This is a genomic window from Aeromonas aquatilis (genome assembly GCF_054052405.1).
This window is the reverse complement of the sequence record NZ_JBSTYP010000014.1, coordinates 1-54,398: the sequence shown is the minus strand read 5'-3', so window position 1 is coordinate 54,398 and position 54,398 is coordinate 1. Positions and strand designations below refer to the sequence as shown.

Annotated in this window: 60 protein-coding genes, 1 tRNA gene and 1 pseudogene; 39 read left to right on the top strand and 23 right to left on the bottom strand. The window is 57.0% G+C overall.

Translation table 11 applies throughout. The annotated features are described in order from the left end of the window. Nucleotides 1–152 precede the first annotated feature (152 nt). The 4 genes from ACW5W8_RS07445 to ACW5W8_RS07430 form a co-directional block, all read right to left on the bottom strand. Nucleotides 153–668, bottom strand: coding sequence for a P-loop NTPase family protein (locus ACW5W8_RS07445; protein ID WP_498627150.1), 516 nt, complete (start codon nucleotides 666–668; stop codon nucleotides 153–155). Between the two features lie 179 nt (nucleotides 669–847). After that, nucleotides 848–1,645 (bottom strand): hypothetical protein, encoded by a 798-nt coding sequence (locus tag ACW5W8_RS07440; protein ID WP_139460411.1) that lies wholly within the window; start codon nucleotides 1,643–1,645, stop codon nucleotides 848–850. A gap of 679 nt (nucleotides 1,646–2,324) precedes the next feature. Further along, on the bottom strand, nucleotides 2,325–2,588 hold the full coding sequence (locus ACW5W8_RS07435; RefSeq protein ID WP_005334591.1) for a hypothetical protein: 264 nt from the start codon (nucleotides 2,586–2,588) through the stop codon (nucleotides 2,325–2,327). Nucleotides 2,589–2,955: 367 nt separating this feature from the next. Further along, a complete protein-coding gene (locus ACW5W8_RS07430; RefSeq protein ID WP_005344074.1) occupies nucleotides 2,956–3,993 on the bottom strand; it encodes a Mal regulon transcriptional regulator MalI in 1,038 nt (345 codons plus the stop codon). A 291-nt stretch (nucleotides 3,994–4,284) separates the two neighbouring features. Here ACW5W8_RS07430 and malX point away from each other — a divergent pair, with 291 nt between their 5' ends. Then, complete coding sequence (malX, locus tag ACW5W8_RS07425) at nucleotides 4,285–5,856, top strand: maltose/glucose-specific PTS transporter subunit IIBC (protein ID WP_498627149.1); 1,572 nt, start codon at nucleotides 4,285–4,287, stop codon at nucleotides 5,854–5,856. Between the two features lie 87 nt (nucleotides 5,857–5,943). Beyond that, nucleotides 5,944–7,134: a MalY/PatB family protein gene (locus ACW5W8_RS07420; protein WP_498627147.1), complete on the top strand. Its 1,191-nt coding sequence runs from the start codon at nucleotides 5,944–5,946 to the stop codon at nucleotides 7,132–7,134. A 92-nt stretch (nucleotides 7,135–7,226) separates the two neighbouring features. Here ACW5W8_RS07420 and ACW5W8_RS07415 read toward each other — a convergent pair whose 3' ends face one another. The 10 genes from ACW5W8_RS07415 to ascN all read right to left on the bottom strand — a co-directional run bounded on the left by ACW5W8_RS07415 (nucleotide 7,227) and on the right by ascN (nucleotide 15,764). Beyond that, a complete protein-coding gene (locus tag ACW5W8_RS07415) occupies nucleotides 7,227–7,649 on the bottom strand; it encodes a type III secretion system chaperone family protein (protein WP_159157318.1) in 423 nt (140 codons plus the stop codon). Continuing rightward, a complete protein-coding gene (locus ACW5W8_RS07410; RefSeq protein WP_498627145.1) occupies nucleotides 7,649–8,599 on the bottom strand; it encodes a hypothetical protein in 951 nt (316 codons plus the stop codon). The genes ACW5W8_RS07415 and ACW5W8_RS07410 overlap by 1 nt, the downstream gene beginning before the upstream one ends. Nucleotides 8,600–8,736: 137 nt before the next feature. Further along, the gene (gene ascU, locus ACW5W8_RS07405; RefSeq protein ID WP_498627144.1) at nucleotides 8,737–9,795 is read right to left on the bottom strand and encodes a SctU family type III secretion system export apparatus subunit AscU; all 1,059 of its coding nucleotides are present in this window, start codon (nucleotides 9,793–9,795) and stop codon (nucleotides 8,737–8,739) included. Next, a complete protein-coding gene (gene ascT / locus ACW5W8_RS07400) occupies nucleotides 9,792–10,580 on the bottom strand; it encodes a SctT family type III secretion system export apparatus subunit AscT (protein WP_150997512.1) in 789 nt (262 codons plus the stop codon). Before ascT ends, ascU begins: the two co-directional genes overlap by 4 nt. Beyond that, a complete protein-coding gene (ascS, locus tag ACW5W8_RS07395) occupies nucleotides 10,577–10,843 on the bottom strand; it encodes a SctS family type III secretion system export apparatus subunit AscS (RefSeq protein ID WP_005334586.1) in 267 nt (88 codons plus the stop codon). The genes ascT and ascS overlap by 4 nt, the downstream gene beginning before the upstream one ends. 1 nt (nucleotide 10,844) lies before the next feature. Then, a complete protein-coding gene (gene ascR, locus ACW5W8_RS07390; protein ID WP_498627142.1) occupies nucleotides 10,845–11,498 on the bottom strand; it encodes a SctR family type III secretion system export apparatus subunit AscR in 654 nt (217 codons plus the stop codon). Continuing rightward, nucleotides 11,495–12,421 (bottom strand): type III secretion system cytoplasmic ring protein SctQ, encoded by a 927-nt coding sequence (gene sctQ, locus ACW5W8_RS07385; protein ID WP_498627140.1) that lies wholly within the window; start codon nucleotides 12,419–12,421, stop codon nucleotides 11,495–11,497. The genes ascR and sctQ overlap by 4 nt, the downstream gene beginning before the upstream one ends. Continuing rightward, nucleotides 12,418–13,632 (bottom strand): type III secretion system needle length determinant, encoded by a 1,215-nt coding sequence (locus ACW5W8_RS07380; RefSeq protein ID WP_498627172.1) that lies wholly within the window; start codon nucleotides 13,630–13,632, stop codon nucleotides 12,418–12,420. The genes sctQ and ACW5W8_RS07380 overlap by 4 nt, the downstream gene beginning before the upstream one ends. 351 nt (nucleotides 13,633–13,983) lie before the next feature. Beyond that, the gene (ascO, locus tag ACW5W8_RS07375; RefSeq protein WP_498627139.1) at nucleotides 13,984–14,445 is read right to left on the bottom strand and encodes a type III secretion system central stalk protein AscO; all 462 of its coding nucleotides are present in this window, start codon (nucleotides 14,443–14,445) and stop codon (nucleotides 13,984–13,986) included. Next, nucleotides 14,442–15,764: a SctN family type III secretion system ATPase AscN gene (gene ascN / locus ACW5W8_RS07370; protein WP_498627171.1), complete on the bottom strand. Its 1,323-nt coding sequence runs from the start codon at nucleotides 15,762–15,764 to the stop codon at nucleotides 14,442–14,444. The genes ascO and ascN overlap by 4 nt, the downstream gene beginning before the upstream one ends. A gap of 189 nt (nucleotides 15,765–15,953) precedes the next feature. On the opposite strand from ascN, the gene aopN reads away from it, so the two are divergent. The 14 genes from aopN (at nucleotide 15,954) to ACW5W8_RS07300 (ending at nucleotide 25,541) form a co-directional block, all read left to right on the top strand. Continuing rightward, nucleotides 15,954–16,832 carry a SctW family type III secretion system gatekeeper subunit AopN gene (aopN, locus tag ACW5W8_RS07365; RefSeq protein ID WP_498627138.1) on the top strand — a complete coding sequence of 293 codons (879 nt, stop codon included), beginning with the start codon at nucleotides 15,954–15,956 and terminating at the stop codon, nucleotides 16,830–16,832. Beyond that, the gene (acr1, locus tag ACW5W8_RS07360) at nucleotides 16,813–17,094 is read left to right on the top strand and encodes a type III secretion system gatekeeper subunit Acr1 (RefSeq protein WP_216955824.1); all 282 of its coding nucleotides are present in this window, start codon (nucleotides 16,813–16,815) and stop codon (nucleotides 17,092–17,094) included. The genes aopN and acr1 overlap by 20 nt, the downstream gene beginning before the upstream one ends. Beyond that, entirely contained in the window at nucleotides 17,091–17,462 is a 372-nt protein-coding gene (acr2, locus tag ACW5W8_RS07355) for a SycN family type III secretion system chaperone Acr2 (RefSeq protein WP_498627136.1), read from the top strand. Before acr1 ends, acr2 begins: the two co-directional genes overlap by 4 nt. After that, complete coding sequence (gene ascX, locus ACW5W8_RS07350; protein ID WP_498627135.1) at nucleotides 17,459–17,824, top strand: type III secretion system protein AscX; 366 nt, start codon at nucleotides 17,459–17,461, stop codon at nucleotides 17,822–17,824. Before acr2 ends, ascX begins: the two co-directional genes overlap by 4 nt. Continuing rightward, nucleotides 17,821–18,177, top strand: coding sequence for a type III secretion system chaperone AscY (gene ascY / locus ACW5W8_RS07345; protein ID WP_498627134.1), 357 nt, complete (start codon nucleotides 17,821–17,823; stop codon nucleotides 18,175–18,177). Before ascX ends, ascY begins: the two co-directional genes overlap by 4 nt. Then, nucleotides 18,110–20,275 (top strand): SctV family type III secretion system export apparatus subunit AscV, encoded by a 2,166-nt coding sequence (ascV, locus tag ACW5W8_RS07340; protein WP_498627132.1) that lies wholly within the window; start codon nucleotides 18,110–18,112, stop codon nucleotides 20,273–20,275. Before ascY ends, ascV begins: the two co-directional genes overlap by 68 nt. Continuing rightward, on the top strand, nucleotides 20,272–20,727 hold the full coding sequence (locus tag ACW5W8_RS07335; protein WP_498627131.1) for an LcrR family type III secretion system chaperone: 456 nt from the start codon (nucleotides 20,272–20,274) through the stop codon (nucleotides 20,725–20,727). Before ascV ends, ACW5W8_RS07335 begins: the two co-directional genes overlap by 4 nt. Before the next feature lie 40 nt (nucleotides 20,728–20,767). Beyond that, complete coding sequence (locus ACW5W8_RS07330; RefSeq protein ID WP_498627130.1) at nucleotides 20,768–21,049, top strand: LcrG family type III secretion system chaperone; 282 nt, start codon at nucleotides 20,768–20,770, stop codon at nucleotides 21,047–21,049. A 9-nt stretch (nucleotides 21,050–21,058) separates the two neighbouring features. Then, entirely contained in the window at nucleotides 21,059–21,982 is a 924-nt protein-coding gene (locus tag ACW5W8_RS07325; RefSeq protein WP_498627128.1) for a virulence-associated V antigen, read from the top strand. Between the two features lie 15 nt (nucleotides 21,983–21,997). Continuing rightward, on the top strand, nucleotides 21,998–22,498 hold the full coding sequence (locus ACW5W8_RS07320) for a SycD/LcrH family type III secretion system chaperone (protein ID WP_498627127.1): 501 nt from the start codon (nucleotides 21,998–22,000) through the stop codon (nucleotides 22,496–22,498). Next, nucleotides 22,479–23,636 carry a type III secretion system translocon subunit SseC family protein gene (gene sctE, locus ACW5W8_RS07315; RefSeq protein ID WP_498627126.1) on the top strand — a complete coding sequence of 386 codons (1,158 nt, stop codon included), beginning with the start codon at nucleotides 22,479–22,481 and terminating at the stop codon, nucleotides 23,634–23,636. Before ACW5W8_RS07320 ends, sctE begins: the two co-directional genes overlap by 20 nt. 11 nt (nucleotides 23,637–23,647) lie before the next feature. Then, on the top strand, nucleotides 23,648–24,544 hold the full coding sequence (locus ACW5W8_RS07310) for a YopD family type III secretion system translocon subunit (protein WP_498627124.1): 897 nt from the start codon (nucleotides 23,648–23,650) through the stop codon (nucleotides 24,542–24,544). 63 nt (nucleotides 24,545–24,607) lie between these two features. Then, nucleotides 24,608–24,904 (top strand): nucleoside 2-deoxyribosyltransferase, encoded by a 297-nt coding sequence (locus ACW5W8_RS07305; protein WP_498627123.1) that lies wholly within the window; start codon nucleotides 24,608–24,610, stop codon nucleotides 24,902–24,904. Nucleotides 24,905–25,220: 316 nt separating this feature from the next. Next, complete coding sequence (locus tag ACW5W8_RS07300) at nucleotides 25,221–25,541, top strand: hypothetical protein (protein ID WP_498627121.1); 321 nt, start codon at nucleotides 25,221–25,223, stop codon at nucleotides 25,539–25,541. Nucleotides 25,542–25,665: 124 nt separating this feature from the next. Here the strand turns inward: ACW5W8_RS07300 and ACW5W8_RS07295 are convergent. Next, nucleotides 25,666–26,934, bottom strand: a pseudogene (locus tag ACW5W8_RS07295) (IS4 family transposase). 135 nt (nucleotides 26,935–27,069) lie between these two features. Here ACW5W8_RS07295 and ACW5W8_RS07290 point away from each other — a divergent pair. The 17 genes from ACW5W8_RS07290 (at nucleotide 27,070) to ascL (ending at nucleotide 38,763) form a co-directional block, all read left to right on the top strand. Then, entirely contained in the window at nucleotides 27,070–28,227 is a 1,158-nt protein-coding gene (locus ACW5W8_RS07290; protein ID WP_498627120.1) for an iron-containing alcohol dehydrogenase, read from the top strand. A gap of 138 nt (nucleotides 28,228–28,365) precedes the next feature. Next, complete coding sequence (locus ACW5W8_RS07285) at nucleotides 28,366–28,809, top strand: type III secretion system chaperone (protein ID WP_498627118.1); 444 nt, start codon at nucleotides 28,366–28,368, stop codon at nucleotides 28,807–28,809. Between the two features lie 2 nt (nucleotides 28,810–28,811). Continuing rightward, complete coding sequence (locus ACW5W8_RS07280; RefSeq protein ID WP_498627116.1) at nucleotides 28,812–29,045, top strand: T3SS regulon translocated regulator ExsE family protein; 234 nt, start codon at nucleotides 28,812–28,814, stop codon at nucleotides 29,043–29,045. Further along, a complete protein-coding gene (locus ACW5W8_RS07275; RefSeq protein ID WP_498627115.1) occupies nucleotides 29,042–29,443 on the top strand; it encodes a YscW family type III secretion system pilotin in 402 nt (133 codons plus the stop codon). Before ACW5W8_RS07280 ends, ACW5W8_RS07275 begins: the two co-directional genes overlap by 4 nt. Before the next feature lie 347 nt (nucleotides 29,444–29,790). Next, the gene (locus ACW5W8_RS07270) at nucleotides 29,791–30,606 is read left to right on the top strand and encodes a helix-turn-helix transcriptional regulator (protein ID WP_498627114.1); all 816 of its coding nucleotides are present in this window, start codon (nucleotides 29,791–29,793) and stop codon (nucleotides 30,604–30,606) included. Nucleotides 30,607–30,725: 119 nt separating this feature from the next. Beyond that, entirely contained in the window at nucleotides 30,726–31,541 is an 816-nt protein-coding gene (locus ACW5W8_RS07265; RefSeq protein WP_498627112.1) for a T3SS regulon anti-activator ExsD domain-containing protein, read from the top strand. Between the two features lie 15 nt (nucleotides 31,542–31,556). Continuing rightward, entirely contained in the window at nucleotides 31,557–31,982 is a 426-nt protein-coding gene (locus ACW5W8_RS07260; protein ID WP_498627111.1) for a YscB family type III secretion system chaperone, read from the top strand. Continuing rightward, on the top strand, nucleotides 31,955–33,811 hold the full coding sequence (gene ascC / locus ACW5W8_RS07255) for a SctC family type III secretion system outer membrane ring subunit AscC (protein ID WP_498627110.1): 1,857 nt from the start codon (nucleotides 31,955–31,957) through the stop codon (nucleotides 33,809–33,811). The genes ACW5W8_RS07260 and ascC overlap by 28 nt, the downstream gene beginning before the upstream one ends. Next, nucleotides 33,808–35,112: a type III secretion system inner membrane ring subunit SctD gene (gene sctD / locus ACW5W8_RS07250; RefSeq protein WP_498627109.1), complete on the top strand. Its 1,305-nt coding sequence runs from the start codon at nucleotides 33,808–33,810 to the stop codon at nucleotides 35,110–35,112. The genes ascC and sctD overlap by 4 nt, the downstream gene beginning before the upstream one ends. Next, on the top strand, nucleotides 35,075–35,287 hold the full coding sequence (locus ACW5W8_RS07245; protein ID WP_498627107.1) for an EscE/YscE/SsaE family type III secretion system needle protein co-chaperone: 213 nt from the start codon (nucleotides 35,075–35,077) through the stop codon (nucleotides 35,285–35,287). The genes sctD and ACW5W8_RS07245 overlap by 38 nt, the downstream gene beginning before the upstream one ends. Next, nucleotides 35,280–35,543, top strand: a complete 264-nt coding sequence (gene sctF, locus ACW5W8_RS07240; RefSeq protein ID WP_498627106.1) for a type III secretion system needle filament subunit SctF — start codon at nucleotides 35,280–35,282, stop codon at nucleotides 35,541–35,543. The genes ACW5W8_RS07245 and sctF overlap by 8 nt, the downstream gene beginning before the upstream one ends. Beyond that, a complete protein-coding gene (locus ACW5W8_RS07235) occupies nucleotides 35,543–35,896 on the top strand; it encodes a YscG family type III secretion system chaperone (protein WP_498627105.1) in 354 nt (117 codons plus the stop codon). Before sctF ends, ACW5W8_RS07235 begins: the two co-directional genes overlap by 1 nt. After that, a complete protein-coding gene (locus ACW5W8_RS07230; protein WP_498627103.1) occupies nucleotides 35,893–36,396 on the top strand; it encodes a YopR family T3SS polymerization control protein in 504 nt (167 codons plus the stop codon). Before ACW5W8_RS07235 ends, ACW5W8_RS07230 begins: the two co-directional genes overlap by 4 nt. After that, nucleotides 36,396–36,734, top strand: coding sequence for a SctI family type III secretion system inner rod subunit AscI (ascI, locus tag ACW5W8_RS07225; protein WP_498627102.1), 339 nt, complete (start codon nucleotides 36,396–36,398; stop codon nucleotides 36,732–36,734). Before ACW5W8_RS07230 ends, ascI begins: the two co-directional genes overlap by 1 nt. Before the next feature lie 6 nt (nucleotides 36,735–36,740). Next, nucleotides 36,741–37,481 carry a SctJ family type III secretion inner membrane ring lipoprotein AscJ gene (gene ascJ / locus ACW5W8_RS07220; protein ID WP_498627101.1) on the top strand — a complete coding sequence of 247 codons (741 nt, stop codon included), beginning with the start codon at nucleotides 36,741–36,743 and terminating at the stop codon, nucleotides 37,479–37,481. After that, nucleotides 37,478–38,104: a SctK family type III secretion system sorting platform protein gene (locus ACW5W8_RS07215; protein WP_498627099.1), complete on the top strand. Its 627-nt coding sequence runs from the start codon at nucleotides 37,478–37,480 to the stop codon at nucleotides 38,102–38,104. The genes ascJ and ACW5W8_RS07215 overlap by 4 nt, the downstream gene beginning before the upstream one ends. Beyond that, nucleotides 38,083–38,763 carry a SctL family type III secretion system stator protein AscL gene (gene ascL, locus ACW5W8_RS07210; protein WP_498627098.1) on the top strand — a complete coding sequence of 227 codons (681 nt, stop codon included), beginning with the start codon at nucleotides 38,083–38,085 and terminating at the stop codon, nucleotides 38,761–38,763. Before ACW5W8_RS07215 ends, ascL begins: the two co-directional genes overlap by 22 nt. Before the next feature lie 8 nt (nucleotides 38,764–38,771). Here the strand turns inward: ascL and ACW5W8_RS07205 are convergent, their stop codons facing one another. Then, complete coding sequence (locus ACW5W8_RS07205; protein ID WP_498627096.1) at nucleotides 38,772–39,704, bottom strand: LysR family transcriptional regulator; 933 nt, start codon at nucleotides 39,702–39,704, stop codon at nucleotides 38,772–38,774. A 520-nt stretch (nucleotides 39,705–40,224) separates the two neighbouring features. Between ACW5W8_RS07205 and ACW5W8_RS07200 the strand changes: the two genes are divergently transcribed. After that, entirely contained in the window at nucleotides 40,225–43,326 is a 3,102-nt protein-coding gene (locus ACW5W8_RS07200; RefSeq protein WP_498627169.1) for a glucosidase family protein, read from the top strand. A 96-nt stretch (nucleotides 43,327–43,422) separates the two neighbouring features. Here ACW5W8_RS07200 and ruvC read toward each other — a convergent pair whose 3' ends face one another. The 3 genes from ruvC to psrA all read right to left on the bottom strand — a co-directional run bounded on the left by ruvC (nucleotide 43,423) and on the right by psrA (nucleotide 47,127). Further along, nucleotides 43,423–43,944 carry a crossover junction endodeoxyribonuclease RuvC gene (ruvC, locus tag ACW5W8_RS07195; protein WP_005334512.1) on the bottom strand — a complete coding sequence of 174 codons (522 nt, stop codon included), beginning with the start codon at nucleotides 43,942–43,944 and terminating at the stop codon, nucleotides 43,423–43,425. A gap of 156 nt (nucleotides 43,945–44,100) precedes the next feature. After that, nucleotides 44,101–46,425, bottom strand: coding sequence for an acyl-CoA dehydrogenase (locus tag ACW5W8_RS07190; RefSeq protein ID WP_498627094.1), 2,325 nt, complete (start codon nucleotides 46,423–46,425; stop codon nucleotides 44,101–44,103). 48 nt (nucleotides 46,426–46,473) lie between these two features. Continuing rightward, a complete protein-coding gene (gene psrA / locus ACW5W8_RS07185; RefSeq protein ID WP_498627092.1) occupies nucleotides 46,474–47,127 on the bottom strand; it encodes a TetR family transcriptional repressor PsrA in 654 nt (217 codons plus the stop codon). A 471-nt stretch (nucleotides 47,128–47,598) separates the two neighbouring features. On the opposite strand from psrA, the gene ACW5W8_RS07180 reads away from it, so the two are divergent. From ACW5W8_RS07180 to ACW5W8_RS07160, 5 genes are all read left to right on the top strand, one after another. After that, nucleotides 47,599–48,339, top strand: a complete 741-nt coding sequence (locus ACW5W8_RS07180) for a phosphatase (protein ID WP_498627091.1) — start codon at nucleotides 47,599–47,601, stop codon at nucleotides 48,337–48,339. Between the two features lie 89 nt (nucleotides 48,340–48,428). Then, nucleotides 48,429–48,505 (top strand) — tRNA-Thr (locus tag ACW5W8_RS07175). A 640-nt stretch (nucleotides 48,506–49,145) separates the two neighbouring features. Beyond that, nucleotides 49,146–50,012 (top strand): helicase RepA family protein, encoded by an 867-nt coding sequence (locus ACW5W8_RS07170; protein WP_461853967.1) that lies wholly within the window; start codon nucleotides 49,146–49,148, stop codon nucleotides 50,010–50,012. Beyond that, nucleotides 50,002–50,838 carry a replication protein C, IncQ-type gene (repC, locus tag ACW5W8_RS07165; RefSeq protein ID WP_323916711.1) on the top strand — a complete coding sequence of 279 codons (837 nt, stop codon included), beginning with the start codon at nucleotides 50,002–50,004 and terminating at the stop codon, nucleotides 50,836–50,838. Before ACW5W8_RS07170 ends, repC begins: the two co-directional genes overlap by 11 nt. A 440-nt stretch (nucleotides 50,839–51,278) precedes the next feature. After that, nucleotides 51,279–51,770 (top strand): tyrosine-type recombinase/integrase, encoded by a 492-nt coding sequence (locus tag ACW5W8_RS07160; RefSeq protein WP_498627090.1) that lies wholly within the window; start codon nucleotides 51,279–51,281, stop codon nucleotides 51,768–51,770. 99 nt (nucleotides 51,771–51,869) lie between these two features. Here the strand turns inward: ACW5W8_RS07160 and ACW5W8_RS07155 are convergent, their stop codons facing one another. The 4 genes from ACW5W8_RS07155 to ACW5W8_RS07140 all read right to left on the bottom strand — a co-directional run. Beyond that, nucleotides 51,870–52,787, bottom strand: coding sequence for a hypothetical protein (locus tag ACW5W8_RS07155; RefSeq protein ID WP_498627089.1), 918 nt, complete (start codon nucleotides 52,785–52,787; stop codon nucleotides 51,870–51,872). A gap of 170 nt (nucleotides 52,788–52,957) precedes the next feature. Then, nucleotides 52,958–53,635, bottom strand: a complete 678-nt coding sequence (locus ACW5W8_RS07150; RefSeq protein WP_498627087.1) for a hypothetical protein — start codon at nucleotides 53,633–53,635, stop codon at nucleotides 52,958–52,960. A gap of 134 nt (nucleotides 53,636–53,769) precedes the next feature. Beyond that, nucleotides 53,770–54,141, bottom strand: a complete 372-nt coding sequence (locus ACW5W8_RS07145) for a hypothetical protein (RefSeq protein ID WP_139737368.1) — start codon at nucleotides 54,139–54,141, stop codon at nucleotides 53,770–53,772. A gap of 70 nt (nucleotides 54,142–54,211) precedes the next feature. Continuing rightward, nucleotides 54,212–54,398 (bottom strand): hypothetical protein (locus ACW5W8_RS07140; RefSeq protein ID WP_498627085.1); only part of this gene is annotated, 187 nt, incomplete at its 5' end.

The following is a 54,398-nucleotide window of genomic DNA, read 5'->3' as shown; positions in this document are numbered from 1 at the left end:
GAGGATGGTGGTGATCAGATCACCAAGTCCTCAGTTAGTTCCATTCAAGCTGCATCGATTTGGGAAACAACGCCCCAGATAGGATATAAATTTTTTGAAAAACATATGGTCAGGTTTTGGAGTCTGTTTGTATTGGTCCATCCAGTTTCCTGTTAGCTGTTAACGGTCAGTTGAGTGAGATAGCTATTTACCGCTTCACGAGTCGTGAAATGGTGCTTGTTGTTTGGGAATCGATCAAACAGCTCGCGATGGAAGTGGCGGGAGCTTTTGCCGGCTCGCTGCCCATATTCCGATGCCCACACCAGCAGTTGTTGAAAGTTCTTTTCCGCTGCCACTGCATCCCGCTGCCTAGCACTTTGTGATCCGCGCGATAGCAGTGAATCACGGCATACCGACCAGTCGAGATCCAGAAAGAGCAGGGTATCAGCGGCATCAAGCAGTTGCTCGGCCAGGGCGCCAAATACCCCTTCGACCACCCATAAAGGCTCTTGAGCAAGTGTTTGAATGGCATGGTCAATCTCATGCTGGGGCCGTTTTTGGTTAAAGCCGCCCGGCTGCCAGACAATGGTGTCCAGATTGACCTCGTGGATAGTTAACCCCTCAGCCAATCGAGCCGCCAACCAGCTCTTGCCCGATCCCGAGTTGCCAATAATCAGAATACGTTTCATCTATGAGCGCTCTTTTCTGTGACAGATATCTGGAGGCTGGAAAGTAGAGGTGCAATCAACGTAGTGAATTGCACAGCTTATTCGGTTGGAACGAATATAGAGCGGAAGGTAGAGTTTATTACGAGAATATCAGAATATGCTCCGATATTGGAAAAAACATTCCATGAGCAACAAGGTCGTTATACAGTCCAATCTACCAAGTGTTCAGCATTCAATATAACATTTTTCACTGTAGGCATAAGGATCATCTCTCCAGCAACAATCGTGAAGCTAAATCGGTACTCCTTTTCTGTGGAGAAAGATGGCGGCTTAACAAAAGCCATATCTGAAATTTTTTTCATAAAGTGTTCTATCGTAAAGTCGCTGGCGTCAGATATATGAACCTCACGACTTAAGTAAGATACAGGTTCATGTCGGCAGTAAATTGACAGATTTTCTAATGATATATTTTGATCGACGATGTGATTACCTGAGTGACGTCCGGATAGAATACGTGCACGGAGTAGTTTTGAAAGTTCAATTCCAAGGCTATGAGCTTTTGATGCTGTCATATACCAACAGTCATCGTAATTTGGAAATAGTCCAATAGCATCTCGCTTTTTTCTAACGCGTGATACGCAAAAAATAAATCCGTTAAGAGCTTCTCGATGTATTCTTGCTCGAGTGTCCCGTATCTTGAGTGATTTTTCTGTACGTTCAATAATATGAAGATTCTCTATGGCTGCGCTCATCCGCCCCATGATTCTTGGTTGGTTCTCATCTCCTCCTACACTAATTACTCCCTGTAGGATGAAATTGAACCATTTAGGCTCAATCTCAACTGTTCCGTCAAAATTGAGTACAAAAGAGTATTTACCTTCACCATCATCGACGATTTGATCGCTTTCTATATCTCTATACTCATATAATGTACCCAGCTTTATTGTTTTTCCAGTTTTCAAATTGTCCTTTTTGTAGCAGTTTTTTGCTAGAAGCATTCTCATTACTCCATTTTAAATTCAGATGAGTATCCCTAGAATTTTTTATAAACGATCTTGTAAGGCCATGGGTTTAACTTTTACTAAGAACTTACTATGGCGAAATGTTGTGGGATAAATTAGTAAATTGATATGTGTATCTCATAAGGCGACTTTCAAAAATTAAATTTCCCACCCCTGCCATTAATCACTATGATAATTAATTGCCCAACAGTTCACATCGACTTTTACTGCCATTGGAAATAGCTGTACACATCGTCGTTATTAAATCCATCCACATTCTGGCTGTAGAATATAAGCGGTGTGACCTCTTGTGCCAGACCTGTAGATTAGTGCTACGTAACCAGACGTTCGCGAATGTTTTATCAATATCTCGCTTATTGGGCTTCGCTACGCTCTGCGCCAATCTACAAACACCACGCTACCGCCCGTGGATTACAGCCTCCAGCCTGCTGCTGTTATCCGGCGATGTGGTGGATGGCGAAACGACTGCAGAGGGTTATCTCAGCAAGAGTGGTTGCCAAGTGGAGCATATTAGTCGAGAGAGAGGCAGGGTAAAACCGCAGTCGGGCAAAAACCTGCCAGAGATCAACAAATTGCTCATTAATTGGGTGTTACCTGTCCGCTTGGCGCGGCGACCGCAGACAGAGCTTCACCTCATGCCGGATACAACCGCCACTCAATACTCCAGAAACTTCTCCCCGCAGCGTTCGCAGATCAGATGTTTTACATGGGTGGTCTGGTAGGCCAGTGTTTCACCAAACGCCCAGTTGGTGATGCTGCTGGAAGTAAAGGCTTGCCAGAAGGCTTTGCGCGGGTCCTTGGGCATGATGTCCTGGCTGTGATCGCGGGCGACCAGCACCACGATATGGCGGGTACGTTCCCTGCATTTGTCACAGCGATGGATTTCACTCGGCGGGTTCTGGTCGTGCGGGTTGCTCATAGTGGGCTCGTGAAGTGAGGCAGGCTCCCATCATATTCCTCTTCACTTGGCTCTCAATCTCTCCTTACCAGCGCAGTGAGCAGCCTCACGTTTTGCGCTGCTGCAGGCCTGCTCAGCCAGTTCAGGCCGATGCCCGCTTCTGCGGTTTGCTGGTGAGCGGTGATGATATGGCGGGTGGGACGAGCTCGGGCGCCCAGCCAGCTTAGGCCGACTCCCGCTTCTGCGGTTTGCTGGTGAACGGTGATGATATGGCGGGTGGGGCGATCTCGGGCTGTCCAGCCAGTTCAGGCCGATTCCCGCTTCTGCGGTTTGCAGGTGAGCGGTGATGATATGGCGGGTTGGGACGAGCTCGGGCTGTCCAGCCAGTTCAGGCCGACTCCCGTTTTTGCAGATTGGGGGTGATGATATGGCGGTTGGGAGCGAGCTCGGGTTGCTGCATCCGGGTCAGCAGCCGCCTTGCCGCCTGACGGCCGATTTCGCGGGCCGGTGAGCTGACAAAGGTAAGGGCGGGGGAGGTGAGTTCTGCCTCCGCCACGTCATCAAAACCGAGCAGGGCCACCTGCTGGCCGATGTAGTTGTCCTTGCCCACGGTGCGGCCGCTCGCCTCGACGCCATAGATGGCGCCGAGCGCCACCTCGGGGTAGTGGCAGAGCACGGCGGTCACCTTGGGGTGCTGGTGCAGCAGCTGGGCGATGGTGTCGGCGGCGCTGCGCTGGGTGCGCTCGCACTCCAGTACCCACTCCGGTTTGAAGGGCAGGCCATATTGCAGCAGGCTGGCGCAGTAGCCGCCGATGCGCTCGGCGCGGGTGAGGGAGTCGGCCCGCCCGCCGACATAGGCGATATGGCGGTGGCCCTGTTCGATCAGATAAGTGGTGGCCTGCTTGGCGGCGTGGGTGTTGTCGGGGCCGATAAAGTCCACGTCATCCCGATAGTAGGAGCGGGCGGCGCACACCACCGGCAGTTCGGAATCGAGCAGGGTCTCCAGCGTCTTGGCCGCCGCGCCGCGCACCGGATTGAAGATGATGCCCGCCACCCCCTGCCGTGACAGGGAGTGGATGCTCTGCTGCAGTCGCTCCGGGCTGTGGCCGCACTGGGTCAGAAACAGCAGATAACCTTGCTGCTCCAGCACCTCGCTCACCCCGGCGGTCACCTCGGTATAGAAGGGGTCGGTGATGTCGCGCAGGATCAGCCCCACCAGATTGGACTGCTGGCTGCGCAGGTTGGCGGCGGCGCTGTTGGGCACGTAGTCGAGCTCTTTTATCGCCTGCTGCACCCGCTCGGCGGTGGCCGGGGAGATGCGCCCCTTGCCGTTGAGCACCATGGAGACGGTGGTGACCGACACTCCCGCCCGCTGGGCGACATCAGTGATCTTGGTGGCTTTGGCAGAGAGGGATTTGGGCGACATAGGGCGAACGGACGACGGACAGTTGAAAGCGAGGCCCCAGCATACCTGCTTGGGTTGCCAAGTGAAACGTTACATCACCATTGGGCCGATCCGGCTCACAAATTTGGATCCTGCTGCCAGCCAGCCCCCTTATTCTGTGATCCTGTCGGCACTTGTAAATTGATAAAACGTTTTATCATCCGGCAAAACCTGATGCTGACCCGCGCCTTTTGCTTCGAGATTGCTTCGAGATTGCCTCGAGCGGGGGAGGGCAGCCGCAGATATTGCTGTCTATTCACAAGGAGCCGTTTCATGGCCAAGCCTCAAGCCAAATCCACCATCTGGGAGTTCCTGCAGAGCCTCGGCAAGACCTTTATGTTGCCGGTTGCCCTGCTGGCCTTCTCGGGCATCCTGCTCGGTGTCGGCAGCTCGCTCACCAGCGATGCGGTCAAGCAGAGCATGCCCTTCCTCGACAATACCGTGCTGCAACTGCTGTTCCTCTGGATGACCAAGGTGGGGCTGGTGGCCTTTATCTACCTGCCGGTGATGTTTGCGGTGGCCATTCCGCTCGGGCTGGCGCGAGAAGAGAAGGGGGTTGCGGCCTTTGCCGGTTTCGTCGGCTATGCGGCGCTCAACCTCTCCATCAACTTCTATCTCACCGTGGCCAACGTCATCGGTGACGCGGCGGCGGAGAAGGCCTACGGGGTGAAATCGATCCTCGGCATCAGCTCCATCGACACCGGGATTCTGGGGGCCATCATCGTCGGGGTGATCGTCGCCAAACTGCACGCCCGTTTCTACACCTACAAGATGCCCGATGCGCTCGCCTTCTTTGGCGGTGCCCGCTTCGTGCCAATCATCACCGCGCTGGTGCTGGGTGTAGTCGGTCTGGTCGTGCCGTTCGTCTGGCCCTGGTTTGCTGCCGGCATCAACGGTATCGGGGCGCTCATCTCCCACGCTGGTCCCTTCGGCCCCTTCCTGTTCGGTACCGGTGAGCGTCTGCTGCTGCCGCTGGGCCTGCACCATATTCTGGTGGCGCTGATCCGCTTTACCGAAGCGGGCGGCACCCAGCTGGTGTGCGGTCACGAGGTGAGCGGCGCCCTCAATATCTTCTACGCCGAGCTCTCTTGCGCCGACCCCAACGGTTTCTCGGTCTCAGCCACCTCCTTCCTCTCGCAGGGCAAGATGCCAGCCTTCCTCGGCGGCCTGCCGGGTGCGGCGCTCGCCATGTATCACTGCGCCCGCCCGGAAAATCGCGGCAAGATCAAGGCGCTGCTGGTCTCCGGCGTGGTGGCCTGCGTCATCGGCGGCATCACCGAGCCGCTGGAGTTCTTGTTCCTGTTCGTAGCGCCGGTGCTCTACGTCATTCACGCCATCCTGACGGGTCTGGGCTTTATGACCATGGGACTGCTCGGCGTCACCATCGGCAACACCGACGGCAACCTCATCGATTTTCTGGTGTTCGGCGTGCTACAAGGCACCGCCACCAAGTGGTATCTGGTGCCGGTCGCGGCCGCCATCTGGTTTGCCATCTACTACAGCGTGTTCCGCTTCGCCATCGTGCGCTTTAACCTGAAAACCCCCGGTCGTGAAATCGAGACCAGCGAGACTGCCCAGCCCGCAGGCAAGAAGGCTGGCAACAGCGGTTACAACGCTGAAATCATCCTCAACGCCCTGGGCGGTGCCGATAACATTCTGGCGCTCGATAACTGCATCACCCGCCTGCGGATGTCGGTGCAGGACATGAGCCGGGTCGATGACAAGGTATTGAAAGCGAACGGCGCCATCGGGGTGATCAAGCTCGACGAGCACAACCTGCAGGTGGTGATTGGCCCGCAGGTGCATCTGGTGAAAAACCAGCTGCAGAGCCTGATGGGGGCCTGAACCGGCCAATAAGATCCGAACGGGGGGCGCAAGCCCCCCTTGTTTGCCTCTCCCAATATGTCTCCTGTTTATGGAGGGAGAAACTTCATGCACGATATTTATGACTTCGATCGCGTGGTCGACCGCCACGGCACCTACTGCACCCAGTGGGACTATGTAGCCGACCGTTTTGGCCATGCCGATCTGCTCCCCTTTACCATCTCCGACATGGATTTCGAGACCGCCCCCTGCATTCGCCAGACCCTGGCAGCCCGCCTTGAGCACGGAGTATTTGGCTATAGCCGCTGGAATCACGACGACTTTAAAGGGGCTGTGAGCGACTGGTTTGCCCACCGCTACGGGGCGAGCCTCGACCCCGAGACGCTGGTCTATGGCCCCTCGGTCATCTATGTGATTGCCCAGCTGGTGAGCCTCTGGTCGGCGCCGGGGGGGGGGGTGCTGGTGCATACCCCCGCCTACGATGCCTTCGGCAATATGCTGGCTGCCAACGACCGGGTGCTGCTGCCTTGCCCGCTTAAAAAAGAGCAGGGGAGCTACCAGATCGACTGGGCCTGCTTCGAGCAACAGGCTGCCCGCCCCGATTGCCGGATTTTGCTGCTCTGCAGCCCCCACAACCCCACCGGTCGGGTCTGGACGCGGGATGAACTCGGCCGGATGGCCGCTATCTGCAAGCGCCATGGGGTCAAGGTCATCTCGGACGACATCCATATGGATGTGAGCTTTGCCCGCTACCTGCCGTGGAGCGAGGTGGCGCCGAACGATGGCTGGGCGCTGGTAAGCTCGGGCTCCAAATCCTTCAATATTCCCGCCCTTGGCGGCGCCTACGCCTTTATCGCCAACGCAGCGGCGCGGGCCGCCTATCTGCAGCGGCTCAAGGCAGCCCATGGCCTCTCATCGCCCCCCATTCTCGGGGTGCTGGCCCATATCAGCGCCTATCGGGACGGGGCTGCCTGGCTCGATACCATGAAAGCCTACCTGCACGGCAACCTCACCCATGTGGCGGCGCGGCTCAACGCCGCCTTCCCCGCCATCGACTATCGGGTGCCCGAGGGAACCTATCTCGCCTGGATTGACCTGCGCGGGCTTGGCATCGACTCCACCAAACGGATGGATGCGCTGCAAACCTTGCTGGTGGAGAAATACCGGGTCGCCATCATGCGCGGCGACACCTACGGCCCGGAAGGCACAGGCTATATCCGCCTCAACGTCGGCTGCCCACGCTCGAAGGTTGACCAAGGGCTCGACGCCCTGATCGGTGCGCTGGGAGAGGTGGTGTAGGGCAAATCCATTCAACGTGAAAAACATAACGGTGCCATCAGTGATGGCACCGTTATGGTTGCGCTGCTTTCCCTTATGAGCAGACGCCGATATCAGGCGCGAATGGTCGTCGGGATACCGCAATTCTGGCGTGACACGGCTGGTTCGATTGCGGGCTCGCTGAGCTCGGTAGCTGCTAGTGCAGTGCCTTGGGTCAGGGCTTCAGCCTGATGCAGCATGCGGCTGACAAGCTCAATCAGAAGTTCCACATCCAGCTTGTCCAGCCACTCGCGACACCAGAGCAGGGTGCTCTGCTCGCTGTCTCTACTGAGTTGCAGCACAGGCCAGTCGGCCATGGCGGCGAGGGAGGGGGTCTGGATATCCCCCAGCGGGATAAACAGGGTCACCAGTTGATCCCGCTCGCGAATATGGAGGCTGAAGGGGCCCGCCTGCAGATCCAACCCCTCTTCGTGCAGGCACTCCTGCGGCAGGGATAGCTGGCGAACGAGGGTCGATAGCATGGCATGAAACATCATTAATCCTCCCGATGAGTGTTATCAAAGACCGACTCTGTGGGCGGCCACAGGTTGGCGATAGGGGGGAGGGCTGGGGTACCGACCAGTGGCGCCCCTATGGTGGCGGCCCAGGGGTCGACCACTTTGGCGTGTGGCCCCCAGCTTTCCGGCTTGGTGAGTTCACTCCCTTCGGCGCGGCCAATCACCACAAAGCAGTGGGTCTGGGCGTGACCTTGTGCGCCACGATGGGCCAGCACTTCGATCCGCTGGTCACTGTTGTGGCGCAGCAGTTCGGCCGCCGCCGAATAGGCCAGGGTCGAGCAGCAACCGGCCTTGGCGTCATCCACCGCCTTGGCGATGTTTTCCATGGTGCGCAACGAGAGTGGCTGCTTGTTTCTGGTGATCTGGATGGCGGCCATATTGGCGCTGTTGTTGGCGCGCTGGTTGGCGGCCAGGCGCTGGGGATCCTGCCCGAAGGCGTTGAGTTTGCCGATGATCTTCTGATAGCTCGGGTTGTTGGGCTGGACAAAGGTCTGGGCGTCGGTGCAGGCGTAGCTGCCCAGTTTTTCCAGTCCGGCCATGCTCTTTTGCAGCAGGGCCTGGGTGCCACCCGCCATTACTTTCGGTTCATGTCGCGGGGCGGCTCTGGTGATGGCTCCCTGTTCGGCCAGCGCCTGTTTCAGTTCGGTCAGACGAGCGCCACGTGCAGCCACCTCTTTAGGGTGGTGCTGCTCCCAGTGCTGGATTGCATCCTGCACCCGCTGCGCCTTGCCGCTATCGGGGGCGCTTTGCAACTGACGCAGGGCGTTGATGACCTGCTTGAGATCGCTGCTCTGGAAGTGGCCGATGCCACGCTGAACGGACTGTTCGAACAGCTTGTTGCCCCGGGTCAGCAGCGGGCTGGCTTCTGCCTGATGGGACGGCGCGGTGTGGTTGAGGTGAATGTGTCCACCGATTGCTGGTAAGGCCATGATGTGATTCCCGACAGGGTTGACGATAAGGGGATGATAACGAGCCGTGGCGGTGCGCTATATCAGAGGGCGGTCGGGGATTTGTCAGTTTTTCGCTGCTTGCGCCATTTGTTCGGCGATGCGGGCAGCTTGCGGCCCTACCACTGCGGCCCTTCGCTTTGGCGCCACTGTTCCAGCCAGCGCAGGACTTCGGCGGTTGCCTCAATCTGGTCGGCGGGAATGTAGTTGTTGAGCTGGGCATCCCGATAGAGCGCGCGGGCCAGCGGGATGCGCTGCAGCACGGGAATGCCTTCCTCTTCGGCAATCTTGCGTACCTGCAGCGCCTGGGCATCGGTGAACTTGAGGGTCACCACCGGCAGCGGGGTCTCCCCCCGCTCGTAGCGGATGCCGATGGCGATATGGGTCGGGTTGGCGACGATCACCGAGGAGCGCTTCACGTCGGCGCGCATATTGCTCGACTGCAACTCCTGATGGAACTGGCGGCGCTTGCTCTTGATCTCCGGGCTCCCCTCCATCTCCTTGTACTCCCGCTTCACCTCGTCCTTGCTCATCTTGAGCTGCTTGATGTGCTGGTAGTGTTCGAAGGCGTAGTCAGCGATGGCGATCACCACAAAGCCCATGGCGCAGACCGCCATCAGCTGGCCCAGCATGCCCCCCAGCACCGGGGTGATGCAGCTCATGCCACAGCCGGGCAACTGGAGCATCGCCTGCAGGTTGCCCTCGATGGTGACCCATACCAAGAGGCTCAGCAGGCTCACCTTGAGCAGGGATTTGACGAACTCCATCAGGCTCTTGATGGAGAAGATCTTCTTGGCTCCCTCCACCGGATTGACATGCTTGATGTCCAGTTTGATGGACTCGCCGCTCAGCAGAAAACCGTACTGGGCGATGTGGGAGACGAGTACCACCAGCGCCGACACCGCCAGAATAGGGATGCAGAGGTAGGCCATCTCCTGTAGCAGGTTCTCCATTACGTGGTTGAGGGCCTCGGTAAAAGGGAGGTTGATGTGAGATGCCGGGATCAGCATCAGTTTGCCCAGATGTTCCAGATAGTAATCGGACATCGCCATCAGCATGCCTATCAGACTCAGGATGATGGCGGTGGAGACCACCTCCTTGCTCTTGACCACCTGCCCCTTCTTGCGGGCATCCCGCAACTTCTTGGGGGTGGGTTGTTCGGTCTTCTCGCCGCTCATCGCGCCTCCAGAATGGGGATCAGCAGTTGCAGCGGATCCATCACCGCCAGCACCTGTTGATAGGCGTGATCCATCATCAGCTTGATGTAGATGACCAGCAGCAGGCTGGCGACTGCGCTTTTGATCGGCATTGCCAGCACGAAGACGTTGAGGGAAGGGGCGAAGCGGCTGATCAGCGCCAACCCGAATTCGGCCAGAAACATGGCGATCAACAGCGGAGCCGCCAGCAACGCGCAGAGCAGCAACATATGGCTGAACTGGCCGTAGAAAAAGTTGACCCACTGTTCGTCGATGGTGGGGAAAAAGTGCGCCACCGGCCAGCTGATGTAGCTCTGGAACAGGGCGGCCAGCAGGGCGAGAAAGGCGCCGCTGGCAAAAAAGAGGGTGATCAGGGTCTGGGTCAGCAACAGGCCGGTGGGACTGGTCTGGCTGCCGAGGCTCGGGTTGAACAGGGATCCCATGGCGGCGCCGCGCTGGTTGTCGATCAGAAACCCGCTCGCCTCGATGGCCCAGAAGGGGATGGCGGCGACAAAGCCGATCAGCAGGCCGAGCAGCACCTCCTTGGCGATCAGCATGGCCAGTGCCATGCCGTCGATCTGATCCGGCAAGGTGTCGGCGACCGTGGGGTAGGCGTAGAGCGCCAGCGAGCAGACCACGCCGTTGCGGATCATCGCGCCCCCCAGCATCTGTTTGCTCAGCACCGGCAGCATCACGAAGCAGCTGATAAAGCGTGGCAGCAGCAGGGTATAGGCCAGCATCTGGGCCTGCAGGCTCTCAAGTGTCATTGGATCTGCGGTACCTTGAACAGCACCATGTCGGCAAAGCTGTAGAGCTCGTTCCCCAGCCAGGCGGTGGTGGCAAACAGGGTGATCACCACGGCGATCAGCTTGGCGACAAAGCCCAGGGTCTGCTCCTGGATCTGGGTCAGCGCCTGCAGCAAAGAGACAAGGGTGCCCACCAGTGCCGCCACCAGTACAGGTGGCATGGAGAGGATCAGCACCAGCCAGAGCGCCTGGCTGGTGAAGTGAAGGATATCGGCGTGACTCATGCTAGCCTCCGTAACTGATGACCAGCCCGTGGGTCAGGCGGGCCCAGCCGTCCAGCAGCACAAACAGCAGCAGCTTGAAGGGCAGCGAGATAGTCATGGGAGAGACCATCATCATCCCCATCGCCAGCAGAATGTTGGAGATGATGAGATCGATGGCGATAAAGGGCAGATAGATCAGAAACCCGATTTCGAAGGCGCGGCTCAGCTCGCTCACGGTAAAGGCAGGCAGCAGGATCAGCAGGCTGTCGGGCTCCAGCCGGTCGGCATATTTGCTTGGCCAGAGCTGTTTGGTGCTGTCGATAAAAAAGGCGTGCTCCCGCGGCTTGATCTGCTTTTTCAAAAACGCGCGGTAGGGGGCCATCCCCTCGTCGAGGAACTTCTCCACCGATTCGGATTTGGCCAGCGACACCTCGTTCTGGCGCAGGTAATCCTGGGTGGCAAAGCCGACCGGTGCCATCACATAGATGCTGAGAATGATCGCCAGCCCGTACATCGCCATGTTGGGGGGGATCTGTTGCACCCCGAGGGCGTTGCGCAGCAGCGAGAAGACCACCGCCAGCTTGACGAAGGAGGTGGCCATCACGGCGATAAAAGGGAGCAGGGCCAGCAGCGCCAGCCCGACGATCAGGTTGAGCTCGTCCGGCAACTGGATCATGACTGTGACTCGTTGGCGAGACGCTCGACCCGCACACCCAGGCGCCCCTGGATCTCAACTAACCGGCCCACGCCCAGCAAGTGACCGTTGCTGATGATGCGCACTTCGCCATCGAGGGGCGTGCCCAGATCGATCAGGGCCCCCGGTTGCAGACTGGTGAGGGTGTGCCAGTCCAGGGTCTGGCGGCCTACTTCAAAGCTCACCTGGATCGGCAATTGCTCCAGTTCGGTCGGGCTGAAGGGATCAGCGAGGGCAGCGTTGTACATGGCAGTCAGCTCCAGATGTTGTTGATGGGATTGGCAGTAGGCAAAGGGGCGACCCTCCACGCAGAGCAGCAGTTCCTGGCCGAGCTGTGGATGAGGGGGCGGCAGCAGCACATCGCCGATAGCGAGGGTAGTGATCTCATCCATGGTCAGCCCCATCACGCCCCACTGCAGGGAGAGGCTGAGGGGATGCTGCAACCGCTGCTGTGGTGGTCGCAGCGGTAATCTGCTCAACAGGGGCGCGGGCTGGGACAGCCAGAGGGCGAGACTGGTCCCCTCCCGTTGCAGCAGGAGTTGCAGGGCGGGCTCGCCGCACTGGTCGTGGTCGCTCTGCGAGATCAGCGCCGAGCAGGTGAGGCCGCCGAGTGGCTGTCCGAGCCGCTCGATCAGCGCCAGTTGCAGCGGCTCGGGCAGGCTGAACAGTGCCGCCTGTTGCAGATCCGGTGCCAGCCAGTGAGCCAGCTCGGCGCCGTGGCAACAGAGCGGTAAAGAGAGTCCCTGCCACTGCAGTTGCAGCCGGGTATCGAGCGTTGTTGGTGGTACCCCGATGGCGAGGGTCAGCTCGCCATCACTCCAGCCAAAGTGCTGGCGGTATTGGCTCAGGGTCTGTTGTAAAGTCAGCTCAGCCAGTGAGGCGGAGGTGAGGGCAATCGGTGTCATGCGTCGGCATCCCACTCTTCGTAAATGGATCGTTTATGGCGCGAGCCCTGTTCACTGTCGGGCTGGCCGAAGAGATCGAGGGCGACCCGCTCGCCGGGGTAGAGGCGCTGCAGGCGGTCGACCAGATCGCTGCGCCCCTGATTGAGCAGCAGTTGCCCTTCGCTGGTCGCTTGGATCTCGATCTGCAGCTCGCCATGGTGGTGAGCGATGCGAATGGAGAGATCGCCCAGCAGTGGCAACGTCAGGCGCAGCAGCGGCGGGCGCTCCGGGCGGCCCAGCTCCTGATAGATATCAACCGCCAGCCGCTCCAGCAATTGACCCAGCTCCCGATTATTTTCGGCAGGTGCCAGCCGGGCGAGCTGCAGATCCCCTGGGGTCACGGCAAGGGGAGCGATCCAGATAGTCGGGGTGGTAAAGAGCTCATTTTTGGGGGCTGCTTCACCTGTAGTGACAGACTTGAGCGCCACCAGCGGTGGTATTTCTGCGTCAAGTTGAGCTACCTGTTCACCGACCTCCGTTGGCTGGGGGGTGGCTAGTTCGGGAGTTATCGCCTCGCTGTCCGTTGCCAATGGCAGTAGATGTGGCGTGGTATTGGCGAGGGTATGTATCGGGTTGGCGCTGCTTGCTTCATGAACCTCCATGACTGGACGCTGTTCATCAAGCAACTCGTTTTCAGTCAGCGTGGCTTGGGTAACATGACCATAGGGCTGGGTAATAATGGCGGTTAGCCCCAAATCTGCAGAGCTTTCGAGCAAGCTTGTCTCTGGAGCGCTTTGCATGCTCTCCGGTTGCGCGGTGAGCTTGCTCCCAACCCCCTCGGTGAGCGGCAGAGACTCGTTAAGGGGCGTTGAAATTACATCGCTGCTGGTATGTGTTGGCCTCAGTGCGGCCGGACTAGCGGTTATCGTCAGTATGGGGGGGCGCTGTTCGTTGTCCTGTGCAGTGAGTTGTGTGTGCTTGGTTTGTTGACGAGATGCGCGAGCCTTATCAAGCGTCAGTGTTATAGCATTTATTGGTGCAATGGTTGGTGGCACGAGTGGTGTGTTGTCCGTTACCGCTATCGGGTTTGTGTCGAGCAGTTCAGTGCCAGAATGAGCAGCAAAAGTGGGTTTGTCGTGCCTTTCTTTAGCTGAGATATCTGTTGCTGCTACTCGCTCAGGGTTATCAGTAAGGCGCTGGCTCTGATCTCCGTTAGAAGGCGTGAATATTATCTGTTGCGGGGAGGTTTGCTCGCTCCCCTGCCGCTGTTGTTTTGCAGTGATCTCTTTGTTGTCCGGCTGCGTGTCTTTGGTTGTGTGGCGTAGGGGAACTTGCTTGCCAGCTTCTGAAGGGGCGCTGTGGGTACTCTGTTGCGGCAAGGGGTGGACGTCCGTCACTCTCTTTGAATGACGGATCTGCCCTTTACCCTCAGGCTGCGGGTTGTGGCTGCGTTCTTTGAGGTTCTGATCCTGCCTCATCGCCTGCTCGAAACGCTGCTGTTGCGACCGATTGGCTTCAGCCATCTGGGTATCACCCCGGGCTGTCACTGTGCCCTGTATCGGGAGGATTCGGTTCATGACTCGTTACATCCTGATCTGCTGGCGGAACTCTTCCTGTTCCTGCTCTTCGTTGTAGTCACGCAGGGCTTGCTGTGAGGCCTGCTCCTGACGGTGTAGTTCGGCAAATTTCTGTTGCTGCTGGCGGGCTCGGTGTACCGCCTGCTGGCGCTCCTGCAAGCGGATGCGCTCTTCGGCGACCCGCTCGGCATGCTCGGCGGCAGTTTGTTCAAGCTGGGCCTCTTTCTCCCGCAGCAGCGCCACTTGCTGTTGCCACGCCTTGAGCCCCTTGCGATCGAGTTGCTCCGCCTGACAGATGGCAAATAGCCGCTCTTCTTCGGCAAGGCGCCACTGGCGATAGTCGAGACTCTCCTGCTCCGCTTCGCGTTGGCGAACGCGGGCGAGTTGCACCCGCGCCTGCTGGGCGGCGAGCTGCTGCTCGGCCCGATCCAGCCGCAGGTCTTTTATTCGTTGCAGGCGGCCAATCATCGGGTCAGCGTCTCCAGAGTCGAGAGGGCTTCCGGCAGTGAGCTGGGTTCATGAGTGCCTTGCCTGAGCCACTGGCGAATAGTCTCGATGCGGGCGATCGCCTCATCGGCTACCTTATCCTGCCCTTTCTGGTATTCGCCGATCTGCAGCAACAGCTCCACCTCTTCATATTTCGCCAGCCAGCTGCGCAGTCGACCGGCCTGAGCCTGATGCTCGGGCTCGATGATCTGGTTCATCACCCGGCTGGCGGAGCGCAGTACATCGATGGCCGGGTAGTGGTTGGCCGCCGCCAGTTTGCGCGACAGGATAATGTGGCCATCGAGGATGGAGCGTGTCTCGTCGGCGACCGGCTCTGTCATGTCATCCCCCTCTACCAGCACGGTATAGAGGGCAGTGATGGAGCCCTTGTCTGACTGACCGGCCCGCTCCATCAGGCGGGGCAGGGCGGCAAACACCGACGGCGGATAGCCCCGTCGGGTTGGCGGTTCGCCAGCGGCCAGACCAATCTCCCGCTGGGCACGGGCAAAACGGGTGACGGAGTCCATCAACAGCAGCACCCGCTTGCCCTGATCCCGGAAATACTCGGCGATGGAGGTGGCGACAAAGCCCGCCTTGGCCCGCTCCATGGCGGGGCGATCCGAAGTAGCCACCACCAGCACAGCCTTCTTGAGCCCCTCTTCCCCCAGATCTGCCTCGATAAATTCGCGCACCTCACGGCCCCGTTCACCGATCAGCGCCAGCACGGTGACATCTACCTCGGCGCTGCGAATAAGCGACGCCAGCAGGGTGCTCTTGCCACCACCGGCGGCCGCGAAGATCCCCATTCGTTGCCCCTCACCGCAGGTGAGCAGGCCGTCGATGGCGCGAATGCCCAGCGAAATGGGTTGCTCAATCCGCTTGCGGCTCATGGGGGCCGGCGCATCCCGATAGACCGGATACCAGGCGTCTGGCTCCGGCAGATGGCCACCGCCAAAGGGGTTGCCAAGGCCATCGAGCACCTGACCAAGCAGGTGCTCGCCCACCCCCACCTGATGCATGGCTCCGCTCGGGCTTACCTCGGTGTTGGAGGAGATGCCGAACATCTCGCCAAGGGGGGTGAGCAGTGCCTGATGCTGGGCAAAGCCGATGACCTCTGCCTGCAGGGAGAGGCTGTTGTCGGGGTTGCGCAGATGGCACAGCTCGCCGATCCGCACCCCAGGGACGACTGCCTTGAGCAGGGTACCGGTTACCTGGGTGACCCGGCCACGGATCTGGATCAGGCGGCACTCGTCGATGGCATAACGAAGCTGGTCGGGGATGTGATCGAGGGAGAGGGTCATAACAATCTGCGCCATTGAAACTGGTGGTCACTATAGGGGATAGCGGCTGAGAGGGATTGCAGCGCGAGTCGGGACTTTTTAGAAAACAGTTGGGGGCGGGCTAAAAATTCACGGCTGATTTTGGCATAGGGACTGAGGGGTAATTTTTATAATGTCACCCTCATCAATCCATTCGTCACGGGAGTTTACATGGCCATTATCCAGAGCAACCCCTATGCCCCAGTCGCCCAGCCCGAGCTGCGCAGTACCGAGGTCGCATCCCGTCAGACTCCCCTGCAGGGGGGGCAATTTCAGGGGGAGCGAGTCGTGCTGGCCAGTGCCACCCAGTCGCTGGCCGATGCTGCCGAAGAGCTCACCTTTGTCTTCTCCGAGCGCAAGGATATGTCGCTGGACAAGCGCAAGCTGAGCGACAGCCACGCCCGCATCAGCGAAATTGAGGCCCTGGTAGGGGAGTATCTCGACAAGGTGCCGGAGCTGGAGAGTCAGCAGAAGATCAAGGAGATGGTGAGTCACCTTGGCAGCGGCCGGCTAGCCAATCTCTCCCAGCTGCTGGCCTACCTCGAGAGCTATTCGGGGGAGGTGAGCGAGCAGTTCGAGGCGCTCTGTCAGGCGCGCAAGGCCCTCGCCGGACGACCGGAGATGCAGGGCACCCTGGCACTGGTGGAGCAGGCGCTGGCCAAGCTGGCGGACGAGCAGGGCAGTGCCATTGTGTTGGGGGCGCGCATTACCGGCCCCGCGGCCGAAGCGGCCAAAGCGGGCGTGGGGGCCGAGCAGGATCTGCGGGATCTCTATCGTGATGCGGTGCAGGACTACCGCGCGCTCTCCACAGCCTGGCGCGATATTCACAGCCGCTTTGGCAACGGTGCGCTGGAGAAGGTGACCGGCTTCATGATGAAGGCCCTGAGCGCCGATCTCGACAGCCAGCAACGCTGGCTTGACCCGGTCAAGCTGGAGCGGGTGATGAGCGATATGCACAAACTGCGGCTGCTCAACACCCTCTCGGCACAAGTGGACGAGCTGTGGCAACGGGTGAAGGAGGGCTCGGCCCATGGCATACGGGCCTTCTGATCTGATGGGCGATCTGATCGCCCTGGTGGAGAAACGCTGGGCCAGCGTGCGCGATGTGGAGCTGGTCGGTGTGGCTCTTGAGCTGTCAGATTGTCGCCAGCAGGTGTTGCTCTATCAGGAGCTCAAGCGGCTGATCCGCCTGCTGCCGGTGGAGCTGTTCAGCGAGGAGGAGCAGCGCCAGAACCTGTTGCAGTGCTGTCAGGGGGCGCTCGATAACGCCATCGAGCGGGAAGAGGATGAGTTGTCTGGAGAGTCGTCATGAACTGGATTGAACCCCTGCTGGTGCAGTTTTGCCAGGATCTGGGCATCACCATAGGGGATAACCCCCACTCGCTGATCCAGCTTGAGCTGGAGCAGAGCGGCACTCTGCAGTTGGAGCGCCATCAGGGGCAACTGACCCTCTGGTTGGCCCGCACCGTGCCCTGGCATCAAAGTGGCGAGGCGATCCGCCGCGCCATGACCTTCACCGCCGCGGCGCAGGGCCCGGCGCTGCCGGTTCGCAGCGGTTGGCTGGGGGAGGATCAGTTGGTCCTTTTCGTCACCCTGGATGAACGGGCTGTTAGCCTGCCCCTGCTCCATCAGGCATTGACCACCCTGACCCGGTTGCAACGAGAGGCGCTCGCATCATGAGCAGGATCACTGCGGCGCACATCGGTATCGAGCAGCTCAGCGCCATCACCCTCGACGAGCAGGAGCGCAGCCTGCCAGGGCGCTATGCCCTGCTGCCCGATGGTCAGTCCATCGAACCTCATATCAGCCGCCTCTACCCCGAGCGGCTGGCGGATCGGGCGCTGCTCGATTTCGCCACCCCCAATCGCGGCTTTCACGATCTGCTGCGGCCTGTCGATTTCAATCAGGCGATGCAGGGGTTGCGTGGCGTGCTGGCGGAGGGGCAGAGTCCGGAACTGCGAGCGGCTGCCACGCTGCTCGAACAGATGCACTCAGATGAACAACTGATGCAGATGACCCTTCATCTGCTGCACAAGGTATGACCATGGTTCTTTCGTTACAGCAGCAGGATGCGCTGCTGCTCACCGGCTGGCTGCAACTGCAATATGGCCATTCTGACAAGGCCAGCATCCTGCTCACGGCCCTGTTGCAGATCCACCCCGAGCATCAGGGAGGGCGACGTACCCTGCTGGTGGCCCTGCTCAAGCAGGGGGAGGGGGAGGGGGAGGCCGCGCTGGCTCATGTCGATCAACTGATGCAGGCCGGAGAGGCCGATGGCCCGCTCTGGCTCTGCCGCAGCCGCGCCTGCCAACTGGCTGGACGGCTGGATGAAGCCCGTTTCGCCTATCAACAATACCTCGAACTGGAAGAGCAGAATGAATCTACGCTCCCTTGAGCTGCTGCGCCGGATAGGCGAGCGCAAGGACATCATGCTGGCGGTGCTGCTGCTGGCCATCGTCTTTATGATGGTCTTGCCGCTGCCGCCGGTGGCCCTCGATATCCTGATCGCCATCAACATGACCATCTCGGTGGTGCTGCTGATGATGGCGGTCTATATCAATTCGCCACTGCAGTTTTCCGCCTTTCCGGCGGTGCTGCTGATCACCACCCTGTTCCGGCTTGCCCTCTCGGTGAGTACCACCCGGATGATCCTGCTGGAGGCGGACGCGGGGCAGATCGTCTACACCTTCGGTAACTTCGTGGTGGGGGGCAATCTGGTGGTGGGGATGGTCATTTTCCTGATCATCACCATCGTCCAGTTTCTGGTGATCACCAAGGGCTCGGAGCGGGTGGCCGAGGTGAGTGCCCGCTTCTCGCTCGATGCTATGCCCGGCAAGCAGATGAGTATCGATGGCGACATGCGTGCCGGGGTGATCGATGTGCACGAGGCGCGGGATCGGCGCGGGATCATCGAGAAGGAGAGCCAGATGTTTGGCTCCATGGATGGCGCCATGAAGTTCGTGAAGGGGGACGCCATTGCGGGCCTCATCATCATCTTCGTCAACATCCTTGGCGGGGTCACCATAGGGGTGACCCAGAAGGGCTTGTCCGGTGCCGATGCGTTGCAGCTCTACTCCATCCTGACGATCGGTGACGGCATGGTCTCCCAGGTGCCGGCGCTGCTGATCGCCATCACCGCCGGGATCATCGTGACCCGGGTCTCTTCCGAAGACTCCACCGATCTGGGTTCCGATATCGGTGCCCAGGTGGTGGCTCAGCCGAAGGCGCTGCTGATCGGGGGGATCTTGCTGGTGCTGTTCGGGTTGATCCCGGGTTTTCCCATGGTCACCTTCTTTACCCTGGCGACCATCGTCACGGCGGGGGGCTACTTTATCGGGCTGCGCCAGAGCAAGGCGCAGAGCAGCAGCAGTCAGGATCTCCCGGCCGTGTTGGCCCAGGGTGCCGGTGCGCCCGCTGCCCGCAGCAAGCCGAAACCGGGCAGCAAGCCCCGCGGCAAGCTGGGGGAGAAGGAGGAGTTCGCCATGACGGTGCCCCTGCTGATCGACGTGGATGCCGCCTTGCAGGCGGATCTGGAGGCCATCGCCCTCAACGACGAACTGGTGCGGGTGCGCCGCGCCCTCTATCTCGATCTCGGGGTCCCCTTTCCGGGTATTCACCTGCGCTTCAACGAGTCCATGGGGCCCGGCGAATACCTGATCCAACTGCAGGAGGTGCCGGTCGCCCGGGGCCTGTTGCGACCGGGCCACCAACTGGTGCAGGAAGACGCCTCTCAGCTCGATCTGCTGGGGATCCCCTACGAAGAGGGGGCGCCACTGCTGCCGGGTCAGCCCACCCTCTGGGTCGCGAATGAACATCAGGAGCGGCTGGAGAAGTCGCGGCTCGCCACCCTCACCACCGACCAGGTGGTGACCTGGCACCTCTCCCATGTGCTGCGCGAATATGCCGAAGACTTTATCGGTATTCAGGAGACCCGCTATCTGCTGGAGCAGATGGAGGGGAGCTATGGCGAGCTGGTCAAGGAGGCTCAGCGCATCATCCCGCTGCAGCGGATGACCGAAATCTTGCAGCGGCTGGTGGGGGAAGATATCTCCATCCGCAATATGCGGGCCATTCTGGAGGCCATGGTGGAGTGGGGCCAGAAAGAGAAGGATGTGGTGCAGCTCACCGAATACATCCGCAGCAGCCTCAAGCGCTACATCTGCTACAAGTACGCCAACGGCAACAACATACTGCCAGCCTATCTGCTCGACCAGCAGGTGGAGGAGCAGATCCGTGGCGGTATTCGCCAGACCAGTGCCGGCAGTTATCTGGCGCTCGATCCCACCATTACCCAAGGCTTCCTCGACCAGGTGCGCCACACCGTCGGTGATCTCGCCCAGATGCAGAACAAACCGGTGCTGATTGTCTCCATGGATATTCGCCGCTATGTGCGCAAGCTCATAGAAGGGGATTACCATGCCTTGCCGGTGCTCTCCTATCAGGAGCTGACCCAGCAGATCAATATTCAGCCCCTCGGGAGGGTCTGCCTGTGAGTGGCAATGTACCAGTCAGTGATCCTCTGCTCCCCTGGTTTGCCGAGCATGGCGTGCCGACTGCATGCCACACCCTGTGTCGCACCCCCATTCCGCTCGGTTACGAGTTTGTCCATGGCGGGCTCAAGGTGGCCTGGCGGGGCGAACCCGGGGAACGGCGCGTCTGGATTGTGCTCATTGAGCGGGTCGGCGCCGGGGGAGGGCTCGCCAACCCCTTTGCCGCCCTCTATCTGCTGGCCAGGGCGGCGTTGGCGATGCTCGGCCCGGGCTATTGCCTCTATGGCAATGTGAACGTGATGGCTGGCAGCCGGCTAAGTGGCGAGCGTCTGGGTCGCTTTTACCAGCGCTGGACCGGTGCCAGTGAGCCCGAGTCAGGCTGGTTCTCACTTGATGTAGAAAAAGTTATCTCATTGTCAGCAATGAGAAAGCGACAAAAAGGCGACTTTGCATGACAGCCGTGGTCGCGATCCCCTCACTACAATAGGAGCCAATATGAAGCAGCCCCGTTTTGCCGAACATGAAGAGGTGATTGCCAAGGCCGAGCTGGCCATCAAGGACAGTGATCACCGTGCAGCCCTACTCGAGGAAATGTGGAGTTCCCTTGGGGTGAGTGAGGAGGTGTCCAATCTGCTCTTTTCTCATGGTAGTGGGCAGGAGCAACAGGTAGCCGAACAGGAGTTGCTAAATGAGATCAAGCGTCAGCGTGAGCTTAATCCCAAGCAGGAAGGGCATCGTCCCCGTCGTCCGGCCATGATGCGTGGCTTGGTTATTTAGGAGAACACTATGATAATTAGGTCGTATAGAGATAATATTCAGGGTTTCATCGATGATCTTAAAAAAACAGATCTCGAACAGTTACGGGGCAGTAAATCATCGGCACTGGCCAACTTGCTTAAATTAATCAAAGAAAAAGGGATTTTAATTAAAGAGCTTGAGGTTGGTAACCCCCCCGCTAATGATGCTGCACTATTGGAAAAGATACTCGCCTATTTTCTGCCACCAGATGCGGTGCTAAAAGGTGGTCGTTATGATGAACAAATAACCAAAGGAATTCAGCGTTTATCATTATTGCTTAATAATGATAAATTTCCAAAAAATATATCTCTAAAAGACTTTCTTGCTGCGACCTATAGCAACCTTACTCCTGATAGGATTGATGATGATGTGATCTTTGCTTTTAGCGATGCAATGTCATTCCATGAAAAAAAACGTAAAGATTTGAGCAATGAAGTAAAAGAGCTGACAGCTGAGCTGAAAATTTATAGTGTGATCCAATCGCACATAAATCAAAAACTAGCTCTAAACAGTTACTGGCGCCCAGGTTTCGAGCTGATGGATTATAAACTCTATGGTTATAGCTCCGAAGCTGCCTTTAAGGAAGGGCCTGAGTACAAACTCTTGGATAAGATGGCTCCTGATCGTAAGGATAATTCTGTGACAGCTTATATATTCCTCCAGAGCGACAAGAAGCGAAGTGGCGCCATGCAGTGGATAAAGGAAGAATATCAAAACAAAAAGGATAATAATGAACTAAGTAATCTTGCCACTTCTATAAGTGACATATCTCGCCCACTTAATGATATGGTCACTGAAAAAACCACTCGTCTCAATGATGTAAGCTCGCGCTATAACTCATCTATAGAAGCGCTAAATCGTTTTATTCAAAAATATGAAAGTATAATGAGTCAAATTCTTCAGGCTATTTAAGGTATAGGTGATGTAATGAAAATGAACAGCGAACAGGACATGACGGAAAAGGCTCTGGAGGCATTTATAGAAGAGGGTGGGACCCTAGCGATGCTCAACCAGGTGTCGAGTGATACTCTTGAGCAGCTCTATACCTTTGGTTTCAATCAGTACGATGCTGGAAAATATGATGAGGCTCACAAGATATTCCAGACTCTATGTGTGCTTGATCACTATGAAGCTCGTTTTTTCTTGGGGCTAGGGGCCTGCCGTCAGGCTCTGGGTCAACATCAGTTGGCCATCGACAGCTACAGCTACGGTGCCATAATGGACCTTAATGAGCCCCGCTTTCCGTTTCATGCCGCCGAGTGTCTCCTGCAGATGGGAGAGCTCGAGGGGGCCGAGAGTGGCTTCCACTCGGCCCAGCTCATTGCGGCTGCCAAGCCGGAGCTGGCGGCACTTGCTGCTCGCGCTGGCGTTATGTTGGAAGTAATCAAAACGCAAAAGGATATGGAACATGAATCCAATCAGCAATGATCGCGCTCTTCTGGTCGGGGGGATGCAGATCCCGCAGATCGAGAGTGAAGGCAACAGTGTCGCCCAGACCACGCAAGTGGCGGCGGGTGACGTCGCAGTAAAAGGGAAGGGGCGAGCAAAGGGGGTCGAACTGCCGCAACCCAAGCCGGGCGTTAACCAGCAGGTGACAGCGCAGCAGCAGCAGGAGCTGGGGCAACTGATGAAGACGGTGCAGCAGGGGGTGGCCAACAGTGTCAAGCTTATTGCTAATACTTCTTTGTTGGCCAATCTGGCTTTAACCTCGCCCGAAGAGTTCGAAATTGAGTTGGGCAAGATGACCAGTTCGCTGGAGCAGACCCAGAAGAAGTTGAAGCTTGCTGATATAGAGCGGACTCGGGCGGAGAACCAAAATAAGATTGGGGAAAATCAGGCCAAGATGAAAGAGGCCGAAGAGGCTGCAGACAAGGCCAAGAAGTCGGGTTTGGCTTCCAAGATCTTCGGCTGGATCAGTTCAATTGCCTCCATTGTGATTGGCACAATTATGGTGGCAACCGGGGTCGGTGCTGCCGCCGGAGCCTTGATGATTGCTGCCGGTGTGGTGGGTGTGGTCAATATGGCTGTGCAGCAAGCCGCTGAAGATGGCCTTATCTCCAAGGAGGTGATGGATAAGCTGGGGCCTACCTTGATGGCGCTTGAGATCGCCTTGGCTGTGCTCTCTGCTGTAGTCTCTTTTGGTGCCAGTGCTGTTGGTGCAGTTGCCAAGGCTGCCACCAAACTGGGTGGTAAGGTAGCTGAGGTCGCGACCAAAGTGGCAGTGAAGGCTGCAGAGGTCTCTGCCAAGTTGGGGACTACCGCCGCTACGACGGTAACAAAGGCGGTCAAGATCGGCACACAGACCGCCGATTTGGTGCTTGACGTGAGTAGTGGTGTGACCAAGTCTGTGGACAGTGCAAACCAGGCCAAGGTGCAAGATAAACAGGCCGATCTGACGGAGAATCGACAAGATATGACTGCTCTGGAAGCGGTACTGGATAAGCTTAAAGAGGCGCTATCACAGATGTCAGAGGCTTTTCAACAAGTGATGGAGATGATCTTCCAGATGATCACGGCCAAGGGATCTATGCTCAATAACCTTGCCAGCAGACCGGCAGCCATTTAAGGAGGTATGTGATGAGCGGTATTAATAATGATTATTTAGTGGGCAGTGCCTACATCCCTCCAATCATTAATGAAGGCGTAGATGAAAGCCAAAGTGTCACCCGGTCCAACACCAAGCACGAGGCCGGAAATATTCAAGGTATAAATACGCCAGTTCAGCAGGATAGGCCCGAACTGATATCTCCAAACAAAGAGCTCGACGTTGGTAGATTGGCCAAGGGGAGTTCCGAGCTGGATGACACCATGAGCCTCATGATTCTGCTGCTAGAGATGGCCCGACGCGCTCGCGAGATGGGACTCTTGCAGAGAGACATGGAGAATCAGGCTGTGATCTCGGCTCAGAAAGATCAAGTCAGCGAAATGCGCAGTGGCGCCAAACTGATGATCGCCATGGCGGTGGTCTCCGGGGTGATGACTGGCTTCTCGGCTATCATGGGGGGGGTCTCTTCGGTAAAAAGCGCGAAAGGGCTCAAGCAAGACAAGCTTCTGAATGCCGATATTGTCAAGCAACAGAAGGATCTTGATGGTCTGACTGATCTGAAAAAAGCTCAGGGCAAGGAGCTGGGAGCTGGAGCTAAAGACCTGGCTGCTGATCTCCAGAAGAAAACGGCGGATTTACAACACCTGAACAAAAAATTCGATATCAATACCAGTCGTAGTCAGCATGCCAATACAGTGATCCAAGGCATTAGTCAGATGTCGAATAGTGCCGTTCAGGTGCAGCAAGGTATCTCTCAAGCCGATGCCAAGGAAGATGAAGTCCATGCAAGCGTCTCCCAGACGGAGAAGCAGAAGGTGGAAGATCATATAAACTTCCAGAACAACTTCATGAAAGATGTGTTACAGATGATGCAGCAGTATGCCCAGAGCCATAACCAGGCCATGCGTGCCGCTTTTGGTGTCGCGTAATTTTTACTAGTTATACATTGATGGGGCCTATTCTAGGTCCCTTTTTTATTATATGAGGGTGTGATGTCGAAAAAGATTTATCTCGCAGGGCCTGAGGTTTTTTTGAATAATGTGCATGAGGTTGCCGCTCAGAAAAAAGAGCTCTATCGTCTCTATGGATTTATCGGATTATTTCCCCTTGATAATAAGTTGGAGCTAAATGAGTTTAGTCCGGCGGATAATGGACTTAAAATTGCCAAGGCGAATGAAGATTTGATTGCCGAAGCCGACCTGGTGATTGCCAATATGACTCCTTTTCGCGGGGCAAGCTGTGATGTGGGGACAGCGGCGTTGTTTCCCAAATCAGCCAGCAAGTCATGACTTCCCCAGCCCTGGGTGACCGCTACAATCGGGGCTTTCTGACAGGTAACCGACATTCCGCACCTGTTTGGGGATTTATTTTCGACGGAGATGGCTACACGTTCGCCGATGATGCCGTTCCTGAACGATGTGATGGAACTGGTGAGAAAGATACTTGAAAGCCAACGTTCATGTCCTCACCCCCCTGTTCCTAACGTGAAAATTCACTCAACCGAACACTGATACATCAACGTCTTGATGAAATCATTGTATTTTTCAAATTCCCACATTTTATGTGCGCGATATCACAATTTAAAATATAAAAATCAGGTGCGGAATGACGGAGGTAAGCCAAGGGTGTTCAGTTTGTTTATCGCGCTCAGAGCCTGTCTTTGCCTATACGAACGATGCCCGTCTCTTTCTGGAGAGAAACATAGATTCATGTGGTTGTCATATAGTGCAAGATGGACTCTTCTACGACCAGCATCATATGGTGATGGAAGACTTCGCTCTGGTTGATAATCTTATGTTGGATGGTGCGACAAGCGCTCCAATCGTGGCTACTAAACCTATTATCTATGAACATCGTTTTGAAGAGTTATTGGGGTTCGAATGTTGCCTTAAACAGGCCACTGTCTTTTTTGATAATAAAAAATGATCGATATTATCTGACTGATGCCTTTGTCACTAATTTTCAGATTGATTTGGCGCAATAAAATTAGGCTGAAAATGTTTATCCTCATAAAACAAAAATTAAGTAGCTCGTATTCATGTACAGGACCTTAAGAAAAAACGTTAATTAAAACGTCATCCAAGGTCCTGTTTTGTATCGATTTTCTCTGCTTTGTCCGACGGGCGTTTTTAACCAAATAAACTGAGGCCCACTCCAACCGCTCCCTTATTTCACTCATTGCCCGGTGCGCTATCGCCTCCAATATCGGGAGCCACCATATCACACCGTTCTTCGCCGCCTTGAGCGTGGATAAACCCTCTTTCACCAGGGTCTGGGCAACTCGCCGCTTCAGCACCAGCGACAGCAGGCTGGCCCATACCAGACCCTCGGCGATCGCTTTCTCTCCCGTTACAAAACCCTTGAGGTTGTTGTGCGATTTCCACTCCTTAAACAGCAACTCGACCTACCAGCGACAGCGATACAGACGCATCACGCGCTCTGCTGGCCATGCATCACGTGGCAAGTTGGTCATCCAGATGCAGAATCGCTTCTCCTCGGCGAACCAGCGCCGGATCAATCGATACTCGTACTTGCCCGATTTCACATCCATATCCAGCACTTCTGCCCGGCAGTGCCGCCGTCCGGCCTCCTTGAGTGACATGCCGGTCAGCTTGGGGACTGTTCTCCCATCATCGCGCCAGGCATTGAGGATCTCCGGGTTTAAGCTCTTGCTGCCCCGCACCAGATAGAAGCCACCTGCCTTTTTCACTTCGGCAAAATAGGCGTGGCTGATGTAACCCGCATCCGCCAGCAGCAGGCTGCCGGTCAGCTCTTTGGCATCTGGAAGAAACTGGTGCTCAGACGCCGTGTCGGCAGAGAGCTGCATACAGACCGGCTTTTGCTCCAGCAGTGACATGAGCATGTGGCATTCGATGGCGGCTGGGCTGATGGTCTTGAATCGCCCGGGAAAGACAGTGGCAAGACGCTTGTGGACCGCAAAGGAGGTGCCGTCTTGCAGCAACACTTGCTTGAAGGCCCCCTGGGTAACGTCCTTTACCTGCTGACCGATGCGCAGGGTAATGGCTCGCTCAACCAGAGCCTTCATAAACTGGGCAAATGCAGGTTTACGAAGTTGGTTGTGAAAGGGTTTGTAGGAGACTTGATGTGCGTCAGCGAGCTGCAAGCCATTGAAATGCTGATGCAAGTTGGCAATGGCATCGACCTTGTCCCCCCCGAAGGCGCGTAGCAGGGAGGTGACCAGCATCCAGGGAGTAATAGCGCGCAGACGCAGGCAAAACTTGCAGAGGCGGGCAATGCGCTCAAGCTCGGCGGGAGCGAGAAGTTGATTGAGATAGCGGTTGGTGTCGATAATAGTCATGGCTTCGTGCGTGGCGGTTTTGTTAGGCGATAAAATCAGATCACAAACGAAGCCTTTTTCATATCTATTTCAATTGGTTGCCGCTAAAGATCCTGTATATGAGCTCGTATTAAACAACAATCTGTAGGAGTCATTATGGCTGACAATTTTATTGTTCCTGGCAAGGTATTTCATGGTCTTGGCACATTTAATAAGCTTTCTGAGATTCGAGGTGAAAGGGCTCTGATCGTTACCGGTCAGGGTTCGATGAAGCGTAGCGGTTATATCGACAAGGCAGTTGACCTGTTGAGCGCCTCGGGTTTTGCGGTTGAGGTGTTTGATGGCGTCGAGGCTGACCCTTCTATCGAGACTGTGATGGCCGGTTTTGCGGTTATGCAACGTTTCCAGCCGGATTGGATCATCGGCCTGGGTGGTTGCTCTGCGATCGATGCAGCAAAGGCCATGTGGGTCTTTTATGAATATCCTGACACCCAGTTTGAGGACATTATTCCTCCCTTTACCATCAAGCCGTTGCGCAACAAGGCTCGCTTTGTCGCCATTCCGTCTACCTCCGGTACCGGGACAGAGGCCACTTGCGTCTCTGTGATCACAGACCGTGCTCGTGGCACCAAGTATCCCTTGGTCTCTTATGAGCTTTGCCCGGATGTGGCTATCGTCGACGGTGAGGTATGCCAATCCATGCCTGCTCACGTCACCGCCAACACAGGTTTGGATGCCTTGACCCACGCCTTGGAGGCTTATGTCACCCCTTTGGCTGACGCTTACACCGATTGCATGGCGGAGCGTGCCGTTGTGGATATCTTCAAGGCGTTGCCGGCCGCGGTGGCTGATGGGAACAATCTGGCTGCACGCCAGGCCATGCATGATGCTTCCTGCCTGGCTGGTATGTCATTTACCAATGCCCTGCTCGGCATCGTACATTCGCTTGCTCACCAGGTTGGCGGTATGTTTGGTGTGCCACATGGCCGTGCTAATGCCATCCTGCTGCCAAACGTGATCCGTTTCAATGCCAGCGTCGCGGCTGACAAATATGCCCAGCTGGCTCGTTTTGTCGGCGCTGACAGTGCAGAAGCGCTGGCCTCTGCTATTGAGGAACTGCGCTCCAGCGTCGGTGTCGAGGACGGTTTCGAGGCTTACGGCGTACCAGCCGATCAGTGGCAAGAGAAAGTGGCCATCATGGCTCAGCACGCAATGGAAGATGCCTGTACCGGTTGCAACCCCCGCCAGCCGACAGTAGAAGAGCTGGAAATGCTGCTGGATCTCTGCTTCAAAGGGACCAAGTTGGTCGCTTGACCGGATTGAGTTCGTTATCGTCTCTGGGGAGCTTATGCTCCCCTTTTTTTCGACGAAAAGTGAAAAAAAAACCTCGAGCGATGACAGCCTGCTGGAAAGTAATTTGAGTATGATCCTGCCAATTACAGGGGAGCGAAGATGGATATAACAGGTGCAATCAATGATCTACTGGAAGTGTTTGGAGGTCGTTATGGTTTGGTCGGGCTTTCCCTCAATAATGAGGGCGTGGCTGCACTCTGTTTTGACGAGCAACTGCAGCTCAGTCTGATCCTGGTACCGGAGCGTGACCAGCTGGTACTGCAGGTCGATGTGGCCGAGCTGCATCAGGTGGGTGAAGGGATTTTCCGTCAGTTGGCCAGTTTCAATCGTCACTGGTATCAATTCGATCTCCACTTTGGCTTCGATGAAGAGAGCCTGACAGTGCAACTCTATCGCCAGATGGCGGCAAGCCGACTGACCCTGGAGTATCTTGAAGAGAGTCTCGCCAGCATGCTGGAGCATGCCGAGTTCTGGCAGGAGTTGCTGCAACCCGGTGCTCGGGAGGCAGGCAGCAGTGATCAGGTGACGGGAGTGCGGGTATAACCATGAAAATTCAAGAATCACAACATGTCCTGTCTGCACAGAGGAGTGAACTGGACAAGGCTGGGTTATTTGCTGGCAAAACCATGAATGCACTCTCAGCAAGTTCGAACAAAGTCCCCCTGTCAGCGCAACTGCAGCGCTACTTTCCTCTAAATCAGGTACAGGAGTTGGCGCTCCAGCGGCTGCAACAGGGGGAACATACCCATCTGTCTGATCGCCGGATCCGGGTGTTATGAGAGGCCTGCTGGCGCTGATACTGCTAGCCACGCTAGCCGGTTGTGTCACCACACCGGAGCGCAAGCCATCGCTACAGCAACTCAAGGGGGAGGTGCATTTCGCTGAGACCTTGCCCCGTCCGGCCATGGTGGAAGTCGCCGTGCTGAGCGTGATCGAGGGGCGTCCGTTGCAGGTGGCTGCTACCCGCTATGAGGTGTCCATGTTGCCATTGATGTTTGATTTGCGATTGACACCCTTGCAATTAGCCGAGGGGGAGCTCTATTTGCGTACCAGATTACGGTTTATTGATGGCTCTGCGATACAGGCCATGAATCAGCAGAAAATTTTTAAGATTTTTAATGGCGAGAAAAAGGTTGTTCAATTGCAGCCTAAAACTTGTTATCCATTATGTCAGTAGATTCAACCTGAAATGAAATGAGATATTAATCAATGGCTTGTTTGTTTTTTATTTAACGGCAAACGTTTCTTTTTGTAACGAAGTATCTTTTCGTGTGATCTATTTGGTAGGTAAAACGTTTAAGCAATAGATAAATAGTGCGTTAACTCTAATTTTTGTCTGGTTTTTCTGTTTGCGCTTGTTGTAGGATTTGCATCCATTTCAATGGTGATTAATTCGATATCCACCTTGTGATGCATTCATCAATAAAGTAATAAATAAAAATAAACGCCAATATTAAAACACCCAAGAGAAGCCTGCTTCTGGAGGTGTTACTGGTACTACACGCAGATTCAGGAAAACACAATATGAAGGGTATTACTACCACAGAGAAGGGCGATATGGCCCTGCTCCAGTGGTGCATGTCTGCTTTCAACGTCGTTGAGCATCCGCAAGAGGGTATCTATATTCTTCTTGAAGGATCGATCAAGTGGCAAGACTGTACCGATACCTATGAACTATCCCCCAACGAACTCCTGTTCGTGCGCCGTGGCAACTACGCGGTCTGTACCGGTGACGGCCCCTGCCGCCTGCTTTGGCTTCCTCTTTCAAACGTTTTTTTGCAAGGCTTCTTGCAACGTTTCGGTTCACTGTTGAGTGAAGTTCCACGGCTGGAGGCGCTGGCCCTCACGCTGTTGCCGTTTCAGTCATCTCCCTTGCTGACCCAATGCATTCAGGGACTGCTTGGTTTAACCGAGCACGAACACCCCCCTGCACTGGCCCAATTGCGCACCGAAGAGTTGCTGTTTCTGCTCGCGTTTGGCGAGCAGGGGCCTCAATTGATGTCAATATTACGCCAGCAGAGCAATCGTCAGGTCGAGCGGTTGCAACACTTCATGGAAAAGCACTATCTGATGGAGTGGAAACTGAGTGAATTTGCCAAAGAGTTTGGCATGGGGTTGACCACCTTCAAGGAGCTGTTTGGCTCGATATATGGTGTTTCTCCGCGCGCCTGGATCAGTGAACGGCGGGTTCTCTTCGCTCATCAGTTATTACTCAATAGCGAAATAAGCATCGTCGATATTGCGATGGAGGCCGGTTTCTCCAGCCAATCCTATTTTACCCAGAGTTATCGACGTCGTTTTGGCTGTACCCCAAGCCGTGCCAGACATGGCACAGATTAACGCCGGACTAAAATAATCTGACGTTTTTTATAAGCCGCGGAGTGAGGCAATGGATAGAATAGCCAGCATATCGCAACACCATCCCATTACTGCCCGCGGCAAGATGAGCAAGGCATAGCATGAGTCAGCAAGATCACCTTTCACCTAACCAGAGCCTGTTTGCAGGTCGTCGGGTTACCGTTGTCCAGCCAGATACCCTGAGTCGGGATCGTCTGGTCGGCCAGCTGTCGGTGCTCCGTTATCAGGATGCCTGCGTGGTCACCTCACAGCAGATGGCTCTGTTGCAACGGCTGGTGCCAAGAACCCGGCTGGAGAGCCTGCTCGGCTCCATCTGGTTTCGGCGTCGTCTGGATGCCGCGCTGGCGGTCTCACGGGAGGAACTGCAACAGATCCTGCGGCTGGCGGGTAGCGAGCGCTGCGACTGGATGCAACAGCTGGGAGATCGCATCAATCTGGCCGATCGCCCCTTGTTGTGGCACTGGGTGCTCTATCCCTTGCACCGTTGGTGGGTACAGCGTCTGGAACCGCTCTACGGCGCCTGGCTCAACGAGCTGGAGCAACTGCAGGTGATGCGGCGACAGCTCAATGCCCAGGCCGTGTTCTGGCAGACAGTGGTCGAGGTGCCGGCGGATCTGGAGAGCCGGATCGCCGGCCAGCTTGAGCAGTTGAGTCAGCGCGAGCAGGAGCTTGTGCAATTGCAGGCCGATTGCGAGGCGCGTCTCCAGCTTGCCTGGCCCGCCTGGTATGCGCAAACGAGCAAGGAGGGAGATCCGGATCAGCTGATGCCGGTGCCGCTGGAGCTCGAGGTGTTCTGGCGCGCCCTGCAGGCGCTACCCCACCAGGACGACGTGGCCATTACGTTGCACGAGTGGCTGGTCGATCGGGGTATTGCCCTGGGTCAGGATCACTTCTACTGGCAGCCTGCCGAGCCCTAGATAGCCCGAGGAACTATGCAAACTTTACTGAATCGATTGGCCGCAACCCTTGGCCAAGGCCCTTTTATCGCCGATGCACAGGGAAAATATCATCTGCGGCTCGATGGTTACCCTCTCTTTCTAACCCCGAGAAGCGGTGAATTGCTGTTGAGCACCCCCCTTGCGAGCAGCCGAATGAGCGGGGCCGAGGCCCATGATCCGGCGCTGCTCAAGTGCCTGTTGCAACAGGTGGTGGCCTGGGGCCGTCATACCCCTCACGCCCTGGTGCTGGACGAGCTTGGCAATCTGCAACTGGAGGCGCGACTCGCGCTGGAGTGGCTCGACGAGCAACAGCTGGCAGAGCGGCTGAGTCAGCACATAACCCTGCTGGAGCGGCTGGAACCCCAATTGACCGAGGCCGCGCTGGCCCCCCAATGGAGACAGATGATATGGCACCCTTGAGCGTGCAACCCTTGCTGCGCCCCCTGTTGTGGCTCTGCCTCGCCGTGATGCTGTGGCAGCGTCCCGCTATGGCTCAGGAGCTGGACTGGGTGCCCATGCCCTATAGCTATGTGGCAGAAGGGGAGAGTCTGCGCGATGTGCTGGTCAACTTCGGTGCCAACTACGAGGTATCTGTGGTGGTCAGCGACAAGGTCAACGACTCGGTCAACGGCCAGTTCGAACATGACGAGCCGCTCGCCTTTTTGCAGCAGCTTTCTTCCCTCTACAACCTGGTCTGGTACTACGACGGCAATGTGCTCTATGTCTTCAAGAACAGCGAAGTGCAGTCCCGTCTCATCAATCTGGAGCAGACCGGCGCCGCCGAACTGAAGCAGGCGCTGCAGCGTGCCGGGATCTGGGAGCCGCGTTTTGGTTGGCGCCCCGATGCCGATAACCGGCTGGTCTATGTCTCGGGCCCGCCCCGTTACCTTGAGCTTATCGAGCAGACTGCGGTGGCGCTGGAACAGCAGTCCCAACTGCGCAGCGAGAAGACCGGGCCGCTGGCCATCGAGATCTTCCCGCTCAAGTACGCCTCGGCCACCGACCGCTCTATCCAGTATCGTGATACCGAAGTGGCGGCACCCGGTCTGGCGACCATTCTGGCCAAACTGCTCAGCGATGCAGGGGTGCAGATGGTCAACGGTGAGGGTAACGAGAAAGAGGGGGCGGTGGCCTCCGGCCAGGCCATCGTGCAGGCCGACCCTTCCCTCAACGCGGTGATCGTGCGTGATGCCCCGGAGCGGATGGAGATGTACCGTAAGCTGATTGCGGCGCTGGACAAACCGGCGGCCCGTATCGAAGTGGCGCTCTCCATCATCGACATCAATGCCGAGGATCTCTCCCAGCTGGGGGTGGATTGGCGGGTGGGGATCCGGACCGGTTCCAACCAGCAGGTGGTCATCAAGACCACCGGCGATCGTGCGGGGATCGAAGGAGGCGCAGCGCTCGGTAGTCTGGTTGATTCCAAGGGGCTCGACTATCTGCTGGCTCGGGTCAATTTGCTGGAGAACGAGGGTAATGCCCAAGTGGTCTCCCGTCCGACTCTGCTGACCCAGGAAAATACCCAGGCGGTGATCGACCACAGCGAAACCTACTACGTCAAAATCACGGGTGAGCGGGTGGCTGAGGTGAAGCCAATAACCTATGGCACCATGCTGCGGATGACCCCGCGGGTGATCCAGATGGGTGACAGGCCAGAGGTTAGTCTGAGTCTCCATATCGAGGATGGCAACCAGAAGCCAAACAGTTCTGGCATCGACGGGATCCCGACCATCAGTCGTACCGTGGTTGATACCATAGCCCGGGTCGGCCATGGCCAGAGTCTGCTGATCGGCGGTATCTACCGTGACGAGATGAGCGAGAGCCTGAGCAAGGTGCCCTTCCTCGGCGACATCCCCTATCTGGGGGCGCTGTTTCGCAGCAAGAATACCCAGACCCGTCGTTCGGTGCGGCTCTTTATCATCGAGCCGCGACTGATTGATGACGGTATCGCCCACTATCTGGCCCTCGGCAATGGTCAGGATTTGCGAGCCGGTATGCTGGGGGTTGATGAATTTTCCAACCAGAGCCTCTCCCTTGGCAAGGTGCTGGGTGCTGCCCAGTGTCAGCCGCTGGCTGCGGCGAGGGAAGTGCAGCAACTGTTGCGTCAGGGGGGCAAGAGCTCCTTCCTTACCCAGTGCCAGATGGGTGACGAGCAGGGGTGGCGTCTGGTCGAAATGAACAAGGATCAAAAATGTACACCGGCCGTCAGCTCGTGTGTGCAGGCGGGCAATGAGGGCGCAACCCGATGAGCTGGAAGTGCCGCGTATATCGCGGGCTCAACCGCGGGGTAGAAGTTCCTCTGCCGGAGGGGCGTCTGGTTATCGGCTCCGATCCCCTCAAGGCCGATCTGGTGCTGGTGGATGAAGGGATGGCCGCCGAGCATCTGGTACTGCTGGTGAGTGGTGGAGGGATCACTCTGCAAGCCTGGGCGGACGGTATTACCCCGACTCAGGACGGTGTTGCCCTGACCGCGGGAGAGACGCTCAGGGCGGGGACGCGCCTGGAGGCAGGCCCGCTGCTCTGGAGCTTCTGTGACAACAGTCGTTCGCTACCCGAACAGCTTGAGGCTCTGGCGGCGGTGGTTACTCCTTCTCGTGCGCCGCGGCGGCGGGCAGCGGGCGCCGATGTCTGGATGGGGGCCCTCTGCCTGAGTCTGGTGGTCGCCGTGGTCTTGCTGCTCGGCTCGGGCTGGTGGCATGGCGCCGACGAGAACGAATCCGCCCGCAGTGAGCAGGCATTGAAGCGCTTTCTGGCCGCACCAAACTACCGTCAGGTGGTGCTGAACAGCAGTGATCCCGAGCTGTGGCAACTCTCGGGTTACGTCGATGAGAACAGCGTGCGTCTTGCCTTGCAGCAGTACCTCGACAGCAACAGTTTCACTTATAAGCTGGAGCTGCGCACCATGGAAGATCTACGGCAGGGGGCCGGTTTTATCTTGCACAAGCTGGGTTATGAACAGTTGCATATCCGCAATGGCAAGGAACCCGGCTGGCTCAAGCTGAGCGGTGAAATTCAGAGACAGGATGACAAGCTGGTCTCTATAGAATCACTACTCAAGCAGGAGGTTCCCGGTCTGCTGGGGGTTGAGAATCAGATACAGATTGTCGGGGCCTATCGCAAGCGCCTCGATGTCTTGCTACAGGAGCAGGGGCTGGCTGGGGCATTGCGGGTGCGTGAGACGAGTGGACGACTCGAACTCTCCGGCCAGCTGGATGAGCGCCAACTTGGCCAGTTTCAGCAGGTCAACCAGCTGTTTCGCCGGGAATTTGGTTCTCATCCGGTACTTGAGTTTAACAACCTGAGCCGCACTTCACGTCAGGAAGAGCTGGAGTTCGAGGTGCGCAGTGTTTCGTTTGGCCGGATGCCCTATGTGATCCTCGCTGACAATCAGCGCTATCCGGTCGGGGCCGCAACTGCCAGCGGGGTGCGAGTGCTGGCCATTCGCCGCGATGCGGTGGTTGTGAGCAAGGGCAAGCAGCAATATATCGTCAAGTTAAAAGGAGCCGAGCGGCATGATGACCAGTTTGGAAGCGAGACTGTCCGGCGCTGATCCTGTCTTTACCCGCGAGCTGCATGACCAGCTTGTTCAGGCGCAGGGAGAGGTGAAGCGACAACTGCTGCGCGGGGGAACCCCGCTGCAGTATCGGGAGTGGCAACAGCAGGGCGACGCCATCGAGGCGGGGCTCAAGATCATTGATAAAATAGAGGAGAACTATTATGCCTAGTGAGCGTTTTTTTATCGACGGGGGCACCAGTAACAATACATTGGACAGTATTGCCAAGGCGTTGAAAGATCAGGCAAATGAGAGTAACCAAGGCGTCAACAAGGCCATCGATGACATGAAGGCTAATCCGGACAACCCGGCCTTGCTGGCCGAGTTGCAGCACAAGATCAACAAATGGTCGGTGATCTACAACATCAACTCCACCGTGACTCGGGCCATGAAAGACCTGATGCAGGGTATTTTGCAGAAGATTTGATGATGAACACTCAACTCAAGCGACAGCTGGCCGAGCTTGCCTTGGCTGGTACCGGCCACCATTGCCACCAGGAGGCGGCTACCATCGCCAACTGGCTGGCGGATGAATCCGAGATGGCGGAGTGCGTGACGCTCATTCGCCTCTCCTCTCTGATGAACCGGGGGGATTATCAGGCCGCTTTGCTGCTCGGTGGCGAGCACTGCACGCCGGATATCGAGCCCTGGCTGGCTCTGTGCGAGTGGCGGCTTGATCAGCAGGATGCGCTGGCTGCACGGTTGCTGCGACTGGAACAGAGTGATCAGCCAGCTTTGCAGCAGTTTGCCGCAGGCCTGCGTGAGCAGATGGCGTCATGAAAATTGAGGGCAGCGATCGGCCCGGGGGGCAGCAGCCACTGTATCAACCCCTCCCTCCCGAGCCCATGGCCCAACGCTGGTTAGAGCAACTGCTGGTCAAGGCACCCGAGCCGGACCAGACGCCATCTGCCAAGCGTGAACGGCTCTGGAAGATCTACCAGCAGGGTGACAAATCGGCGCCGGAGATTGGCAAGCAACTTTTTGCCCCGGTCACCAGCAAGCTGATCGCGTGTTTTGGCAAGCGTCAGCCGCCTGTGGTGGATGCCATCGATCTGCCGGAACTGCGAGCAACCATGCGGGAGTTTGATCCTTTGGCATCGCGGCGGGAGAAGGTGTTGCTGAACTTGCTCGGTGAGCTCAGGGATGGACAGGGCAGAGTGCCCGTGGAGCATCAATTTCTCGATGCACTGGCCCGGCGCGAGCTGAGGACCCTGATCCCGATCAATGGCTTGGTGAACAATCTGATGCGCAATTCGCACAAACTTGATCTGGAGGCGTGATGGAAATTACACATTCTGCCCAGGCGGTGGTAACCAGCCTGGATGAGTTGAAAGCGGTGGATCTCTCCTCGCCCCATGTCGCCAGTTTTGAACAGGCGATGGGGAATACATCCCAGGGGATGGGGAGCTCCCTGCTCGGGGAGCTGGGAGAGTTGAAGCAGCAGTTTGTCGAGGCCAAGCAGAGCCTGCAAGCCGAGCTGGCGACCCCCGGGGATGACCCCAACAGCCTGATGCAGATGCAGTGGTCACTGATGCGGATCACCATGCAGGAGGAGCTGATTGCCAAGACAGTGGGCAAGATGAGCCAGAACGTAGAAACCCTGTTGAAGACCCAGTGAGGTAGTGTGAAGAGATCGATGCTGATGGGGGTGCTTGGCGCCTCGCTGCTGCTCAGCGGCTGCAAAGTGGAGCTCTATACCGGGGTCACTCAGAAAGAGGGCAACGAGATGCTGGCGTTGCTGCAGACCGAGGGGATCGCCTCGGACAAGCAGCCGGACAAAGATGGCCTTATCAAACTGCTGGTGGAGGAGTCCGACGTGGCGCAAGCCATCGAGACCCTCAAGCGCAAGGGGTATCCACGGGAGAGTTTCTCCACCCTGCAGGATGTGTTCCCCAAGGATGGCCTCATCTCCTCGCCGACCGAGGAGCGGGCTCGTCTCACTTATGCCAAGGCGCAGGAGATCTCCAATACCCTGTCGGAAATCGACGGCGTGCTGGTGGCTCGCGTTCATGTGGTGCTGCCGGAAGGCAATGAGGGGATCAGCAAGAAACCCTCGCCCGCCTCGGCCTCGGTCTTTATCAAGCATGCGGCGGATATCCAGCTCGATACCTACATTCCGCAGATCAAGCAGCTGGTCAACAACAGTATCGAGGGGCTCGCCTACGACCGGATCAGCGTGGTGCTGGTGCCCTCGGCGGATGTACGCCAGAGCCCGCTGATGCCGCGCAATACCTCGCTGTTCTCCATTGAAGTGAGCGAAGGTTCAAAATGGCGGTTGGGTGGCTTGATTGCCCTGTTGCTGGCGCTGGTGGTGACCAGCAACCTGGCGCAATACATGTGGCACCGGAGCCGGAGTCGCGGATGACGGTCGGTTTGACCCCCTATCAGCTGCGCTTTTGCCCGGCCAGTTACCTCCATGAGGCGCACCTGCCCTCATCCTGGGCGCGGGTGCCGGAGCTGCTGCCCGAGTGGCGGATGCTGCCAGCCAGTCATGGCGCCTTGCTCGAGGCGCTGGTGCTGGGGATTGGTTACGAGATGCCCGCGCCTCTGGGGGGATTGGCGCTCTTTCCCCAAAGCGAGCTGTTGCGGTTGTTGCGCCGTCTGGGAGCTGTGCTGCACGGAGAGGCGATCCGCCGCTGCCTGTTGGCACCGACGCTGCGCCAGATCATCGCCCTGCTGGGGGAGGAGGGGCACAGAGCCGTGCTCTCCCAACTCGACTTGTTGATCGGCCCCTGGCCCGCAGGTTGGCAACGGCCGCTGCCCACTCAGTTTGATGAGGGCTTGCTGGAGGAGGCTGGCTTGCAGTTCTGGCTGGCGGCGGCTGCAGAGGGCCACCCTGACTGGGCCCGCCGTCTCGCCCTGCGACTTCCCCCGGCGCCACCCGGGCCATCATGGACTCTGGCGGCGGATCAGCTGCCACTGGCCCGGGCGCTTTGTCTCAAGATTGCCAAACAGGTAACCCCCCAATGCTGCCATTTGTTGAAATAAAGAGTGACCATCTGCAACTGGCGCCAAGCCAGCGTATTTTGCGTAGCCAGGATTACCTCTCCTACCTGAGCGCGCAGGAGCTGGTAGAGGCCGCCCGGGCCCAGGCGGCCGATATCGTGGCCGAGGCCCGCGCCGTCTATGAAGAGCAGAAGAGCCTTGGCTGGCAAGCCGGGATTGACGAGGCCCGGCGCGAACAGGCGGTGCTGATCCACCAGACCCAGTTGCAGTGTCAGGGGTACTATCGCACCGTGGAGCAGCAGATGAGCGAGGTGGTGCTGCAGGCGGTGCGCAAGATCCTGCACGATTACGATCAGGTGGCGCTTACCCTCAAGGTGGTGCGCGAGGCACTCTCGCTGGTGAGCAACCAGAAGCAGGTGACGATACGGGTGCATCCCGAGCAGGTACAGGCGGTGCGCGACCAGATCGCCCGGGTGCACAAGGATTTCCCCGAGATCGGGTATCTCGAGATATCCGCCGATGCCCGCCTCGATCAGGGGGGCTGCATCCTCGAGACCGAGGTGGGGATCATCGATGCCAGCCTCGACGGCCAGCTGGAGGCGCTCTCCCTCGCCATGAGTTCGGCGCTGGAAAAGCGGGGTGAGCAGCAAGCGCGCATTGCGGAGGCAAGCGCGGAAGCCGGGCAGACCAAGGCGGGATAAACGCGGGATCAGAAAGTGGCAATCAGGGCGATATTGCGGGTGATTTGGTCCCGGACCTCCTGACATAGCATCTGAATATGGGGCTCATCGATCTTCTCGCGGGGGATATAAATGCCGATAGTCCCCTTGTTGTACTCTTCCCCCATTTGCAGCGGGCAGATACCGAAGCGGGAAAAATAACCAGCCATGCTCACCGGATAAGGCATGACTGCATTGCTGCTATTGATAATATCAATACTGGTGAGCAAGGAGTTGCTGCTGTAAATGATTTTGTCATTCAGCTTCATAGCGGCGCGTTCCTGTTTTTTTCTCGCCAAGTCCTCGACCAGATGCAGATATTTTTCCTCATCCGGCGTCACCAGCAGGCTGGGATAATCCACCAGATCCTGTTTGCTGCATATTTTTCCTGTGAGGGGATGACCCGCTCTGACAAATATCCCATCGTGAGAAAGAAATAGCGGGATAAATATCAGACTGTAATTTTTGGCCAGCCCGTGAATTTCATGTCCGAGAAACAGATCGATATGATTGCCCAACAGCAGATCGAGCAGGCGCAGATGGTTGCCGACTTCAATGTTGATGGCGCAGGATGGGTTGGCCTGCTGATAGCGGGCGGTGACAGGTTGCAATACCGGTTGCCACCACGCATGTCCGGTGCCCACATTTAGCGGTCGCGCGGTGCGCTCGCGCAGGCTGGCCAGCTGCCTGAGGGTGTCATCGTAGATCCGCTGCATCACGCGCGCCTGCTCCAGCAGCAGCTCTCCGGCTGCGGTAAGTGTCACGCCGCCCGCGTGTCTGACCAGCAAGGTCGTTCCCAGACTCTCCTCAAGTTTTTTCATGTTGTGTGTCAGCGTCGGCTGGCTGAGCCCCATTTGCCTGGCAGCCAGACTGACATTTTTGCGGGTGGCCACTTCAATAAATTGTCTTAGATGCTTGTCCACTAATATGGTATCCGGTCATAAGCGGGTGGTGCGCCAAGCTAGTGTAATCACCCAGGGCTGTCAATTATCCCCCTTCACTGACTGGCTATTTTTATGTGGCTCCCTTCACGTTGTATTCAATTCATTTTTACCACCTGATAGCCGGTTTGGTGCGGGGGATCACGTAATTTCATCTGGTTATAGATGTTATCTATGCCGATGGTGACGTGGTCTATTTTTCTGGCGAATGCTGACCACGTAGACTGGCAAAAACGGTTTTACTCAATGCTGTTTCAATAACAAAACAAAAAAGTAACGAAGGGAAAATATGAAAATTCGTCCATTGGCTTTATCCGTAGCGTTATGCTGCGGCGGGGTTCTTTTGTCCGGTTGTAACGACAGCTCATCCAGCGGTAGCGATAACGGGGTCAAACCGGAGGTGAAGGCGCCCTGGGATTTTGATCTCTATATGGTTGGCGAATTTAGCGGCTGGGGCCGTGAGGACAAGTTCAAACTGACCTTCAAGGATGGGGTCTATCGTCTGGACAACCTGAAGATGAACTCGGGTATGTCCCCGTTCAAAGTGGCTGGCCCCGAGTGGACCAAATATCCCGATTTCTCTGCGGATTCCCGCAAGGAGACCAGCATCTTCCCCGGTCAGGTCTATCCCATGTACTACCAGAACAACGGGCAGAACAACCGTCTGGTGGTGACAGAAAAGGGGTTGCTCGACATTCAGGTCAAGGTGACTAATGCCGATCTGGCTGCACCGGCCATCGAGTTCTCCATGGTGCGTGATGACCCCAATTACAGCGAGAGTCTCTATCTGAAAGGGATTGATGGCAATCTGGAGCCTGTCCTGCAGATGGTCTATCAGGGGGACAAGCAGTATGTGATGGTGGCCAAGCTGACGGCGGGTGAGCACAAGATAAAGATCGCCTCCGCGCAGGAGGGGATCGGCTTTGGGCTCAATGGCATCATTGCATTGAACAACCCGGTCAAGATGCAGCGCTGCGATGCCCAGTGCCAGCTGGCAACAGTGCGGGTGGACCAGGAGGGGTATTACAAGTTCCTGCTAGATGCCAGCCAGGATGAGAATGCCCCCCTGTTGCAGGTTAGCGTCGCCGGAGAGGGAGACCTTGGCATGATCAATCCTCATGAAGGACATGAGCTGATCGAGAAGCGCGAGTATGAGACCTATAAACCCGGGGTGACGGAAACGGCTACCTTCTCGGTCAAGCGGGCCAGTGATGAGTATCGTAGCTATGCGCAGTCGACCACTCAGGAGTTGCGTGATCCGGGCGAGAACTTTACCACCTATCAGGAGCTGTCCGATCTGCCCCGCTTGCGCTCCGGCAACATGGTATTTGATGCCCTGTTTGCACTGGCCGCTCACGAGATGCGCCAGAACAGCGTGGCTCAGGTCAAGGATGGCAGTTACAACGGGGGACAGGCGATCCCGTGTGACTGCTTTGAAACCGGCGCCAAGTGGCATTACGTCTGGACGCGGGATCTCTCGTACGCCACCGATCTGGGACTGGGAGTGCTTGATCCCATGCGTGCGCGCAACTCCCTGCAATTCAAACTCTCTGATTTCAGAGCCGAGCTGACAAGCGATCTGGACAGCTTGATCCCGCAAGGACGCCAGATCATCCAGGATACCGGTACCGGGGGCAGCTGGCCCATCAGTACCGACCGCATGAGCTGGGCCCTGGGGGCCGAGCGGGTGCTGGCCGCCCTGCCTGATGCCGAGCGCAGTGCGTTCTTGCCCGAGGTGTTTGAAGGACTGAGCAACACCATAGAGAGTGATCGTCTGGCCGCCTTCGATAACGCAGATGGTCTCTATGTCGGCGAGCAATCCTTCCTCGATTGGCGCGACCAGACCTATGCCAAGTGGATCACCGCCGATATCGCCCACATCGGCATGAGCAAGTCTCTCTCCACCAACGTGACCCACTATCAGGGGTTGCTGCTGGCGGCGCGGGTGGCGGGTGAACTGGGGCGTGATGAGCTGGCGAGCCGCTATAGCCAGTGGGCGGGCGATCTGAAACTGGCGATTAATCGCGCTTTTTGGCTGGCGGACGAGAAGATGTATGCCAGCCTGATCAACACCACTACCGATCAGAGCCCGGCCTACAAGTTCGATCTGCTGGGGGAATCCCTCGCCATTCTGGCCGGTGTTGCCGATGAGGCGCAGGCCAAAGAGATCATCAGTCGCTATCCCATGGGCCCTTATGGCGCGCCGGTCTACTTCCCGCAGCAACCCGATATGCCGGTTTACCATAACCGCGCCATCTGGCCCTTTGTCTCCGCCTACGGGCTGAAGGCGGCGGCCATGGTGCAGAACGTTGCCGTGGTCGATCACCATATCGACTCCCTGATGCGCGGCGCCGCGCTGAACCTCTCCAACATGGAGAACCTCGAGTGGCTCTCCGGCCAGCCCTCCCTGATGGATCTGACCCATCCCGATTTGACCGGGCCGGTGATCAACTCCCAGCGCCAGCTCTGGTCTGTCGGGGGCTACCTTGGCATGGTGACCGACACGGCCTTCGGCTACAAAGTGGAAGAGGGAGGGATCCGGATCAAGCCGTTTGTCACCGCTCACCTGCACAAGCTGATGGGGGCCAAGCCCGAGGCCGCGCTCAAGGGGCTCAACTACCGTGGCAAGCAGATCGATATCGTGCTGCACCTGCCGGAGCTGGGCGGGGAGGGCAGTTACTATCCGGTGCGCGGGATTACCCTCAATGGTGCCCCGGTGGGGGAGCAGATCAGTGAAGGGATGCTGGCCGCCAGCAACCGGATCGAAGTGACGCTCGGTGCCGCCGTGGCTGATGATCAGGGGATCCGACTGATCAGGGATGTGGCGCCGCTGGATGTCGAGAACCGGCAGGTGTTTGCACCGACCGAGCCGACCCTGCTCGGGGTTAGCGAGCAGAGTGGCAAGCTGGTCGTTGCCCTGCAGGACAATGTCAACAAGGGGGCGCTGAGCTACAACATCTATCGGGATGGCAAGCAAGTGGCCTTCGGGCTGGATCGTGCGACCAGCTGGGTCGACGACATGGTGTTACAGCCGGGCCTGGCCTATTGCTACAGTGCCGAGGCGGTCTATCCGGAGTCCGGCAACCGCTCCCATCATGCCAAGCCGGTTTGCTATCAGCCTGCGCTGCAACGTATCGCCATCGATGCGGCCAACGTTTCCCATACTGGCAGCGTGAGCGCCGCCGACGGGGCCATTCCTGTCCCTTACCTCAAGGATTGGGGCCGCCCCGACGACAGCTTGCTGGTACAGGGGGTCAAGCTCGATGGCAAGCGCGCCATTCGCCTGCAATACAGCAATGCCCAGCATGCCATCAATCTGGGGGTGACCAACGGGGTGAAACGGATCTCGGTGGTGCGTGGTGGCCAGGTGGTCGCCAGTGGCGTGGTGCAGATGCCCCATGTGATGAAAGAGGGCGACCTCAAACCGCTGCGTGACTCGACGCCTTTCGTGGTGGATCTGCCCGCTGGGGAGTATGAGATCCGGGTCAGCGATTTCTACAACATGAGCTATCTGAAGGCGAACGACACCTACAACGATGCAGGGGGTCAAAAGGGAGCGGTCAATCTGATCGATCTTGCCAGCATCACCGTCTCGGCCCGCTAAGCGGTCAAATAGAACGGCCAAACAAAACCGCCCCGGAGATCCGGGGCGGTTTTTTTATTTAGCGGTACCGAGATGAGCCGTGGGCGACATAAGGGCTCAGCGATAGCGGCCACGTACCGAGCTACTGGCGCGACCGGCCATCTTGATCAGGCTCTGGCGGGTGTGCAGGTGGCAGAGCGCGACGCCGAGGGCATCTGCTGCATCCGCCTGCGGGGTGGCGGAGAGTTTCAGCAGATGGGTCACCATATGCTGCACCTGCTCCTTGGCGGCGCCGCCGGTGCCGACCACTGCCTGCTTGATCTGGGTGGCGGAGTATTCGCTCACCGGCAGATAGGCGTTGACCGCGGCGACGATGGCGCTGCCCCGGGCCTGCCCCAGCTTCAGGGCCGAGTCGGCGTTCCGGGCCATAAAGACCCGCTCGATGGCAAACTCGGTGGGTTTAAACTGGGTGATGATCTCGCATACCCCGTCATAGACCTGCTTGAGGCGCTCCGGCAGCTCGCCGCAATCGGTGCGGATGCAGCCAGAGCCCAAGTATTCGGCCTTGCCGCCCACGACCCGGATAACCCCGTATCCGGTGATCCGCGAACCCGGATCGATGCCCAAAATAATGCTCATGGGTGTTGATTGCTCTAAACGCGAGTGATAGCCGCCAAGATAGCAAACTGTGGCCAGTTTGGCTGCACACTGTATGTACGAACAGTAAAAAGAGGGCTTTAATATGACAAAAACGGCCCCGAAGGGCCGTTGCGTCATAACAGAGTGGTGTCAGGATCAGGCGGCGTGATGGATGGGGCTGGCCTGCGCCATTCCCTCCAGCTCGCCCGGGGCGAAGTTATCTACCTGGATCGCTTTGTAGCGCAGGGCATCGGCGGCCAGCAACTTGTCTGCCTCGTCCTTGCTCAGCACCGATTTGGCCAGAGCGGCTTCCACCAGTTCCGGCAGCGCCAGTTTGCGGGGCAGCTTGCCCTCTTTCTGGGCCTGAACCAGCTTCTTCTCGTAGGGCTGCACGGCGACCATGGCCTGGAAGGCACGCTCCATCAGACCGACCGGATCTGCCTCGTCTTTGCCGACGTAGCAGAGAGTGGTCAGACGGTCGCGGAACTCGCCCGGCTTCATCATGGCCAGACAGATGGCGTGGCAACGATCGTCTGCCGGCATCTTGTAACCGACGCCGAACGGGAACACCACGCGCTTGAGTACGGCACCCACCACCTTGTTCGGGAAGTTCTGGAAGAAGCCCTCGAACGCCTTGCCAATCAGGTAGAGGTTGCGCTCCACCGCGTACTGCACGAACGGCAGATCGGAGACCATGCGGCCCTGATCCTCGTAATGCTTGAGGGTTGCGGAGGCCAGGTAGAGGTGGCTCAGCACGTCACCCAGACGGGCGGAGATCATCTCCTTGCGCTTGAGATCGCCACCCAGCATCAGCATGGAGACGTCGGCGCACAGGGCCAGCCCTTTACTCATGCGGGAGAGCTGCTTGTAGTAACGGGCGGTTTCACCGGCCACTGGCGCGCTGTTGAACTGGCCAAGGGTCAGCCCCTGGAACAGGGAACCGAAGAAGTTGCCGGCGCCGAAGGCGATGTGCTTCATCAGCAGGGCGTCAAACTTCTCGAGACCGCGCTCCACATCGGTATCAGCCGCTGCTTCCAGCTCGGCAAAGACGTACGGGTGGCAGCGGGTGGCCCCTTGCCCGAAGATCATCAGGTTGCGGGTCAGGATGTTGGCCCCTTCCACCGTGATGGCGACCGGAATACCCATGTAGGCGTAGCCGGTGTAGTTTTTCGGGCCCAGCTGGATGGCACGACCGGCGTGAATGTCCATGGAGTCATCCATGATCTGGCGCGCCATCTCGGTCATGTGGTACTTGGAAATCGCGGTGATGATGGCCGGTGCCTGACCCAAGTCCAGCGAACCGGCAGTCATGCGGCGAGCCCCTTCCAGCTGATAGGTGAGACCACCGATGCGGGCCAGTGCCTCTTGCACACCTTCAAACTTGCCGATGGACATGCCGAACTGCTTGCGCACATAGGAGTAGGCGCCTACGGTGCGGCTCGCCATGTGACCGCAAGCGGTGCCCAGAGCAGGCAGCGAGATGCCGCGACCGGCGGAGAGGCACTCCACCAGCATGCGCCAGCCGCGACCGGCGTAATCCGGGCCGCCGATGATCCAGTCGAGCGGAATGAACACATCCTTACCGAAAGTCGGGCCGTTCAGGAACGCCAGACCCATGGGGTAGTGGCGATCGCCGACGCGCACGCCTGGGTGGCTGGTGGGGATGAGCGCGCAGGTGATACCCAGCTCTTCCTTGTCACCCAGCAGTTTTTCCGGGTCATAGAGTTTGAACGCCAGCCCCAGCACGGTAGCGCGGGGCGCCAGGGTGATGTAGCGCTTGTTCCAGTTGAGGCGAATACCCAGCACCTCTTCACCCTTGTGCATCCCTTTGCAGACGATCCCCTTGTCAGGAATGGCGCCTGCATCGGAGCCCGCCTCCGGCCCGGTCAGGGCGAAGCAGGGCACTTCCTTGCCGTTGGCCAGCCCCGGTAGCCAGAAATCTTTCTGGGCCTGGGTGCCGTAGTGCATCAGCAGCTCACCCGGGCCGAGAGAATTCGGCACCATGACGGTGACCGCCACGCTCAGGCTCTTGGTCGCGATACGGGTGACGATGGTGGAGTTGGCAATCGCCGAGAATTCGCGGCCGCCATAGGATTTCGGAATGATCAGGGAGAAGAAGCCTTCCTTCTTCAGATAGTCCCACACCGGCTCTGGCAGGTCTTTGGTTTCGTTGACGATCTTGAAGTCATCAACCATGGCGAGCAGGGTTTCGACCTGATTGTCGATAAAGGCCTGCTCCTCTGCGGTCAGCTCGGCCTTGCCGTAGCCGTGCAGTTTTTTCCAGTCGGGGTTGCCGCGAAACAACTCGCCATCCCACCAGACGGAGCCGGCTTCCATGGCCTCCCGCTCGGTAGCTGACAAGGGCGGCAGTATCTTTTTGAAGATGCCGAACACCGGACGGGTTACCACCTTTTTACGGATGGAGGGTACGCCGAGCACAACGGCTATCGCCAGCACCAGCAGGACAAGCAATGTGATCATACCGAAGTTCCTTCTATTTCACTGTTTCCGTTGATTTATTGTTGGTTGTTACACGGCCAGGGAGAGCCTGGTCGACTCCACGGGCGCCCCGACTCCGGACGCCAGATAAGGAATAACGTTGCGCACCAGCCCTTCCACATCGAGCTGCTGGCCAAAGTCGGCCAGGGCGATGTCGCGCAGGGCATCGGCAGAGGCCATGGTGAATACGACGGTGCCCAGGGTGAAGTGCAGGCGCCAGAAGAGATCCGCTGGCGACAGGGCCGGATTGGCCTTGGAGATGGCCTGGGTGATCCGCATCAGAATGGGGCCGTAGTGGGCGGTGATAAAGCGGCGCAGGTGGCCCTGGCTGTCGATATAGCCGCGCCCCAGCAGCTGCATGAAGATGGTCGGGCCGTTGGCCCGCACCGCCGAGAGTTTCATCAGCGGCTCGACAAAACTCTCAAACAGTTGCAGCAGGGTCAGCTGCTCTTGCTCCATCAGTACCCGCAGGCGGGCATCGAGATCCGGCATAAACAGACTCAGATAGCGGTCGAGCACCGCCTGGATCAGCTCCTTCTTGGAGCCGAAGTGATAGTTCACCGACGCCAGATTGACGTCGGCTTCACTGGTGATCAGACGCAAAGAGGTATCGGCGAATCCCCGCTCGGCAAACAGCACTTCAGCGGCGTCGAGAATACGGTTTTTGGTATCGATTTTACTCACTGGACACCTCACTTAAACGAATGTTTAAAAAGTACGTTTCATAACGTGAAGTGTCAAGAGAATGTGAACGAGTGTTAGCGGAATGTTTTTCGATGAAAAAAGCAAAGTGGGCGGAACTTAGTCAAAAAGCAGGACTCTATATCTATGCCACTGCAATTAAACATTAAGTCTCGCCCAACCTGCTCCATGCTAGTTGGGCCTTTTTTTTTTGCGCGTTTGTTACCGGTTTGCGGCTTGCAGGCAAAAAAAACCGCCGCAGGGCGCGACGGTGGGGAAAGTGAGTTCGCGTCATCCTGACGGCAAACTGTCGATGCGAGTTCAGGCATGTATCGACGGGGGCAGTATGCCAGCCAGAGTCCCTCAGACTATGTCAGTTTCGCGGTATTTTGTGACAAAGTGTGGCAAGCACTGGCGTGGCCCACGCTGCCGCTCTTTGCTATGCTGCCCTTTCAAAATATGAGGGGAGATAAGATGAAGTACCCGGTCGATACCCACACTCACACTATTGCCAGCACCCATGCCTACAGCACCATCCACGACTATCTGCCGATAGCCAGGGCCAAGGGGATCAAGCTGTTCGCCACCACGGATCACGGTCCCGAGATGGCTGATGCCCCTCATGTCTGGCACTTTGCCAACTTGCCGATATTGCCAAGAGTGGTGGATGGGGTAGGGATCCTGCGGGGTATCGAGGCCAACATCAAAAACCTCGACGGGGAGATCGATTTTCCCGAGCGCTATGAGTCGCGCCTCGACATGATCATGGCGGGCTTTCATGAGCAGGTATTCCCTCCCTGCGATCAGGCTACCCACACCCAGGCGATGATCAACGCCATCAAGAGCGGCCGGGTCGACATGATCAGCCACCCTGGCAACCCCGCATTTCCCATCGACATTCAGGCGGTGGTCAAGGCGGCGGCGGACTATCGGGTGGCGCTGGAGATCAACAACTCCTCCTTCATTCACTCGCGCCCGGGTAGCGAAGGCAACTGCAGTGCCATAGTCGAAGCCGCGCGAGATCTGGGGGCCTATCTCACCTTCGGCTCCGATTCCCACGTGGCATTTACTCTTGGCGATTTTGACCACTGCCACCGTCTGGTGACCGAAGCGGGCTTCCCGCAAGAGCGGATCCTGGTGCGCTCCCCCCGCGCCCTGCTCGATTTCCTCGAGAGCCGCGGTCGGGCCCATATCCCGGAGTTTACCGATCTGTAAATCGCGCTCTAACACTATGAGCCAACTCATAAAATTGAGTTGGCTCGATTGACACGCCGGTCATTTTTCATGAATGTGGATAGCAACAAGCCGGTATAGCTACAGTTGGTAGAGCAGCGCATTCGTAATGCGAAGGTCGCAGGTTCGACTCCTGTTTCCGGCACCAAATTTTATCAACAAAAACAGTGGTTTGTGTGTTGCAGTTTGATGCGTTACTGAGCGTTGGAATGCAGCATTTAGCTGATCCAGTGTGGCAAAATTGTGGCATGCCACACTGGCCTGATAGCGGCGAATGACGCTTGCCAGTGCATGACATAGCAAAACACTGCTGGTAGACTTCATTTCGTCACGTAACATCGGACGACAGGCACTAATTCTTTATACCCTCAAGGCCGGGCATGGTGCCGCTCAGGTCAATTACCGATTAGCTAACCGGCACAGCTATTCGATGACCCTTGCCGCCTTGATGGGTTATGACCATGAAACAAACCTCTATTACCACCTCCAGCGTGGTACTTTTGACTGTTGAGCAATTGGCTCTCTGTCTGCATAAATCCGTTGCTAGCATCCGTAGTGACGCGACTCGCAACCCTTGTTCACTTCCCCCAATCTGCCGTTTACCAGGAACCAAGCGTTTGCTCTGGCGTGCTGAAGATGTTGAGCTTTGGCTTGCTGAACATGTCATTAGCCAAGGTTTGGATGACCGACCTGTTAAATCGGCAAATATGCCTCGGCGTGGCCGGCCAACCAAAGCCGAGCAGCTAGCACGACAAAAGTCACAGAATTCAAACGCTAAGAGGTAAGCCATGGCTCTTGACCTACTAGCTGCGTTTGAACAGGAGCCGCCGGCTCTTGACTTCATATGGTCTGGATTTTTGGCCGGTACCGTGGGAGCACTGATCGCACCAGGAGCAACAGGTAAAAGTTTTTGGGCATTGCAGGCCGCAATGGCTGTGGCTTGCAAAGAGTCTGATGGCGATCTGTTGCAACTACGTCCGACCCGTTCGGGTCGAGTGATCTATATGGCTGGTGAAGATCCGGCGGCAGTGCTTAGTCATCGCGTCCATGCGCTTGGCAAACATCTATCGCCCAAAGCGAGGGCCTCTATTGCCACAAACCTCGCATTGGAACCGATGATGGGGGTGAGTTTAGATCTGATGAATCCGGACTGTTTCAAGGCTCTGATACAGCAAGTAGATGGTTATCGCCTTGTTGTTCTCGACACTCTCAGCCGTATGCATCAGATGGACGAAAATAGTAACGGGGACATGTCTCAGCTGATTACCCGACTTGAGTCGCTGGCCGCAAATACGGGGGCTGCGGTGCTCTATTTGCATCATGCCAGCAAGGGGAGCGCCAGGGATGGCAGTCTTGATCAGCAGCAGGCAGCCAGAGGCGCATCAGCGTTGATTGATAACATCCGATGGTGTGGTTACATCGTGCGGATGGGGGAAGAAGAAGCAAAGCAGCTAACCGAGATTCAACGCAGTAGTACACCCATCGGAAACTCTCGACGCAGCGCGTTTGTGCGCTTTGGGGTCTCCAAGCAGAACTATGGCACTGCGATCAAAGATCAATGGTTTGAACGCCAGGAAGGGGGCGTATTACATCCGGTACAACTCATGGAACCTCCCCAGGCGCGAGAGCGAAGGAGGTTTGCTCATGGCTATTGAACTTACCCACGCGCGCCATGATCCGATGCACTGCCTTGCTCCTGGTCTATTCCGCAGTTTAAAGCGAGGGGAGAGAAAGAAGCTAAAGCTGGATGTGACGTATAGCTATGGACAGAACCAAAGCGCTCGTTTTATTGGTTTTGAGCCGTTAGGGGCTGATGATATGCGGCTGCTACAAGGGCTGGTTGCTCTATCCGGCCCCAAGGGCTTTATTCTGACCTCTGCGCCATCAGCAGCTATTCCTAAGCGACTTCGTTTGGCCTTAGCATCGGAGTTTGATAGTGCGGACTGCCGTTGCTTGGTGGTGCAGTCTCGTATCACTCAGCTACTGGAAGAGATTGGTCTATGCAAGAGCGGCAGAAACCTTAAAACCCTAAAGGCTAGCCTGATCAGGATGTCCAATGTCACTGTTGTCATTCAAGGCGACTCTCGCTGTGCATCTTTCCACCTGATGAGCCATCTCTTTGATGAGGATGATAACGCGCTATACATCTGCTTGAACCCACAGATTGCAGAAGCCGTTCTCGGTGGGCGGCCACATGCTCGCATCGATATGAATGAAGTGCGTAGCCTCAAGAGCGATCCTGCTCGATTGATCCATCAACGCCTATGCGGGTGGATCGATCCTGGCAAATCAGGACGCGCGTCCTTGGATACTCTGTGCAATTACATCTGGCCGGATCCTGCGATTGCTGATGCGATGAGAAAACGTCAGCAGATTGCCCGTAGAGCCGTGGGTGAGCTGTTTACGATAGGTTGGTTGGTAACTGAATATCGAAAAGACATGTGGGAGATCCGCAGGCCACGGAACAGATCTTTGGAGTAAATGTAGTGCACTATCATTCCCAAACTGGTGCACTAACGTTCCCAACTGGTGCACTTTCATTCCCATGGATTGGTCTTAAAATCTCTACAAAACATGTAGTTAAGGTGTTTTTGGAAAAGTGATCCAAGATTATCCATAAGATAATCCACTAGACACAGGCCCTTGCAGCCCTTGGACGGGTTGCAAGGGCCACAACTGAGATTACCCACCTCGTTAATAGACCTAGTTGTCTAAGTTGGTCATCTGGTCTTTTTATCTGTAGCAGGCTGTTTATTTTCGGATTGAGTGGGGATCGTCACGCTATCAATTTGGGGGGCTACGCCGGAACCACAGAAAATTCTGCCGGTAAACCTCTAAGCTGATGTTTCCGTCTACATTCCTTATCCGACATGGTTTTTCGTGCGCTTTCCACTCACTTCTGAGCTTGTTTTTGCCCTGATATGGACGGTGTCTGGAAACAACTGTTTACCGTCAACCTTCGCCAGTGCTGGCTTTGCGGGCCAGACGGAAAAATCTGGGATTCCGGCTTAGAACCCCAAATTGCACTGTCCCGCCAGGCAGTATCCCTGATCATGGAGTACCTGCAGCTGGCCGGCCGGGAGTACGCTCACAAGAGCGAAGCGGCCCTGTTCGGTTGTTTTGGCCGGCATCAGACAGCCCTCAAGCGCGGCGCCCCACTCTCCGTCAAGACGATAGAGCGGATCTTTGCTAGGGCTCACGAGGTGCTGGCTCTCTCCTCGATGGGGATTGCGCCGTGGACAGGTCACAGTGCCCGGGTCGGCGCCGCCCAGGATATGGCTGCGTCTGGCTGTACGATCCTGCAGATCATGCAGGCCGGCCGCTGGGGTAGTGAGGCGATGGTGCTGCGCTACTGCAGGGATATCCTGGCCAGCGAGGGGGCGATGGCGATGCGTCGGGCTGGCCGGGTGTAGGTCAAGTGAGTTAAGGATAATCCCCGGTGAGTTTGCTTAACTCACCGGGCTGGCCAAGGAGTGGGATAAGAGAGAGGGCGCCAATATGGCGTCCTTCAATTAGAAATGGTAACTGTTCAGCTTGCGCTGCTTTATCCTGCTCACAATTTTCTTAGCGCCCTCTGGCTTAGATCGCCTCATTTTCCCAGGGCTTTCAAGATGTAGAGATTTGCATCCACCATGAAACCTATACGTGGCCAACGCCTGGCGAGTTAGCAGCGCCTTCAGTGCAGACCAGTGGCTGGTTCTCTGCATGTAGACAGGTATGGCGGGGTCAATCCAGCCGGCCAGCCAGGCAATCTTGTCGATGGCTTGTGCTATCGAGATAACAGTGTGGCGAGGGTGGCGCGGGGTGAAGCCAGCAGCACCTGAGCTGTTAAACTCGGGGATTCTCCAGATCGCGTCGTGGTGCCCAACACGATTTCTAATGTCTCTGATTCTGTAAAGAAGGTTGGTAAGATCTTGTTTGAACTGTGGATCTCCGAAATTTAGGCCCTGCTGGAGGGGTGCGTGAGGGAATGCGGCGGACAGAATGTCGTACTGTAAGTTGGGGTGCAGCCTTGAGTGAGAGACGTGATCAAGGGAGGCGATGAGGTTTTCCCAGAATCCAAACGGAAGTGCTGCAACTATGTCATCTGGAGTGGCGGCCGGCTTTTTGGTTATCACGCTCTGCACGTTCTGGATGCTCTGCACCGCCATGCGGTGAAGGGGTGTTATAAACGGTTTTAATGGGTTGGGCGCCGGGTTAGGGCGCGGTATCATCCAGTTGAAAGAGTCTGCTTGTTGGTTGCTGTAGTGGAGTGAGAGTGAACGATGCAAAGCATTGCGAAGGGTTATTTCGAAGTCACCCAGTATGGGCAGTAGGCCGGAGGAAACAGCCTGAGCCCAAGCGTAACAGCCTAGTAAATCGTCATCATCTTTTGTTCTGAAAAAGTGTCTAACAGTGGCCAGGCGTTGCTGGGTCAGATGGCTTAGCATAAAAGACCTTGTTCTGGAGTTTTAAAGTGCATATAATAACTTATATAGACACAGGGTTTTCTGGAAACAGACGTGCCCTTGTAACTTGAGGCCAAAGCCCGCTACTTGCGGGCTTTGTCCTATCTGGAATTCAGCGCGAATGAAAAAGGGTGCCATCATGGTACCCTTTCTCAATTCAGCGGTGGGGTGAACACGCCATTTTTGATGAGGGTGTTCCATATGGTTTTCATCGCCTGGCCAGTCTCCTGAGTAACAAACAGGGATGACCTGCTTCCGGCCGGGGAACCCATAAGGTAGTCCTTCATATCCTCCCAAGTCTCAGGGCATTGGGCAGTTGGCCAGTGAGGAAGCTCTTTTAGTAGCATTTTGGGGATGGCGACAGAGGAGGGGATCGGTCTGCTTGGCTCTAGGCCACAAAGCCACTCAAAGCGGATCAACATCGGAGTGGCACTCAGGTTGTATAGAGGGATTCCTATCTCTTCTGCCTCAAAGTACCCGTCAGGATGGCTAAGGGCTGCAGCGGCGTTCAGCACTGTTTTGGTGGCGTGGCTATAGGGGCAGGTGATGATAGCGTTCGCCAGGTAGATCGTATGATCAAGCCCGTGATACCCGATGTCTTCGCATGGTGCTGTTCGCGCCCAATCACGTATGCCGGCGTATTTGTTTGGCAGATCAACTATTGGGTGCCAGACGGGATATGAATCTACTACTGGCCCATAGTCTTCGATCAGTTTGAGCACCAGCTCCTTGGCATCTGCCCTCTGCGCCGGGTTTCCATCTGATGGGGTGAGATACCGAACAGCCCGTTCCGTCCCTCGCTGAATCTCGTCGTTCGCTCTAAATGCCATTTTACGCACCTCCAATTGACCATAAAACAAACCAATTAAGCATGAGGTTACGATCTTATGCCTAAGTAGTCAATATCGTGCGTGATTTTGATTGTTTGTGCAAAAAGCAAGGGCGCCGATGTGGCGCCCTTGCCTCATTCATCAAGCCCCAGCGATCTCATTAGGGCCTCGCCGTTCTCTAAGGCCTGCTTCTCCCCTATGGCATAGGCGCGGGTAGGCTTCTTAGCCAGTTCTATGGCGCTGGCCAGCTCTTCATGGTTGCCTATGAACGTGGGGCGATCCCATGCGCCGCCATCGAGGCATCGAACATCCCAGTGCCCATTGCTATTCCATTGCAGGTACGGTTGGCGCCACCACAGTATCATTTCTTCGGGTTCACGCTCGTCGTGCTTGATGTCTCTGGCTGGTGGATTGGTCGGGTTGACCGGTATCCCGTCTATGACGCCAGATAGCTTGGCCGGTTCAATGGCCAGGGCGGCCTCAAGGGTGATCGCAGTAAAGGACATCGCTTGCCCTCCGTGTTGATTGATTGGTTCATCATTGCAGCTGGCCAGCCTGGTGTCACTGGTGTCCGCCCTATTCCGTGCTGCCCTTCTCGTTCTTGCCGGCGGCAGCCTCACTTGGCTTGCCTTCTTGTTTGCTGAGTGTGGTCTTATCCCAGCGATCCTCTGGGTGAGGTGTCCTGACAAGATCGGACAGTCCCGGATCAAGCAGCCTGAGCAGTTCTCCAATACCTCTTGTTAAACTCCGCCGGGCTGACATT

What these genes read in the sequence shown, in the direction of transcription:
- ACW5W8_RS07235 (WP_498627105.1), top strand. Translation starts at nt 35,543, where the DNA reads ATGATGAACACTCAACTCAAGCGACAGCTGGCCGAGCTTGCCTTGGCT.
- ACW5W8_RS07270 (WP_498627114.1), top strand. Translation starts at nt 29,791, where the DNA reads ATGAAGGGTATTACTACCACAGAGAAGGGCGATATGGCCCTGCTCCAG.
- sctD (WP_498627109.1), top strand. Translation starts at nt 33,808, where the DNA reads ATGAGCTGGAAGTGCCGCGTATATCGCGGGCTCAACCGCGGGGTAGAA.
- ACW5W8_RS07325 (WP_498627128.1), top strand. Translation starts at nt 21,059, where the DNA reads ATGATAATTAGGTCGTATAGAGATAATATTCAGGGTTTCATCGATGAT.
- ascL (WP_498627098.1), top strand. Translation starts at nt 38,083, where the DNA reads ATGCTGCCATTTGTTGAAATAAAGAGTGACCATCTGCAACTGGCGCCA.
- ACW5W8_RS07160 (WP_498627090.1), top strand. Translation starts at nt 51,279, where the DNA reads ATGGACGGTGTCTGGAAACAACTGTTTACCGTCAACCTTCGCCAGTGC.
- ascU (WP_498627144.1), bottom strand. Translation starts at nt 9,795, where the DNA reads ATGAGCGGCGAGAAGACCGAACAACCCACCCCCAAGAAGTTGCGGGAT.
- ascC (WP_498627110.1), top strand. Translation starts at nt 31,955, where the DNA reads ATGGAGACAGATGATATGGCACCCTTGAGCGTGCAACCCTTGCTGCGC.
- malX (WP_498627149.1), top strand. Translation starts at nt 4,285, where the DNA reads ATGGCCAAGCCTCAAGCCAAATCCACCATCTGGGAGTTCCTGCAGAGC.
- ACW5W8_RS07245 (WP_498627107.1), top strand. Translation starts at nt 35,075, where the DNA reads ATGATGACCAGTTTGGAAGCGAGACTGTCCGGCGCTGATCCTGTCTTT.
- aopN (WP_498627138.1), top strand. Translation starts at nt 15,954, where the DNA reads ATGGCCATTATCCAGAGCAACCCCTATGCCCCAGTCGCCCAGCCCGAG.
- ACW5W8_RS07300 (WP_498627121.1), top strand. Translation starts at nt 25,221, where the DNA reads ATGACGGAGGTAAGCCAAGGGTGTTCAGTTTGTTTATCGCGCTCAGAG.
- acr1 (WP_216955824.1), top strand. Translation starts at nt 16,813, where the DNA reads ATGGCATACGGGCCTTCTGATCTGATGGGCGATCTGATCGCCCTGGTG.
- ascR (WP_498627142.1), bottom strand. Translation starts at nt 11,498, where the DNA reads ATGATCCAGTTGCCGGACGAGCTCAACCTGATCGTCGGGCTGGCGCTG.
- ACW5W8_RS07320 (WP_498627127.1), top strand. Translation starts at nt 21,998, where the DNA reads ATGAAAATGAACAGCGAACAGGACATGACGGAAAAGGCTCTGGAGGCA.
- ascX (WP_498627135.1), top strand. Translation starts at nt 17,459, where the DNA reads ATGAGCAGGATCACTGCGGCGCACATCGGTATCGAGCAGCTCAGCGCC.
- ACW5W8_RS07170 (WP_461853967.1), top strand. Translation starts at nt 49,146, where the DNA reads ATGGCTCTTGACCTACTAGCTGCGTTTGAACAGGAGCCGCCGGCTCTT.
- ascV (WP_498627132.1), top strand. Translation starts at nt 18,110, where the DNA reads ATGAAGCCCGTTTCGCCTATCAACAATACCTCGAACTGGAAGAGCAGA.
- ascT (WP_150997512.1), bottom strand. Translation starts at nt 10,580, where the DNA reads ATGACACTTGAGAGCCTGCAGGCCCAGATGCTGGCCTATACCCTGCTG.
- ACW5W8_RS07190 (WP_498627094.1), bottom strand. Translation starts at nt 46,425, where the DNA reads ATGATCACATTGCTTGTCCTGCTGGTGCTGGCGATAGCCGTTGTGCTC.
- repC (WP_323916711.1), top strand. Translation starts at nt 50,002, where the DNA reads ATGGCTATTGAACTTACCCACGCGCGCCATGATCCGATGCACTGCCTT.
- ACW5W8_RS07155 (WP_498627089.1), bottom strand. Translation starts at nt 52,787, where the DNA reads ATGCTAAGCCATCTGACCCAGCAACGCCTGGCCACTGTTAGACACTTT.
- ACW5W8_RS07265 (WP_498627112.1), top strand. Translation starts at nt 30,726, where the DNA reads ATGAGTCAGCAAGATCACCTTTCACCTAACCAGAGCCTGTTTGCAGGT.
- ACW5W8_RS07430 (WP_005344074.1), bottom strand. Translation starts at nt 3,993, where the DNA reads ATGTCGCCCAAATCCCTCTCTGCCAAAGCCACCAAGATCACTGATGTC.
- ACW5W8_RS07435 (WP_005334591.1), bottom strand. Translation starts at nt 2,588, where the DNA reads ATGAGCAACCCGCACGACCAGAACCCGCCGAGTGAAATCCATCGCTGT.
- ACW5W8_RS07410 (WP_498627145.1), bottom strand. Translation starts at nt 8,599, where the DNA reads ATGGCCTTACCAGCAATCGGTGGACACATTCACCTCAACCACACCGCG.
- ACW5W8_RS07415 (WP_159157318.1), bottom strand. Translation starts at nt 7,649, where the DNA reads ATGATGTTTCATGCCATGCTATCGACCCTCGTTCGCCAGCTATCCCTG.
- ascI (WP_498627102.1), top strand. Translation starts at nt 36,396, where the DNA reads ATGGAAATTACACATTCTGCCCAGGCGGTGGTAACCAGCCTGGATGAG.
- ascS (WP_005334586.1), bottom strand. Translation starts at nt 10,843, where the DNA reads ATGAGTCACGCCGATATCCTTCACTTCACCAGCCAGGCGCTCTGGCTG.
- ACW5W8_RS07260 (WP_498627111.1), top strand. Translation starts at nt 31,557, where the DNA reads ATGCAAACTTTACTGAATCGATTGGCCGCAACCCTTGGCCAAGGCCCT.
- ACW5W8_RS07275 (WP_498627115.1), top strand. Translation starts at nt 29,042, where the DNA reads ATGAGAGGCCTGCTGGCGCTGATACTGCTAGCCACGCTAGCCGGTTGT.
- ACW5W8_RS07145 (WP_139737368.1), bottom strand. Translation starts at nt 54,141, where the DNA reads ATGTCCTTTACTGCGATCACCCTTGAGGCCGCCCTGGCCATTGAACCG.
- ACW5W8_RS07285 (WP_498627118.1), top strand. Translation starts at nt 28,366, where the DNA reads ATGGATATAACAGGTGCAATCAATGATCTACTGGAAGTGTTTGGAGGT.
- ACW5W8_RS07305 (WP_498627123.1), top strand. Translation starts at nt 24,608, where the DNA reads ATGTCGAAAAAGATTTATCTCGCAGGGCCTGAGGTTTTTTTGAATAAT.
- ACW5W8_RS07440 (WP_139460411.1), bottom strand. Translation starts at nt 1,645, where the DNA reads ATGCTTCTAGCAAAAAACTGCTACAAAAAGGACAATTTGAAAACTGGA.
- sctE (WP_498627126.1), top strand. Translation starts at nt 22,479, where the DNA reads ATGAATCCAATCAGCAATGATCGCGCTCTTCTGGTCGGGGGGATGCAG.
- sctF (WP_498627106.1), top strand. Translation starts at nt 35,280, where the DNA reads ATGCCTAGTGAGCGTTTTTTTATCGACGGGGGCACCAGTAACAATACA.
- ACW5W8_RS07280 (WP_498627116.1), top strand. Translation starts at nt 28,812, where the DNA reads ATGAAAATTCAAGAATCACAACATGTCCTGTCTGCACAGAGGAGTGAA.
- acr2 (WP_498627136.1), top strand. Translation starts at nt 17,091, where the DNA reads ATGAACTGGATTGAACCCCTGCTGGTGCAGTTTTGCCAGGATCTGGGC.
- ACW5W8_RS07290 (WP_498627120.1), top strand. Translation starts at nt 27,070, where the DNA reads ATGGCTGACAATTTTATTGTTCCTGGCAAGGTATTTCATGGTCTTGGC.
- ACW5W8_RS07330 (WP_498627130.1), top strand. Translation starts at nt 20,768, where the DNA reads ATGAAGCAGCCCCGTTTTGCCGAACATGAAGAGGTGATTGCCAAGGCC.
- ascY (WP_498627134.1), top strand. Translation starts at nt 17,821, where the DNA reads ATGACCATGGTTCTTTCGTTACAGCAGCAGGATGCGCTGCTGCTCACC.
- ACW5W8_RS07445 (WP_498627150.1), bottom strand. Translation starts at nt 668, where the DNA reads ATGAAACGTATTCTGATTATTGGCAACTCGGGATCGGGCAAGAGCTGG.
- ruvC (WP_005334512.1), bottom strand. Translation starts at nt 43,944, where the DNA reads ATGAGCATTATTTTGGGCATCGATCCGGGTTCGCGGATCACCGGATAC.
- ACW5W8_RS07420 (WP_498627147.1), top strand. Translation starts at nt 5,944, where the DNA reads ATGCACGATATTTATGACTTCGATCGCGTGGTCGACCGCCACGGCACC.
- ascN (WP_498627171.1), bottom strand. Translation starts at nt 15,764, where the DNA reads ATGACCCTCTCCCTCGATCACATCCCCGACCAGCTTCGTTATGCCATC.
- ACW5W8_RS07215 (WP_498627099.1), top strand. Translation starts at nt 37,478, where the DNA reads ATGACGGTCGGTTTGACCCCCTATCAGCTGCGCTTTTGCCCGGCCAGT.
- ACW5W8_RS07230 (WP_498627103.1), top strand. Translation starts at nt 35,893, where the DNA reads ATGAAAATTGAGGGCAGCGATCGGCCCGGGGGGCAGCAGCCACTGTAT.
- sctQ (WP_498627140.1), bottom strand. Translation starts at nt 12,421, where the DNA reads ATGACACCGATTGCCCTCACCTCCGCCTCACTGGCTGAGCTGACTTTA.
- ACW5W8_RS07310 (WP_498627124.1), top strand. Translation starts at nt 23,648, where the DNA reads ATGAGCGGTATTAATAATGATTATTTAGTGGGCAGTGCCTACATCCCT.
- ascO (WP_498627139.1), bottom strand. Translation starts at nt 14,445, where the DNA reads ATGATTGGCCGCCTGCAACGAATAAAAGACCTGCGGCTGGATCGGGCC.
- ACW5W8_RS07150 (WP_498627087.1), bottom strand. Translation starts at nt 53,635, where the DNA reads ATGGCATTTAGAGCGAACGACGAGATTCAGCGAGGGACGGAACGGGCT.
- ACW5W8_RS07180 (WP_498627091.1), top strand. Translation starts at nt 47,599, where the DNA reads ATGAAGTACCCGGTCGATACCCACACTCACACTATTGCCAGCACCCAT.